This window comes from Achromobacter insuavis, from assembly GCF_902859645.1.
Taxonomy (GTDB): Bacteria; Pseudomonadota; Gammaproteobacteria; order Burkholderiales; family Burkholderiaceae_B; genus Achromobacter; species Achromobacter insuavis.
Genome location: NZ_CADIJR010000021.1, coordinates 1 through 54,306, shown reverse-complemented (window position 1 = coordinate 54,306; position 54,306 = coordinate 1). Strand labels below are relative to the sequence as shown.

The following is a 54,306-nucleotide window of genomic DNA, read 5'->3' as shown; positions in this document are numbered from 1 at the left end:
AATTCGACGATGTCTTGCGCATACTGCCCGCCATAACGTCCCGCATTCCCATTCCAGAGCATCATGCATATCCAATTCCGGTCCGAACCCCAGGGGCAGCAAGTCCTGACCAAAGCGTTTCCCATGGAAGCGGTCTGGGGGACGGCCGCCGCCAACGTGCCTTACGACGCCTGCGTCACCTGCGTCATTCCGTGCCTGAACGAATGCGAGAACCTGCGGGTGCTGTTGCCGCTGCTGCGCAGCCGCCTGGCGGCGCTGTGCTCGGGCTGGGAGATCATCGTCGCCGATGACGGCAGCACCGATGGCACCGAGGCGCTGATGGCCGAATGGTCCCAGTACGACGGCTTCCGTTACGTGCAGCTGTCGCGCAATTTCGGCAAGGAAGCCGCGCTCAGCGCCGGGTTGGAAAACGCCACGGGCGACGTCGTGATCTGCCTGGACGCGGACATGCAGCATCCGCCCGCGCTGATCGAGCAGATGCTGGCCCGCTGGGCGGCCGGCGCCGAGATGGTCTACGCCGTGCGCGAGACCCGCAGCGACGAGTCCTGGATCAAGCGCACCGGCGCCCGCTGGTTCTACAAGCTGCTGAGCGGCGCGCGCGGCGTCGATGTGCCGGCCCACGCCGGCGACTTCCGCCTGATGAGCCGCAATGTGGTGGACGCGCTGAACGCCTTGCCCGAGCGCACCCGCTTCATGAAGGGCCTGTACGCCTGGGTCGGTTTCAAGGGCGAGGCGCTGCCTTACACCCCTGACGAACGCATGCACGGCGACAGCCGCTTCGGCAGCATGCGCCTGGCGCGGCTGGCGCTGGACGGCCTGACCGCCTTCACCACCTGGCCCCTGCGCCTGGTCAGCCTGGTCGGCGTGCTGTTCGCCGTGCTGGCGATGGCCTACGCGGCTTACCTGGTGATCGATTTCCTCGTGTCCGGCAACCCGGTATCGGGCTGGACCACCATCGTGACGGCCGTGCTGTTCTTCGCCGGCGTCAATCTGATCTCGCTGGGCGTGGTGGGCGAATACGTCGCCCGCATCTTCGACGAGGTCAAGGGGCGCCCGCTGTTCGTCGTGCGTCGCCGCCAGGGGCAGGCCGCCCGCGCCGACAAGGTCGCGCACTGATGGCCGCCGCGATGCAACAGCCGGCGCGTTCCAACTGGATCCCGCCGGCGGGCAGGTTCCTGCTCGCGATCGGCTTCTGGCTGGCCTTCCTGGCCTGGGTGCGGCCCCTGACGCTGCCCGACGAAGGCCGCTACGCCGGCGTCGCCTGGGACATGCTGCGCAGCGGGTCGCACATGGTGCCGCTGCTGGACGGCATGCCCTATTTCCACAAGCCGCCGTTGTACTACTGGCTGACCGAGCTGTCGTTCACCGTGTTCGGCGTGCACCCGTGGGCCGCGCGCCTGCCGTCGCTGCTGGCCTCCTGGGCCGCCATCGCCGCGCTGTACGCCTTCGTGCGGCGCCATCGCGACGCCGCCACCGCGACGCTGACCGTGCTGGTGCTGGCCACCGTGCCGTTCTTCTACGGCGGTTCGCAATTCGCCAACCTGGACATGCTGGTCGCCAGCATGATCACCCTGTGCGTGCTGGCCGCGGCCGACACCGTGCTGCGCGTCGAGCGCGGCCAGGCCTATCGCTGGATGTCGCTCGCCGCCGCCGCGCTGGCCGGCCTGGCGGTCCTGGCCAAGGGCCTGATCGGCCTGGTGCTGCCGGGCGCCATCCTGTTCGTCTGGCTGGTCTGGAGCCGCCGCTGGCGTGGCCTGGGCGCGCTGGTCTGGCCGCCCGCGCTGCTGGTGTTCGCGGTGGTCGCGGTGCCGTGGTTTGCCTTGATGCAGATCCGCTATCCCGGCTTCTACGACTACTTCTTCGTCTACCAGCACTTCCAGCGCTTCGCCGCCACCGGCTTCAACAACGCCCAGCCGTTCTGGTTCTACCTGCCCGTGGTGGTCGGCCTGAGCCTGCCGTGGTCCCTGTGGGGCGGCGGCATCCTGCGCAAGGCGTTCTGGGCCGAAGGCCCGCAGCGCGACCTGCGCCGCCTGGCGCTGATCTGGTTCGTGGTGGTGGTGGGCTTCTTCTCGCTGCCCAACTCCAAACTGGTCGGGTACGTGCTGCCGGCGCTGCCGCCGCTGGCCTTCCTGCTGGCCGAAGTGATCGTGGCCGCGGGCCGCCAGAAGGCCGACGTGCTGACGCCGCGCCTGGTGCGCATCTGCGCCGCGGTCGGCGCCGGCATCTGCGTGCTGGCCATCGGCATCGCCGCCCACTCCGCCCGCGGCAGCGCGGGCCCGCTGGCCGCGCAGATCCGTTCGCTGGCGCAGCCTGCCGATACCTTCGTGTCGCTGCACACCTATCCGTTCGACCTGGCGCTGTACGCCAAGGCGCCCAATCCGATCTGGGTGGTGGACGACTGGCTCAATCCGGAAGTGCCGGTGCGCGACAACTGGCGCAAGGAACTCTACGACGCCGCCAAGTTCGAGCCCCAGGTGGGCAAGCAGGTGCTGATCGGCGCCGACGAATTCCAGGCCCGCCTGTGTGCGGCGCCCGATGGCGCGCGCTACTGGGTCTGGGGCACCAAGTCGGACGCGGGCAATTACCGCGCCCTGGCCGGGCTGGAACCGGTGGCGAACAGCGTGAAATACGTGATCTGGCAGGTGGTCTCGGACGCCGCCTTCAAGCAGCGGGCTTGTGGCGGAACGCCCACAGCCGGCTCGTGATGAAGGTGGCCACGGCGAGGCCGATCAGGATGAGCGCCAGCAGGATGTCATAGCGAATGGCCGTTACCCGCAGCAACCAGGCGTAAGCGGATTCATTGATGACGAAGCCGGCGGCTGAAATGAAGAAGAAACGACGTACTGCTATGGTCCAGGGTGTCTTCGAATGTCTGAACGTGAGCCGATAGTGTCCGCTGAAGGACACCACGAACGCCACCAGCCAGCCGATCAGGTTGGCCAGGAGCGGGGCCGCGCCCAGGCCTTCGACGCAGGCGACCGCGACGCCCCAGTGGGTGGCGGCCGCTGCGCATCCGACGAAGATGAACAGAATGACTTGCTGAAGCAGGGCGCGCATGTGGGGCGTGTCGATGAAAAAAAGCGGGGTGAGGACTTGACCAAACGCATAGTGATTTGCGGTGACGATTTTGGCATGAATGCCGACATTGATGAAGGCATGATCACGCTCGCCGGCATGGGCCGGCTGAGCGCGGTCAGCTGCCTGTCGCTGGGGCCGACCTTCCGCGCCAACGCGGCGCGGCTGGCGGCGCAGGACGCCGATCTCGGCCTGCACGTGAACTTCACCGAGCCCTTGGGCAATGGCCTCGATGCCGACCTGCCGTCGCTGTCCAAGCTGATCCTGCGCGCCTACCTGCGTCGCCTGGATGCCGCCTGGGTCGACCAGCACCTGGCGCGCCAGTTCGATGCCTTCGAGGCGGCCTTCGGCCGCGCGCCCGACTACGTCGACGGCCATCAGCACGTGCACCAGTTGCCCGTGATCCGCGAACGCCTGCTGGTCATGCTCAAGCAGCGCTACGGCGCCCGCATGCCGTGGCTGCGCCAGACCGCGCCCGGCATGCTTTGCGGCATTCCGCTGAAGGAGTCGCTCAAGGCCCGCATCATCGGCGCGCTGGGTTCGGCCGAACTGGGCCGCCGCGCCAGCCGGGAAGGCCTGCGCACCAACCGCCGGCTGCTGGGCGTCTACGGTTTCGAGGGCGGCAAGCGGCGCTACGCCGACCTGCTGCAGAACTGGCTGTTCAACGCCCGCGATTGCGATCTGCTGATGTGCCATCCGGCCAAGGACAGCCAGGGCGGCAGCCCCATGGCGCGCCAGCGCCGCGCCGAGTTCGACGTGCTGGCTTGTCCCAAGCTGGGCGACTGGATGGCGGCCAACGGCGTGCGCGTTGCGCGCCTGCCCGCCAGCGCCCGCTAAAACCTTCTAGGCCCGCGTCAGGCTCTGCAGCAGCCAGGCGCCGGCCGGCCCCAGCGGGCGGCGCGTCGACCAGACTGCGTCCACCCGGATCTGGCGCGGCCAGCCCGGCACCGCCAGCTCCACCAGTTGCCCGCGGCCGAAGCGCTGCAGCATCCAGCGCGGCAGCTCGGCCCAGCCGAATCCCAGCGTGGCCATCTCCAGCAGCATCAGGTAGCCCGGCGCCGACCAGGTCGACTGCGACGGCGCCGGGTCCTTGTCGTCCAGCTCATAGGTGCTCAGGCGCAACTCGCGCTCGGTCTTCAGGTGATCCCGGGTGACGCCGGACAGCGTCGCCAGCGGGTGGCCGCGGCCCACGCACAGCACGATCTCCGAGGCCTCGCGCAGCGTCGCGTGGGCCATGTCGGGCGGATAGCTTTCCTGCGCCGCCATCAGCCCCAGGTGGGCGCGGCCCTGCTGCACCAGCGCCACCACATCCTCGTATTCCGCGATCAGGCACTCGAAGCGCAGCGCCGGATAGCGCTGGTCGATCTGGCTGAGCATGTTCTCAAAGGTTTCGGACTGAAACGTATCCGACAGCACCACGGTCAGGCGCGGCTCCAGTCCGGCCGACAGCTGGCTGGCGCTGCGGTTCAGGCGGTCGTTGGCCGCCAGCACCTGCAAGGCCTGGCCCAGCAGCACCTGGCCGGCCTCGGTCAGGGACGGCTGGCGCTGGCTGCGGTCGAACAGCGTCACGTTCAGGTCGACCTCGAGGTTGGCGATGGTCTCGCTGACGGTGGACTGGCTCTTGCCCAGCTTGCGGGCCGCCGCCGAAAACGTGCCCTCGGCGGCCACCTGGGCGAAGGTGGCCAGGGATTCCAGGGAATGGCGCATGGTCGGGTGTTATATCGGATTTTCCGATGGATTCTATCTTTATCGTACCGGAAATATCGTCGAAAATCCCCCGGTCACTGAAACAAACGACCTCAGAGGTGGGTCATGACACAAGCCAAGAAAACCATCAAAGAGCGCTTTATCCACGCTTTCCTGTTCGAAATCCTCGCCATCGGCCTGTGCGCGCCGGTGGCCGCCTGGGCCATGGGCAAGTCGCTGTTCGAAATGGGCGTGCTGACCGCCGTGATCGCCTGGATCGCGCTGGTCTGGAACATGATCTACAACGCCGGCTTCGACCGCCTGGAGAACCGCCTTGGCATCACCCGCAACCTGCGCGTGCGCGTGATCCACGCGTTCGGCTTCGAGCTCGGGCTGATCCTGATCGTGATCCCGCTGGCCGCCTGGTGGCTGAACATCAGCCTGTGGCAGGCCTTCGTGCTGGACATCGCGCTGGTGCTGTTCTACCTGCCGTACGCCTTCTTCTACAACCTGGGCTACGACCGCGCCCGCCCGCGCGTCCTGGCCTGGCTGGCGCGCGGCGCCAAGGACGCCGCCGCCCCGGCCGCGAGCGCTACGCGTCAATCACCTTGCGCGTAAACATCTCCAGGTAGTCCATTAGCGAATCCGCGCCCTGGATGGCCGCCGCTTCGTCGCCCGTGGCGATGCCGGCGGCCATGGCCATGTGGCGGCGCGCGCCTTCGGCGATGTCGCCCTCATGCTGGTAGGCGTACCAGAAGCGCCGGCACTGGATGATCAGCGGTTCCACCGCATTCACCGCCGACACGTTGCGGCAGGCGCTGTGGCAGACATGGTCGAGCAACTGGTCGGCCTGCATGTAGTCGTCCAGGTTGCCGCCCTCGGCCGCGCGCACCATCTGCGTCGCGCATTCGACGATCTGGCCGCGCTGCGCCGGCGTGGCGCGGCGCGCGGCGCTGGCGGCGATCAGCTGCTCCAGCGCCCGGCGGGTCTGGATCAGGTCCATGTGGTCGGCCAGCTGGATCATCGAGACCCGCAGGCCGCGCCGCGGTTCCTGGCGGATCAGGCCGGCCGCCACCATGCGCAGCAAGGCTTCGCGCAGCGGGGTGCGGCCCAGGCCGGTCTTTTCGACCAGATCGGCTTCCACGACCGCGCTGCCCGGCTGCAATTGCAGGGTGGCGATCATGCTTTCGATCTGGTCGTAGGCGACGTCGGCGGCGCGCCGTTTGGGTTCTGCTCCTGCCATCAACGGTTGTTTTCCTTCGTTTTGCGCCACTGCGTGTAGGCCAGCCATTCGCCGACGAACCCGCGCCGGAAGAACGACACGCACAACACGAAAATCAACCCGATGACGATGGTGACGACATCGCCCAGGGTGGCCAGGTAGTTCTGCAGGCTGACGACCAGCGTGGCGCCCACCACGGGGCCCCACACGGTGCCGATCCCGCCCAGCAGCGTCATCAGCAGGACTTCGGTGGAGGTGGCCAGCGACACGTCGTTGAGCGCCACCAGCTGCAGCACCAGCGCCTTGAGCGAACCCGCCAGACCGGCCACCGAGGCCGACAGCACGAACGCCAGCAGCTTGCACCGATCCGTATCGTACCCCAGCGAAATCGCCCGCGGCGCGTTGTCGCGGATGGTCTTGAGCACCTGTCCGAAGGGCGAATGGATGACCCGGTAGACGAACAGGAACCCCAGCACGAACACGCCCAGCGTGAAGTAATACATATTGGTGTCGGCGCTCAGGTCGACCAGGCCCAGGAACTTGCCGCGCGGAATGCCCTGCATGCCGTCCTCGCCGCGCGTCCAGCGGACCTGCACCGCCATGAAGTAGGCCACCTGCGACAGCGCCAGCGTGATCATGGCGAAATAAATGCCGGTGCGGCGGATCGCCAGCCAGCCGATCGCATAGCCGATGGCGGCGGCCATGGCCACGCCGCACAGTATCGCCAACTCGGGCGGCAGGCCGGCCGCGCCGTACAGGATCATCATTTCGCCCGCGGCATAGCCAGCCCAGCCGAAGAAGGCGGCATGGCCGAACGACACCAGGCCGGTGAAGCCGGTCAGCAGGTTGAAGGCCAGCGCGAACAGCGCGAAGCACAGCACCTTCATCACGAACACCGGATAGACCACTTGCGGGAACCACGGGACCAGCAGCGCCGGCACCAGCAGCAGCGCCAGGATGCGGATGGAAAGAGGGAAGCGCGACACCTTATTTCTCCTTGCCGAACAGGCCCGCGGGGCGCGTCAGCAGCACCACCGCCATCACGATGAACACGACCACGGTGGACGCTTCGGGGTAGAACACCTTGGCCAGGCCTTCCAGCAGGCCCAGCGCCAGGCCGGTGACGATGGCGCCCATGATCGAGCCGAGGCCGCCGATCACCACCACCGCGAACACGATATTGAGCAGGTTGGAGCCCATCAGCGGATTGATCTGCATGACGGGCGCGGCCAGCACGCCCGCCACGCCGGCCAGCGCCACGCCGAAGCCATAGGTCAGCGTGATCATCACCGGCACGTTGACGCCAAAGGCCTGCAGCAGCCGGGCGTTCTCGGTGCCGGCCCGCAGCAGCGCGCCCAGGCGGGTGCGCTCGAACAGGTACCAGGTCAGCAGGCACAGCAGCAGCGACGCCACCACCACGAAGGCGCGGTACGCCGGCAGGAACATGAAACCCAGGTCGAAGCCGCCCTGCAGGATCTCGGGCGGCTCGTAGCCCACCCCGGAAATGCCGTAGAAGTAGCGGAACCCGCCTTCCATCATCAGTGCGATGCCGAAGGTCAGCAGCAGGCCGTACAGGTGGTCCAGGTGATAGAGCCGCTTGAGCAGCGTCTTTTCGATGACCACGCCGACCGCGCCGACGAGCAGCGGCGCCAGCACCAGCGCCGCCCAGAAATTGATCTGCGCGCCCGGGCCCAGCAGCTGCGGTAGCTGGGTGAAGCCGATCCACGCCAGGAACGCCGCCATCATGAACTGGGCGCCGTGGGTGAAATTGACGATGTTGAGCAGGCCGAAGATGATGGCCAGCCCCATGCTGAGAATGGCGTAGAAGCAGCCGTTGATCAGCCCCACCAGCAGTTGGGCGAGCAGGGCGGGAAGCGAGATGTCGAACATAGTGGGCGGCGGTCGGACACGGGACGCGTCGGTTTGCGGGAGGCGCGCGTTGCCGCGCGCCGCGGGCGGAACGAACCGGCGCCGGGCGCAAGCCGCCCGGCGCTGGCGGGCGTCAGGACTTGTTCAGCGGGCAGGCGGCCTGCGGCTTGGGGAAGACTTCGTCGCCCTTGAGCACGGCCTTGACGTGGTAGTAGTCCCACGGCGCCTTGGACTCGGCCGGCGCCTTCACCTGCAACAGCAGCATGTCGTGCACCAGCGCGCCGTCCGCGCGCAGCTTGCCGTTGCGGATCACGGCGTCGTTGATGGTCATCTCGCGCAGCTTGGCCATGACCGCCGGCGCCTCGTCGGTGCCGGCCGCCTCGATCGCCTTCAGGTACGACAGCGTGGCCGAATAGACCCCGGCCTGCGAAGCCGTCGGCATTTTCTTGGCCTTCTCGAAGAACTTCTTGGCCCACGCGCGCGAGGCGTCGTCGTAGTCCCAGTAGAAGGCCTCGGTCAGGTACATGCCCTGCGCCTTGGCCAGGCCCATGCTGTGCACGTCCGAGATGTAGGTCAGCAGCGGCGCCACGATCTGCTTCTTGGTGATGCCGAACTCATTGGCCTGCTTGACCGCGTTGACGGTGTCGTTGCCGGCGTTGGCCAGGGCGATCACGTCGGCCTTGGAAGCTTGCGCCTTCAGCAGGAACGACGAGAAATCGTTGCCCGGGAAGGGGTGGCGCGACACGCCGACGACGCTGCCGCCGTTCTCCTGGATGACTTCGGTCGCGTCCTTCTCCAGCGAGTGGCCGAAGGTGTAGTCGGCGGTGATGAAGTACCAGGTCTTCTTGCCTTCCTTGACCAGCGCGCGCGCCGTGCCGGCCGCCAGCGCGTAGGTGTTGGTGGTCCACTGCGCATTCAGCGGCGAGCATTTCTCGCCCAGGATCGCGGTCGACAGGCCCGCGGACGGCATGGTCACGCGGTTCTTCTGGCGCGCGATCTCCATCACGGCCAGCGCGGTCGACGCGGTGGGGAAGTCGGTGATCATGTCGACCTTGCCCTGGTCGAACCATTCGCGCGCCAGGTTGGCGGCGACGTCGGGCTTGTTCTGGTGGTCGGCGGCCACCACTTCGACCGGCTTGCCCAGCACCTTGTTGCCCATTTCCTCGGCCGCCATGCGCGCCGCGATCACCGAGCCGTTGCCGGCCAGGTCGGAATAGACGCCGGACAGGTCGGTCAGCACGCCGACCTTGACGATGCCGTCGCTGATGCCGGCCTCGGCGTGGGCGACGCCCGCCAGGCCGATGGCGCACAGCGCCGCTGCGATTCGATTCAATTTCATCTGACTACGCTCCGTATGGGAATGGGGGGACTGCGGTCGGAAGCACCACGGGAAACTGCAACGACGGGGAACTGCGCGCGACGGCCCTCAGATGCCGAGCAGGGCGTTGAGCCGGTCCTGCGACCGCTCGACTTCGGCCCGCTCGATCACGGCGGCCACCTGGCCATGCTCAATGACGTAATGGCGGTCGGCCAGGTGCCGGGCGAAGCGGAAGTTCTGCTCGACCAGCACGGTGGTGTAGCCGCGCTCCTGCAATTGCCGGATCACCCGGCCCAGCGCCTGCACGATGACGGGCGCCAGGCCTTCGGTGATTTCATCGAGCAGCAGCAGGCGGGCGCCGGTGCGCAGGATGCGCGCCATCGCCAGCATCTGCTGCTCGCCGCCCGACAGCCGGGTGCCGGGGCTGTGGGCGCGTTCCTTCAGGTTGGGGAACATCGTGTAGATCTCTTCCACCGACATGCCGTCCGGCCCCACCGAGGGCAGCAGCATGAGGTTCTCCTCGGCGGTCAGCGAGGCGTAGATGCCGCGCTCTTCGGGGCAATAGCCGATGCCCCGGCGCGCGATCTTGTGCGGCGGCAGGCCGATGGTTTCCTGGCCTTGCACCTTGATGGAGCCGCTGCGCCGGCCCACCAGGCCCAGCGCCGACTTCAGGGTCGAACTGCGGCCGGCGCCATTGCGGCCCAGCAGCGTGATGCACTCGCCCGCCTTCACGTCCAGGTCGATGCCGTGCAGGATGTGCGATTCGCCATACCAGGCGTGCAGATCGCGGATCTCCAGCATGGACCGCGCCGGGGTCTTGTCATTCATCTTCCGCTCCCATGTACGCTTCGCGTACCGCGGGGTTCGCGGCTACCTCGGCGTACGGACCCTCGGCCAGGATCTCGCCGCGTTGCAGGACGGTGATGGTGTCGCAGATGTCGGCCACCACCTTCATGTTGTGTTCCACCATCAGGATGCTGCGGCCGGCCGAGACCTGCTTGATCAGGTGCTTGACGCGGTCCACGTCCTCGTGGCCCATGCCTTGGGTCGGTTCATCCAGCAACAGCAGTTCGGGTTCCAGCGCCAGCGTGGTGGCGATCTCCAGCGTGCGCTTGCGGCCGTAGGGTAGGTCGCCGGCGGCCACGTCCAGCTGCGCGCGCAGGCCGACCTGGTCGAGCAGCTCCTCGACCCGCGCATGCAGCCGCTCCAGCGAGCGCTCCGAACGCCAGAAGCAATAGTCCACCCCCAGCTTGCGCTGCAAGGCCACGCGCACGTTCTCGCGGACCGACAATTGCGGGAACACCGCCGAGATCTGGAACGAGCGCACGATGCCGCGCCGCGCCGTCTGCGCCGGCCGTTCGCCGGTGATGTCGACGCCGTCGTAGACGATCGCGCCGCGGGTCGGGATGTGGAACTTGGTGAGCAGGTTGAAGACCGTGGTCTTGCCGGCCCCGTTGGGTCCGATCAGGGCATGGATCGCGCCGCGCCTGACGCTCAGGTTGACGTCGTTGACCGCCACGAAGCCGCGGAATTCCTTGGTGAGGCCCCGGGTCTGAAGGATGATGTCGCTGTGCATGGTGTCCGAGAGGCTGGCGCAAGGACGGCGCGCCACGGCCATGCGGGCGCGCCGGTCCTGCTTCGGGCTGGGTCGCTTACTTCGACTGGTATTGCCGCGGCCGCTTGGCCAGCGCCGCTTCGATGATGCCGGCGCAGCGCTCGCGCTCGGCGCCCGCCAGCGGCAGGCGCGGACGGCGCACGTGCTCGTTGCCGACGCCGGCCAGGGTCTCGGCCAGCTTGATGTTCTGCACCAGCTTGGTCGACACATCCAGGTGCAGCAGCGGCGTGAACCACTGGTACAGCGCCAGCGCTTCCTGCCACTTGCCGGCCTTCATCAGGTCGTACAGGGCCACGGTCTCGCGCGGGAACGCGGTCACCAGGCCGGCCAGCAAGCCGTCGGCGCCCAGCGCCAGGGCTTCGAACGACAGGTCGTCGACGCCGATGAACAGCTGGAAGCGGTCGCCCAGTTTGTTGCGCAGGTCGGTCACGCGGCGAATGTCGTCGCTGCTTTCCTTGATCGCCACCAGCCACGGGCAATCGGCCAGTTCGGCCATGTGCTCGGGCTTGAGGTCGACGCGGTAGGCGACCGGGTTGTTGTAGATCATGCAGGGCTTGGCGGCGGCCTCGGCTAGGGTGCGGATGCTCTGCATCGCCTCGCGCGCATCGGCCACGTAGATCAGCGAGGGCATCAGCATGAAGCCGTCCACGCCCAGCTCCACCGCCGCCTGGATGAAGCGCAGCGCCTCGCGGGTGCTGGTCTCCGACACGTTGGCCAGCACCGGGATGCGGCCGCCGCTGACTTCCACGGCGCAACGCGTCACCGCCAGCTTTTCCTCCAGCGTCAGGGTGCTGGCTTCGCCGAGCGAACCGCAGGTGACGAGGCCATGCACGCCGTTGTCGATCAGGAAGCCGAAATGCTTGCGCATCGCTTCGAAGTCGAGGGTTTCGTCGGCATGGAACTTACTGGTTACGGCAGGAAAGACGCCCTGCCAACGCACGTTACTCAACTTGATTCTCCTCGGATGGCCGGCGCCGCGAAGGAAGCGCGGCGGGTGGGAGAAAGTCTAATATCCGTTAAATATATTTATAAGATATTTTGATATGGGAGTTTCCCGAGAGCGGGTTTTCCCCCGGGGAAAGACGTAATGGGTTGAATAAGGCGATGACGACGCGGGCCTGCCGCGTCAGCCGGCCTTGCGGCGATACGCGCGGCTGGCGTCCTGGATGAAGGCCTTGACGGCGGCGTCGTACTGTTCGCCGCTGCGGAACGCGCCCGAATGGGTCGCGCCCTCGATCTTGACCAGCCGCTTCAGGTCGGGCGCCACGCTGCGCGCGGCGGCGTAGAGTTCGTCGCTCATGGTGTGCGGCACCACGCGGTCGGCGGTGCCGTGCATGAACAGCATCGGCGTGTGCATGGCGGCCACCTTGTCGACCGAGTCGAACGGCTGCGTCACCAGCAGGCTGGCGCCGGGCACGCGGCCCCACTTCATGGTGGCCAGCATGGCGCTGATGCTGGTGAAGCTGGATTCCACGATCAGGCCGGCGAAGTCGGGCTGGCCCGGCCGCGCGGCCAGGTCGATGGCGATGGCGCCGCCCAGGCTGTGGCCATAGACGAAGCGGCGCGCCGGATCCGGTTGCAGGCGGGCCAGTTCCTTCAGGCCGGCCATGGCGTCTTCGAGCGCGCTGGATTCGGACGGCAGGCGCGGCGTCGAGGCGCCGAAGCCGCGGTAGTCGATGGCCAGGATCGAATAGCCCTTGCGGGTCCAGCCGTCGATGCGGAAGGCGCTGCCATTGAGGTTCCAGCGCGCGCCGTGCAGATACAGCACGGTGGGCGCGTTGGCTTGCGGGCTTTGCCAGTACCAGGCGCGCACCTTGTCGCCGTTGGCCAGCGCCAGATCGTAGACCTGGGTGCCCTGGGCCGGTTCGCGCCACCAGGTCTGCGGCTCGGACTGGGGCGAGAAGATGGTCTGGCGCTGCCAGGAGTCGAGCTGCGAGCAGCCGACCACGCTGGCGGCGGCGAGCACGGCGGCGCCGATCAGGCGGCGCAGGGTGGGGCGGGGCAGGGCGGGCATGGAGGATATGACCCGCGCCGACGGGCACGGTTCCGGCGCCAGCATACAACGGCGGGTGTAGGCGGCTCGCGTCAAGCGGTATCCGGATGCATCTCGCGCGCCAGCGCCAGCCAGGCCTGGGCGGCGTGCGACAGATAGCCGCCGCGGCGCCACACCAGGCCCATCTCCCAGTCCGTGCCGGAATCGCGCAGCGGCACCCGCGCCACGCCTGCGTGCCGTTCCTCGTTGGCCTTCAGGCGCGGCAGGAAGGCCACGCCCATGCCTGCCATGACCAGCGCCACGATGAAGTCGATCTGGCCGCTGCGGGCGGCGATCGCCGGGGCGAAGCCGGCCCGCTGGCAGGCGTCCAGGATGACGCGATTGAGCGCGAAGCCGCGCTCGAACAGGATGAAGGGCGCGTCGCGCAGTTGCTGCAGGCCGATGGTGGCGTCCCGCGCGCCGGCATGGTCGGCGGGCAGCAGCGCGATCAGCGGCTCGCGCGCCACCGGCTGCCAGTCGAGTTCGCCGGATTCCGGACGCAGCGAGGCGGCCAGCTCGATCTCGCCGGCCATCACCATTTCCTCCAGGCGGTGGCCGCCATGTTCGAGCAGGCTGATCTCGATCTGCGGATAGCGGCTGCGAAAGCGCGCGAACATCGGCGCGAACAGCGCATTGCTGCCCAGCGGCGGCAGGCCCAGCCGCAACACGCCGCGCTTCAGGCCGCGCAGCTCGTCCAGCTCGGCGTACAGATCGTCGCGTTCGGCCAACATCTTGACCGCGCGCCGGTAAACGATTTCGCCGGCCTCGGTCAGCCGCGGCGGCTGCGCCTGGCGGTCGAGCAGGGGCATGCCGATTTCGTCCTCCAGCTGGCGTACGGCCTTGCTGACCGTGGGCTGGGTGGCGAATACGGCTTTGGCCGCCTGGGAAAAACCGCCCTGGCGGACCACCTCCACCAATGCGCGCAAGGGCCGCAGATCCATGGTTATGCCTGATTGGAATGGGTTGGATTCGACAAATTCATTTTATCTATGACGCGGGCAGGCGTAAAACGGTTCCATCCGCTGGAATCCCTCCCCATGTCTCGCCCTCGCTATCCCGTCCTCCTGCGCAGCCTGCTGCGCCGCAGCCGTTTGCTGCAGATCGTCCTTATCACCCTGTTCTCCCTGTTGGGCCAGATGCTGGCCAACGCGGCCGGCCTGCCAGTGCCGGGCGGTGTCATCGGCATGGCGCTGGTGCTGGCGCTGCTGGCCTCGGGCCTGCTGCGGGTGCGCAACGTGCATCGCGGCGCCAGCTGGCTGCTGGGCGAAATGCTGCTGTTCTTCGTGCCCGCGGTGATGTCGCTGCTGGACCATCGCGAATTCCTGGGCGTGCTGGGCGCCAAGCTGCTGGTCGTGATCCTGCTGGGCACCGCGCTGGTCATGGCCGGCACGGCGCTGACGATCGACCTTTGCTACCGCTGGATGAACCGCCATGCGGGCTGAATTCAATCTGCTGTTCTGGCCGCTGGCCACCGTGCTGGCCTATGTCTGCGCGCGCCTGTTCTACCGCCGCTATGCGTACTGGTGGACGTCCACGCTGGTGGTGGCGCCGGCCCTGCTGCTGATGCTGGCGCTGCTGCTGCACACCGGCTACCGCGACTACATGTCCGGCTCGCACTGGCTGATGATGATGCTGGGGCCGGTGATCGTCGCGTTTGCGCTGCCGTTGTACGAGCAGCGCGCGCTGATCCGCCGCTACTGGCCGGTGCTGGCGGCGGGCGTGGTGGTCGGCAGCGCCATCGCCGGTCTCAGCGCCTGGTCGCTAGGCAGCCTGCTGGACCTGCCGCCGGATCTGCGGCTGAGCCTGTTGCCGCGCTCGGTGGCCACGCCGTTCGCGGTGGCGGTGTCGTCGCACGTCGGCGGCGCGCCGGACCTGACCGCGGTGTTCGTCATCGTCACCGGGGTGTTCGGCGCGGCCATCGGCCAGTGCATGCGCCGCTGGCTGCCGCTGCGCTCGGCCCTGGCGCGCGGCGCCCTGTTCGGCATGGGCGCGCATGGCGCCGGCACCGCCAAGGCCCGCGAGCTGGCGGCCGAAGAGGGCGCGGTGGCCGGGCTGGTGATGGTGATGGCGGGGCTGTTCAACGTGCTGGTCACGCCCGCCGTGGTGGTCGCGCTGCTGGCCTGATCCGGCCGCGTCAGTGCAAGGCCTCCAGCGCCACCGGATACAGCGAGGCCACCAGCAGCAGGGCCATGCTGATGTTGAAGGCGCGGATCGCCCAGGGCTTGTGCAGCACGCGCCGCAGGGCGGTGCCGAACGTGACCCAGATGCCGATGCTGGGCAGGTTGACGATGCCGCACACCACCGTGGCGATGACCAGGTTGGCGAAGAAGCCGGCTTGCGGCGTGTAGGTGGCGATCACGCCGACCGCCATCACCCAGGCCTTGGGGTTGACCCACTGGAACGCGGCCGCCTGCAGGAAGGTCATCGGCTTGCCGCTGACGGCGCCATCCTCCATGCCGCCCGAGTTGGCGATCTTCCAGGCCAGGTACAGCAGGTAGGCGGCGCCCACGTACTTGAGCACGGTGTACAGCTGCGGCACCTGCTGGAACACCGATCCCAGCCCCACGCCCACCAGGAAGATCATCAGCGTGAAGCCGAGGTTCACGCCCAGCAGGTGTGGCATGCTGCGGCGGAAGCCGAAGTTCAGGCCGGACGCGGCCAGCATGACGTTGTTCGGCCCGGGCGTGATCGAACTGACCAGGGCGAACAGCGCCAGGGGACCCAGCAAGGACAGGGAAGCGAGCGGCACATCGGCCAGGCTGGCGGGGAACAACGTCATTTCTTGACTCCAATGATCGCGCGGCGTCCGCCGGCGATGACCACGATGACGGCGGCGGCGAACAGGTAGGTGCCCGGGTCCACCGCTTCGTCGAAAAACAGGGCTGCGGCCAGCACCGTCAGGAACGGCTGCAGCAATTGAATCTGCCCGACCCGGGCGATGCCGCCCGCGGCCAGGCCGCGATACCAGGCGAAAAATCCCAGGAACATCGAACCGAACGCCAGGTAGGCGCAGGCCGCGACCACGTCCGCGCGCGGCCAGCCGGGCTGTTGCGCGGCCATCCAGCCCACCGGCGCGGCCAGCACCGGCGCGCTGATCACCAGCGCCCAGCAGATGGTGCGCCAGCCGCCCAGGGTGCGCGCGGCGCGGGCGCCCTCGGCATAACCCAGACCGCCCAGCAGCACCGCCAGCAGCAGCCAGAAATCGCCGATCGACAGCGCGCCGTGGCCCTCGCGCAAGGCGAACGCCGCCACCAGCAAGGCGCCCACCGCGGCCCAGGCCCAGAAAGCGGGCGAGGGCCGTTCACCGCTGCGCCAGGCCGCGAACACGGCGGTCGACAGGGGCAGCAGGCCGTTGAACACCGCGCCGTGCGACGACGCCACGGTCTGCATCGCCAGCGACGAGGCCAGCGGCCAGCCGACCACGATGCCCAGCGCGGCCAGGATCACGCCCGGCCATTCGGCGCGCGCGGGCCGGCGGCTGCGGGTCAGCCACAGCAGCGCCAGGGCCGGCACCGCGGCCAGCAGGGCGCGTCCCAGGCCCACCAGCAGCGGCGGCAGTTCGGTCACCGCCACGCGCGTCATCGGCAGCGTCAGCGAAAACACCAGCACCCCCAGGAAGCCGTAGCCGTAGCCTTCCCAGGGCGACGCGGCGGGGGCGGCCTGGAGGGCGGGATACGGCACGGAGCGGTTCATGGCGGGGCGTCGAAAAATGGGGGCGGTCCGCGGGGCTTGCGGGCTGATGCCATTGCTGTCACTCTACGCATAGTTATCGGTACAGTACCGGTACACTTATACATGTCACTTCAACCACTGGCCTGGTGAAATCCCCATGACAGTTGCTTCGCCTTCCATGCCCTGGCAGCCCGTGCGCCAGGCCGACGCCACGCTGGTGGCGCAATTGGCCGACGGCCTGGCCCGGCGCATCGACGAACAGGGGCTGCGCCCCGGCACCCGGCTGCCGTCCATCCGCAAGATGGCCGAACAGTCCGGCGTCAGCCGCTTCACGGTGGTGGAAGCCTACGACCGGCTGGTGGCGCGCGGCCTGGTGCAGTCGCGGCGCGGCGCCGGCTTTTTCGTGCGCGCCCGCAGCGGGCCACTGGCCCCGGTCGCCGTGCCGGCGTCGACGCAGAATTTCACGCCGCCGGCGCGGGTCGATATCGCCTGGCTGCTGCGCAGTATGTTCCGCGAGGGGGGCGGCCCCGGCATGCCGGGCGGCGCCGGCCTGCTGCCGGCCGACTGGCTCGATCCTGAAATGGTGGCGGGCGCGGTGCGCGCCGTGGGCCGCTCGGTGCGCGGCCATCTCGTGTCCTATGGCCATCCGCAGGGGTTTTCGCCGCTGCGCCAGCAGATCGCCGCCTCGCTGCAGAGCGACGGCGTGCCGGCCCATCCCGAGCGCAACCTGCTCACCACCAACGGCGTCACCCACGCGCTGGACCTGATCGCCCGCCTGCTGGTGCAGCCGGGCGATACCGTGCTGGTCGAGGATCCGGCCTGGTTCGTCATCTTCGGCCGCCTGGCCGCCTTCGGCGCCCGGCTGATCGGCGTGCCGCGCGGCCCCGACGGCCCCGACACCGCCTTGCTCGAGCAACTGGCGGCGCAGCACAAGCCGAAACTGTTCATCATCAACAGCGCGGTCCACAACCCCACCGGCCACACCCTGTCGGCCGGCGCCGCCTACGACATCCTGCGCATCGCCGAGCGCCACGACTTCATGGTGGTGGAAGACGACACCTACGGCGAGCTGCATCCGGGCGGCGCCATGAAGCTGGCGGTGCTGGACCGGCTCAACCGCGTCATCCTGGTCAGCGGCTATTCCAAGATGCTGGCGGCCAGCCTGCGCGTCGGCTACCTGGCCGCCAATCCTGACATCCTGCAGAAACTGGCCGACCTGAAAATGCTGGCCGGGCTGACCTCGCCCGAGCTGGGCGAGCGGGTGGTGCACCGGGTGCTGATGGAAGGGCAGTACCGGCGCCATATCGAGCGCGTGCGGCTGCGGGTGGACGAGGCCCGCCAGCGCTGCCTGAAGGGCCTGCAGAAGCTCGGCCTGACGATCCGGCACGAACCGCAGGCGGGCATGTTCGTGTGGGCCGATTGCGGGCGCGACAGCGAGGTGCTGGCCCGCGCCGCCGCCGACCAGGGCATGCTGCTGGCGCCCGGCACGCTGTTCTCGCCGTCGCAGGGGCCGTCGACCATGTTGCGGTTTTCGGTGCCGATGGTCGATGACCGCGGCGTCTGGAATCTGCTGGAAAAACTTTTCGCCTGAAACGGCTCCTACAATAATACGCAGTCACCCCCATCAAGGAATCGCCATGTCCGCACCGATCAAGCCCCTCACCGAGAACTTCGCCGTCGCCCCGCAACTGGGTCCCGACGACATGGCCGACGTGGCCGCCGCCGGCTACAAGAGCGTCATCATCAACCGTCCCGACTTCGAGGGCGGCCCCGACCAGCCGACCGCCGCCGACGTCTCCAAGGCCGCCGCCGCCGCCGGTCTGAAAATCGAATACCAGCCGGTCGTCGGCAGCGCCATGACCGCGGCCGACGTGGTCCGCTTCGCCGAACTGCTGCGCACCCTGCCGGGCCCGGTGCTGGCGTACTGCCGCACCGGCACCCGCTGCACCAATCTGTTCGCCGCCGCCCAGCAGCTGGGTTGACGCGCATCAAGGACCCCAGGTTCGCTTGATGTGAACCTGGCGGGTTTCCGGTAGCATGGAGCTTCCTCTCAAACAGGAGCAGGCAAGATGTTCAAGAAGATCCTGATTCCCACCGACGGCTCGCCGCTGTCGGCCCAAGCCGCCAACGCCGGCATTTCCTTCGCGCGCTCGGTGGGCGCTGACGTCGTCGCCCTCTACGTGACGCAGCCGTTCGCCGCCACCATCGGTTTCGACGGCATGGCCGCGGCCTACGCCATCACCGACGAAGACTACGAAAAGGCCTCGGCCGAGCAGGCCGACAAGTACCTCAAGCAGATCACCGACCGCGCCGACACCGCCGGCGTGAAGTCCGAGGCGCGCGCCGTGTCCAACTTCAACGTGGCCGACGGCATCGTCCAGGCCGCCGCCGACGCGGGTTGCGACCTGATCTTCATCGGCAGCCACGGCCGCAGCGGCCTGTCGCGCCTGCTGCTGGGCAGCGTCACCGCCAAGGTGCTGTCGCTGGCCAGCACCGCCGTGCTGGTGTACCGCGTCAAGGAAGAAAAGAAGTAATCCCGGCCCGCGCGGCCTGAGTCAGGCCGCTGTCAGGCCCGCCGGCGCCAATGCCGTGCCCAGCCCCTCCCGCCGAGGGGCTTTTTCTTGCCCGCGCCATCCCCTATGGCGCTTATGGCTAAAGCTTGTAAACCGGCTCGCGGCGCGTAATATTTACGGATAAGTGCGGGCGCGGTTTTGCAACACCCGAGCACACCTCTCAACGCGGCATGGCGCCCGCCGCGGCAGTATCCGGTCGGACCTGCCGCCCATTCCTGGTGATTACTGCAAGGAACGAGGCCATGACTCGCAAGACGCCTATCGAGCTATACCGGAACATCGGCATCAGCGCCCACATCGACGCGGGCAAGACGACGACCACCGAGCGCATCCTCTTCTATACCGGTATCACCCACAAGATCGGCGAAGTGCACAACGGCGCCGCCGTGATGGACTGGATGGAGCAGGAACAGGAACGCGGCATTACGATCACGTCCGCCGCCACCACCGCCTTCTGGAAGGGCATGGGCGGCAACTATCCCGAACACCGCATCAACATCATCGACACGCCGGGCCACGTCGACTTCACCATCGAGGTCGAACGCTCCATGCGCGTGCTGGACGGCGCCGTCATGGTCTATGACGCGGTCGGTGGCGTGCAGCCGCAATCCGAGACCGTCTGGCGCCAGGCCAACAAGTACCGCGTGCCGCGGCTGGCCTTCGTCAACAAGATGGACCGCGTCGGCGCCGACTTCCTGCGCGTGCAGCGCCAGATCACCGAGCGTCTGAAGGGCGATGCCGTGCCGGTGCAGCTGCCGGTGGGCGCCGAGGACGGCTTCGAGGGCGTGATCGACCTGGTCAAGATGAAGGCCATCATCTGGGACGATGCCAGCCAGGGCGTGCGTTTCGAGTACCGCGACATTCCGCCGGCGCTGCAGGCGCAGGCGCAGGAATGGCACGACAAGATGGTCGAGAAGGCCGCCGAGGCCAACGAGACGCTGCTGGAGAAATACCTGGGCGGCGACGCGCTGACCGAGGCCGAGATCAAGCAGGGCCTGCGCCAGCGCACGGTCGCCAACGAGATCGTGCCCATGCTGTGCGGCAGCGCCTTCAAGAACAAGGGCGTGCAGGCCATGCTGGACGCGGTCATCGACTACCTGCCGTCGCCGGTCGACGTGCCCGCCATCAAGGGCCACGACGAGCGCGACCGCGAAATCGAGCGCCATCCCACCGACAAGGAACCGTTCTCGGCGCTGGCCTTCAAGATCATGACCGACCCGTTCGTGGGCCAGCTGGTGTTCTTCCGAGTCTACTCGGGCGTGGTCAAATCCGGCGACTCGGTCTACAACCCGGTCAAGGAAAAGAAAGAACGCCTGGGTCGCATCCTGCAGATGCACGCCAATGAACGGCGCGAGATCACCGAGGTCTACGCCGGCGACATCGCCGCCGCGGTGGGCGTCAAGGACGTCACCACCGGCGACACGCTGACCGATCCCTCGCACGTCATCGTGCTGGAGCGCATGGTGTTCCCCGAGCCCGTCATCTCGCAGGCGGTCGAGCCCAAGACCAAGGCCGACCAGGAGAAGATGGGCATCGCCCTGGGCCGGCTGGCGCAGGAAGACCCCTCGTTCCGCGTGCGCACCGACGAGGAATCCGGCCAGACCATCATCTCCGGCATGGGCGAGTTGCACCTGGAAATCCTGGTCGACCGCATGAAGCGCGAGTTCGGCGTCGAGGCCACGGTGGGCAAGCCGCAGGTCGCCTACCGCGAGACCATCCGCAAGACCTGTGACGAAGTCGAAGGCAAGTTCGTCAAGCAGTCGGGCGGCCGCGGCCAGTACGGCCACGTGGTGCTCAAGCTCGAGCCGCAGGAACCGGGCAAGGGCTACGAATTCGTCGACGCCATCAAGGGCGGCGTGGTGCCGCGCGAGTTCATCCCGGCGGTGGACAAGGGCATCCGCGAATCGCTCAACGCCGGCGTGCTGGCGGGCTATCCGGTGGTCGACGTCAAGGTGACGCTGTTCTTCGGTTCGTACCACGACGTGGACTCGAACGAAAACGCCTTCAAGATGGCCGGCTCGATGGCCTTCAAGGAAGGCATGCGGCGCGCCGATCCGGTGCTGCTGGAACCGATGATGCAGGTCGAGGTGGAAACGCCCGAGGACTTCACCGGCAACGTCATGGGCGACCTGTCGTCGCGCCGCGGCATGGTGCAGGGCATGGAAGACATCGCCGGGGGCGGCGGCAAGGTGGTGCGGGCCGAGGTGCCGCTGGCCGAGATGTTCGGCTACTCCACCTCGCTGCGTTCGCTGACGCAGGGCCGCGCCACCTACACGATGGAGTTCAAGCACTACGCCGAAGCGCCGCGCCAGGTGGCGCAGGAAGTGATCGCGGCCCAGGGTTCGGGCCGCTGAATTCCGATCGGCTCGGAACAAGGGCCACCCGTGCGGGTGGCCCTTTTTTCATGTCGGCGCTACGTGTGCTTCATGCCGGCGCGGCGGCCCCGGCCGTCGTCGCCCGCATGCGCGAGGACGCCAGCTTCACGCCCAGCAGGATCATCACGAAGCCGTAGGCATGGAACAGTTGCGGCGCCTCGCCCAGCAGCGGCCAGGCCAGCAGCGCGGCATACACCGGCACCAGGAACATCGACAGGCCCGCGGTGGCGGGACCGGCGCGGCTGATCAGGCGGCCGTAGACGTAATACGCGCCCAGGCTGGGCACCACCGCCAGGAACAGCAGCACCGCCGCCAGCCGCGGATCGGTCCAGGGCGGGGTGGCGCCGGCGGCGGCCTCGATGCCCGCGAACGGCGCCAGCGCGATCGCGCCGCCCAGCATCATCGCGGCCAGCCGTGCGCCATCGGGCACCGCCGGCAGCGTCAGGCGCTTCTGCAGCACCGTATAGAAGGCCCAGCCGGTGGCCGCCAGCAGCACCCACAGGTCGCCTTGGCCGAACGCCAGCCGCGCCAGCACCGAGGCGTCGCCCCGCGTCAGCACCACCAGCACGCCGCCCAGCGCCAGCGCCAGGCCGGCGGCGCGCAGGGGCGGCAGGGGCTTGCGCCAGATCAGCGCCTCCAGCAGCGCCACCAGGATCGGACTGCACGAGAAGATCAGGGCGATGTTGGTGGCGCTGGTGCTCTGGGCGCCGATGTACTGCGGCGCCACCGCCACGCCCATGCCCAGCACCGCCAGCGGCAGCAGCGTGGGCAGGCCGCGCCACAGCGCCTGGCGATGCCGCAGCAAGGCCGGCGCGGCCAGCGGCAACAGGATCAGGAAGGCGATCAGCCAGCGGCCGAAGGCCAGGAAAACGGGGGGAAGGGCGGCGTCGTGGGCCCAGCGGGCGGCCACCATGTTGGAGGCGAAGAGCGCCGGCGCGGCCAGGAGCATGGCGGTGCCGGACAGGCCCAGGCCGGTTCTTGCGGGTACTGCTGCTGCGTGAGACATGATTTCCCGCCGCGCGGATCGGCGCGCGGCACACTGCGGTGGACTACACCGGCGTCGGCGCCGGGTTGTGCCACGGCGCGGGCGCTGGATCCGACGGGCGGGGTAATGCCCGTCTTGATGGAAAGTCTACGGCCGGGTCGGGAAAATAGGTTTCCTGATTCCCGCCAATTTGGCGGTATTGAAGGAATATATATCCTCTAGAATCGGGTTTTGCAGGGATATTCTCTTTTACGGATTTTCCGCCGTGTCCACGCCACCCAAAATCGACGAAACCGACCGCAAGATCCTGCGCGCCCTGCGCGCCGACGGCCGCCTCACCAACCTGAAGCTGGCCGAGCAGGTCGGCCTGTCGCCCACGCCCTGCTGGAACCGGGTCAAGGCGCTGGAGGACGCGGGCGTGATCGAGGGCTACGCGGCTCTGTTGAACCAGAAGGCGCTGGGCCTGCCCGACACGGTCATGATCGAGGTCACGCTCGAGCACCACGACGACGACACGCTGGCGCGCTTCGGCGAGGCGATCACGCGGCTGCCGCAAGTGGTGGAGGCGTTCCTGGTGACGGGCGAATACGACTACCTCATCAAGGTCGCCGTGGCTGGCACCGAAGGCTATGAGGAGTTCCTGCGCAAGCGGCTCTACAAGCTGCCCGGTGTGCGGCACAGCCGCTCGACTTTCGTGCTCAAGCGCCTCAAGCACACGCCGTCGGTCGAACCCTGACGGCGCGCGCGGCTCAGCCGCGCAGGAACGATTCGATGGCGCCGTTGAAGGCGCGCGGATTGCCCAGGTTCATGCCGTGCGACGAGCCGGCGATGTTCACCCGCTGCGATTGCGGCAGCCAGCTTTCCAGCGCGTCGAGCACGGCGGGGTAGGGATCGGGGCTCAACGCGCCGCCGATCAGCAGCGTCGGCAGGGTCAGCGAGGCGATCTCTTGCGGACTCAGCGAGGCCGGGGTCTCGCGGGCCTGGCCGAACAGCGTGCCGGCGTTGTCGCGCACCATTTCCTTGAACCAGGGCACCATGCGTTGCCAGGTGTCCGGTCCGGTCACCGTGTCCACGAACAGCGCCAGGCCTTCTTCCACGGCGCCGTCGCGGATCAGTTCGAGCGCCCGCTGGCGAAAGCCGCCACGGGCGTCGTCGCCGCCGGGCAGCGGCAGACCGGGGTCGGCCAGCGTCAGGCTGCGCAGGGCATCGGGGCGGGCCAGCGCCGCTTCCAGCGCCACGCGGCCGCCGCGCGAGTGGCCCACCACGTGGGCGGGCTCGCCCGCCACCTGGTCGATGAAGGCCAGCACGTCGGCGCCATGCTGCGCCACCGAGAAACCGTCGCCTTCCCCGTCCCAGGTTTCCGGCCAGTAGCGCCGCAGGCACACCGCCAGCACCCGGAACGAACGCCCCAGCGGCGCCATCTGCGATTTCCAGTAGCGACAGTCCGACAGCGAACCGTGCACCAGCACCAGGGGCGCGCCCTCACCGTATTCGGTGTAGGACATGGCGTAACCGCCGATATCGGCGGTTTGCAGGGGCAGGACGGGTTCGGAACGCATCGGGTCGGGGTCGGAAAGCCAGGCGGGCATTCTAGCCGGTTCGCCCACGCGGCAGCCATGCGCCCGCGCCCGCCGCGGGGGCATGGCCGGGCTGATAAACTCGTGACCCGATCTTTTTGTCTTGAACGGAGTCGCCAGATGTCCCTCGCCACGCCCGCCGATCTTCCCGAGTCCGCCCGGCGCGTTGCCCGCCTGCTGGCCGATCTGGGCCACGACAAGCCGGTGGTGGTGCTGCCGCAGACCGGCAAGACCTCGGCGGAAGCCGCGGCGGGGCTGGGCTGCGAGGTGGCGCAGATCGCCAAGTCGATCATCTTCCGCCGCGCCGCGGACGACGCGCCGGTGCTGGTCATCGCCAGCGGCATCAACCGCGTCGACGAGGCCAAGGTCGCCGAACAGGTCGGCGCGCTGGCCAAGGCCGACGCCAAGTTCGTGCGCGACATGACCGGCTACGCCATCGGCGGCGTCTGCCCCATCGGCCACGCGGTCAAGCCCGTGATGCTGCTCGACCAGGATCTGTTCCAGTACGACAGCCTGTGGGCGGCGGCGGGGCACCCGCACGCCGTGTTCAACCTGACGCCGCAGCAATTGGCCGCCATGACCGGCGCGCCGGTCGCCGACGTGGCGCAGCGCGCCTAGCGTCGCCCGGGCCGTCCCGCGTCTTGCCGCGCGGATGGCGCGGCGGTGTCAGTGCGGATCGGCTTCCAGGTCGTCGATCAGCACCTGCAGCCGTCCGCGCGAGCAGGCCTCGACCCGGCCGTGCACGCCGTACACGGCGGCCAGCGAGGCGGGCGTGATGACCTCGGCCGGCGCGCCCGCGGCGACCAGTCTGCCGCCATGGATCATCACCGCCCGGTCGGCGTGCTGCAGCGCCACGTTCAGGTCGTGCAGCACGATCACCGTGATCAGCCCGTGATCGGCGGTTTCCTGCTTCAGCAGCCGCATCACATGGAACTGGTAGTTCAGGTCCAGCGCCGACAGCGGCTCGTCCAGCAGCAGCACGCGCGGCCGCCGCACCAGCGCCTGCGCCAGTCCCACCAGCTGTTTCTGGCCGCCGGACAGCGCGTCCAGGTAGGACAGCGCCAGATGGCCGATGCCCAGCCGCGCCAGCAGTCGGTCGATCTCGTGCAGATCCGCCGGCGGTCCGTCGGCTTCGCTGGCGCGGGCCGCCACCAGCACTGATTCGAACACCCTCAGGTGCACGGCGGCCGGCAGGCTCTGCGGCAGGTAGACCAGGTGGCGCGCGCGCGCCGCGAAATCCATCCGCACCAGGTCCTTGCCGTCGAGCAGGGCGTGGCCGGCGCGCACCTTCACCAGGCCCGCCAGGGCCTTGAGCAATGTCGATTTGCCGCTGCCGTTGGGGCCCAGCAGGGCCGTGACCTCGCCCGCGCCCAGGGGCGGCAGCGACAGGCCGTGCAGCACGTCCTGGCCGCCATAGCCGGCGGTGAGGGCCGAGACGGCCAGCGTCGGCGCCGCGCTCATGGCATGTTCCGGCGCAGCACCACCGCCACGAAGAACGGAATGCCGATCAGCGAGGTGACGATCCCCACCGGCACGATGACGCCCGGCGCGAGGTTCTTGGACGCGACCGACGCCAGCGACAGGATGACGCCGCCCACCAGGGCGCTGCCCGGCAGGAAGAAGCGATGGTCCTCGCCCACCAGGCGGCGGGCGATATGCGGCGCGATCAGGCCGATGAAACCGATGGTGCCAACGAACGCCACCGCCAACGCCGACAGCAGGCTGACGCGCGCCAGCGCCGTCACCCGCACCCGGCGCACGTCCACGCCGAAGCTGGCCGCGCGTTCCTCGCCCAGCCGCAGGGCGGTCAGCTTCCAGGATTGGCGCATGGCCAGCGGCAGCGCCACGGCGAACGCCAGCCCCAGCGCGGCCACGGTGGTCCAGCTCGAGCGCGCCAGGCTGCCCATGGTCCAGAACACCAGGTTCTGCAAGGCCTCGGCGCTGGCGGTGAACTGCACCAGCGACACCAGCGCGTTGAAGGTGAACACCATGGCGATGCCGAACAGCACCACGCCCGAGCTGTTCATGCCGCCGCGGCGCGCCACGCCGTCCAGCAGCAGGGCCGCCAGCATGGCGAACAGGAAGGCGTTGCCGGCGATCAGCCAGCCGTCCGGCACGCCGGGCAGGCCCAGGTGCAGCACGATGGCCAGCGACGCGCCGAAGGCGGCCGCCGACGACACGCCCAGCGTGAACGGGCTGGCCAGGGGATTGTTCAGGATGGTCTGCATCTCGGCGCCCGCCAGGCCCAGCGCCATGCCGACCAGCGCGGCCATCAGGGCGTAGGGCAGCCGGATGTCCCAGACGATGACGCGCAGCGTCGGATCGGCCGACGCCGGCGCGCTCAGCGTGCGCCACAGCTCGCCCCAGCCCAGTCCCGAAGGGCCGAGCGTGAAATCGAGCAGCAGCCCAATGCAAATCGCCGCCAGCAGCAGGGCGATGAGCCCTGCGCGGCGGCGCAGGATGTGCCGATAGGCGGCGACCGCGGAGGCGGCTTCCGCCATTACTGCAGCAGTTGCAGGCGGCTCTTGGCCGTGTTGGCGGCCGGCGTGGTCGGGTAGTCGCGGACGATGCGCTGCAGCGTGGTCTTGGCGCCGGCGCGGTTGTTCATCTCGATCTGGCTGCCGGCGATGACCAGCAGGGCGTCGGGGGCGCGGGCGTTGTCGGGGGCCTTCTGCACCATGGCGTTCAGCTGCTCGATGGCGCCCTTGAAGTCCTTCAGCGCATAGCGGCTGCTGCCCAGGTAGAACTGGGCGCTGGGCGCGAGCTGGCTGGCGGGGTAGAGCGCGGTGAAGGCGGCCAGCGATTCGGACGCCTCCTTGTATTGGCCCTTGCGGAACAGGTCGATGGCGCCGTCGTAGGCGGCCTGTTCCTGCGGATCGCCGGCGGTCGCGCCCGGCGGGTTGGCGCCTCCCGCGGTGCCGCCCGGCTTGTTGGCGCTGGGCTGCTGGCGCGACACCAGTTCCAGCTGGTCGCGCAGTTGCGCGACTTCCTGTTGCAGCGCCTGGATCTGGTCGGCCAGTTGCAGCTTGGCGCGTTGGCTCTGCTCGTTCTGTTGCTGCACCTGCTGGCGCAAATCCAGGATGGCCTTGCGGGCCTCGTCATCTGAGAAAGCGTGGGCGGGCGCCGTCAGGGCTGCCAGCACCAGGCCGGTGGCCGCCATCAAGGGACGCAGGGACAGAACGTTATCGCGCATGAAAATTCCCGGGGGATAAAAACAAACGTCGGGACGGCCGGTAGACCGTCCCGACGCGTGGTGGGGCACTTAACTATACGAAAAGCTTAGCGCTGATAAACGATATCGGCGCGGCGGTTTTCCGCAAAGTCGGCTTCCGACGAGCCAGTCGCCTTCGGCTTTTCTTTACCGAAGCTGATGGTTTCGATCTGGTTGTCGCTGACGCCCAGCAGGGTCATCATGCGACGCACGGCGTCGGCACGGCGCTGGCCCAGGGCCAGGTTGTATTCGGCGCCGCCGCGTTCGTCGGTGTTGCCTTCGATCTTGATTTTCTGCTGCTGGTGCGAAGCCAGGTAACGGGCGTGGGTTTCCACCAGGCCGCGGTACTGATCGGACACCGTGTAGCTGTCGAAGTCAAAGTATACCGAGCGCTGTTGCGCCAGGATGCTTTGGGGGTTGAAGGGATCAAGGATCTGGCCGGAGGCCGATCCTTGGCCAGCGCCTCCGCCCTGACCCGCTTTATCGTCGAGAGGGACGGAGCTGCAAGCTGCCAGGGTGGCGGCCAGAGCGGCGATGGTTAGGCTTTTGGCAATGCGCGACTTCATGATAGTTCCTTTGCAAAGAGAGTCACACGTGTTATCGGGTAAATGGGCCCCAAGTCGGTTCACGTATTTCCCCGTTCAGTACCGAAAGCGTCTGCCGTACGCGGCCATCACTCGAAACGCCTGCAAGCACGCTACGTCCGTTTTGGATCGCGGCGTAGAGGACTTGCATGCCGTTCGGCGCGAAGCTTGGCGACTGATCGTCACGACCATCGGTCAACAAGTTCTCCGAGCCGGAGGACAGGTTCAACGATGCGATTCGGAACGCGCCGTCGCGTCTTGCAACGTACAGCAGCGTCGATCCATCGGGGGAAATTCGGGGTGAGATGTTGTAACCACCATTAAACGTGAGGCGGCGAGCATCGCCACCGTCCAGGCCGGTTTGATAAATTTGCGGCCCGCCGCTGCGGTCACTGGTAAAGATAATGGAACGGCCGTCCGGCGTAAAGCTCGGCTCGGTGTCAATCCCGGGAGAACGCGTAACTCGCTTCATATTCGAGCCGCCGGCCGCGCTAACGATGTAAATTTGCGACAGACCGTCACGCGTCAGGGCCACGGCCAGCTGGGTGCCGTCGGGCGACCAGCCGGGGGCGCTGTTGTTGCCCTTGAAGTTGGCGACCGGCACGCGGGCGCTGGTGGCCAGCGTGTGCACGTACACCACCGGCTTGCCGGATTCGAAGCTCACGTACGCCAGCTTGGAGCCATCGGGCGACCAGGCGGGCGAGATGATCGGCTCGCGCGAGCGCAGGGCGACCTGGGGATTCTGCCCGTCGGCGTCGGCCACTTGCAGCTCGTAGGTGGCGCCTTGCTTGAGCACGTAGGCGATGCGGGTCGAGAACACGCCGCGCACGCCGGTGATCTTTTCATAGATGCGGTCGGCGATCTGGTGGGCGACGCGGCGCAGTTCCTGCTCGGTGCCGGAGAACGCGACGCCGTCCAGCTGGCCCTTCTTGACCGTGTCGGCCAGGCGGTAGCGGACGTCGTAGCGGCCGTCGTTGCCGCGCACGATGCTGCCATAGGCGATGAAGTCGGCGCCCTTGGCGCGCCAGTCGTCATGGGCGATGGGCGAGTCGACGTTCAGGCCCGAGCCGGCGGCGCTGATGAGGCGGAACTGGCCGGTGCGGGTCAGGTCGGCGCGGATCACTTCGGCCAGGGCGCGGCCATGGGCGTCATCCACCGCGAAATCGGCGATGGCGACGGGATATTGGGTGGCGCCGGTGCCGGAAATATCGACACGCAGCTGGGCCTGGGCGGGCTTGATGGCCATCAGGCAGGCAAGCGCCAGCAGCAACAGGCCGAATCCATACGATCGCCAGAGAACGAGGGGGGAAGCTCGTCGGCTATGGGCGGGAGTCATAATCAGCAATCTCCTGTCAATCATACATTCTGTACACAACGTCAATGATGGGCTCGTAGCGGCCGGTCGAGGGCTTGGGGAAGGGGTTGCAACGGCGGATGCCGGTCTCGACCGCGCGGTCGAAGCCTGGGTTGCCGGAAGAGCTGGTCAGCGTGACGCCGTTAACCTTCCCGTCAGAACCTAACTGTACCCGGTATTGGGCGGTCGGATTGTCCGAGCCGCTGCGCGGCGGCGGCGGGTAGGCCACGCCGGGCTGCACGCAGGCGCGCACCTTGGCGCCGTAGCCGCTGTCGCGGCCGCCGCCGGCCTGGTTGCGGTCGGCGGTGCCGCCGGGGATGCCGGCAGCGCCGAGGGCGTCGTTGCGGAACGCGTCCTTCAGGGCCTTGTCGGCCGCGGCCTTCTTGGCGGCTTCTTCCTTGGCCTTCTTCTCGGCAGCGGCCTTTTCGGCGGCGGCCTTGTCAGCCGCGGCTTTCTCGGCGGCCGCCTTGTCCGCTGCCGCTTTGTCAGCGGCGGCTTTCTCCGCCGCCGCCTTCTTGGCGGCGTCTTCCTTGGCCTTCTTCTCGGCGGCAGCCTTGTCGGCCGCGGCTTTTTCCGCGGCGGCCTTGTCGGCGGCCGCCTTTTCAGCGGCCTGGCGTTCCTGCTCCAGGCGCTTCTTTTCCTTCAGCTCGGCCTGCTTGCGCTCTTCCTCCAGGCGCGCCTTTTCCTTGGCCGCCTCGGCGGCCTGGCGGGCCTGCTCTTCCTGCTCTTTCTTTTTCTTGGCTTCCTGCAGCGCGATTTCCGGATCCACTTCGTCAGGCTTGGGCTGGACTTGCGGATCCGGCTTGGGCGGCGGCGGAGGCGGCTCGGGCTTCTTCTCCGGCTCGGGTTCGGGCTGGGGTTGCGGCTTGGGCTGGGGCTTGGGCGGTTCGGGCTGGGGTTGCGGCGGGGGCGAGACGGGCGAATTGCCGTCGGCCCACAGCTGCACTTCCACCGGACCCGGGGCTTCGGTGCGCCAGTTCAGGTTGAAGATCAATACGGCCAGCAGCAGCGCGTGCACCAGCAACGCCAGGATCAGGGCGATCCGGTTGTCGTTGTTGGGCGGCGTGGCCGGGGGGCCGCTGTGGTGTCGAATGATGGGTGGCGTCATGAGCGTTGCAGGCCGGCGGCGCCGGCGGAAGGCGTCGCGTTAGCGTTTTTTCGCGGGGGCGGGCTGGTTGCCGCCGGCGGACTGGTCCACCAGCAGGCCCAGGCGGGTGATGCCATTGGTACGCAGCTCGTCCATGACCTTCACGACCGTCTCGTAGGGCACCTTGCCGTCGGCCGCGATCACCACCGGGGTTTCCGCGGTGATGCGCGAGCGCACTTGCGCCACCAGTTCGGGACGGGCGATGTCCTGCATGGTGGCGCCGGGTTCGCGCATGCGCAGCGCGATCTTGCCGTCTTCCGAAATCTGGACTTCCAGCGGCTTGACCGGAACGTCGGATGCCGCGCCCACCGAGGGCAGCTGGATCAGGCCAGGCGTGATCAGCGGCGCAGTCACCATGAAGATGACCAGCAGCACCAGCATCACGTCGATGTAGGGCACCACGTTGATGTCGGCCTTCATGCGGCGGCCGGACCTGCCGCGCGAGCTTACCGAGGGCATTAGCGCACCTGCCGTTGCAGAATGTTCAGGAATTCATCGACGAAGCTGTCGAAACGGATCGAGATGCGGTCGATGTCGTTGGTGAAGCGGTTGTAGGCGACCACCGCGGGGATGGCGGCGAACAGGCCGATGGCGGTGGCGATCAGCGCCTCGGCGATACCGGGGGCCACCGAAGCCAGCGTGGCCTGCTGCATGTTCGACAGGCCGATGAAGGCGTGCATGATGCCCCAGACCGTGCCGAGCAGGCCGATGTAGGGCGAGACCGAGCCGGCCGAGGCCAGGAAGTTCAGGTGCGATTCCAGCGAGTCCATCTCGCGCTGGTAGGCGGCGCGCATGGCGCGGCGCGGGCCGTCGAGCAGGGCGGTGGCGTCAGTGCTGGCGTTGCCGCGGCGGGCCTTCAGGAATTCGGTCATGCCGGCGTCGAAGATGCGGGCCAGGGCGCCTTGCTCGTCGCGGCGCGAGGCCACGGCCTGCTGCAGCATCGACAGGTCGCCGCCGGACCAGAAGTCATCCTCGAAGCGGCGGGTCTGGGCATGGGCGCGCTTGATGGCCAGCCGCTTGGCGAAGATGTAGGTCCAGGACATGATCGAGATGCCCAGGAGCATCAGCATGATCAGCTGAACCGGCACGCTGGCGTGCGAAATCAACGAAAGCAACGACATGTCGTTGGTGGCTTGCATGGTTATTCCTGAATTGATTCCAGTTTGGCGCGGACGTCGGCCGGCAGTTCCACCGGCCGCATGTTGACGGCATCGACGCAGCAGACTTGGATATTGCCTTCGGCAAGCAGTTCCCCGTCTCGTTCTGCGCGCTGCGCGAAGTGTATCGAAGCGCGGCCCAGTCGTGTGACCCGGCTGCGTATGGTAAGCAAATCGTCCAGTCTGGCCGGCTTGCGGTAGGACATGTCCAGCGAGCGGACAACGAACAGGCGCTGCTCGCTGGCGGCCAGGCCGGATTGGTTGACTCCCAGGTCGCGCAGCCACTCGGTGCGGGCGCGTTCCAGGAATTTCAGGTAGTTGGCGTAGAAAACCACCCCGCCCGCGTCCGTGTCTTCATAGTAGACGCGGACCTGCAGGCGGGATTCGGCGGACTTCGGATCGGTCACGATGCGGGCTTCGATGATGCGGGTCGGGACGCGAAAAGTCCGTGGTTACTTTAGGGTTTACAGCGTGTCGAGTTTCGTCAGCACGGCTTCAAGCGCGGACTCTACCGGAATCTTGGCCGCTTCGGTTTCCCGACGGGCCTGCAATTCCACCACACCGTCGTTCAGGCCGCGTTCTCCAACTGTTACACGGAGCGGCGCGCCGATCAATTCCCACTCGGCAAACATCACGCCGGGGCGGGCATCGCGGTCGTCCAGGATGACGTCCACGCCGCGCGCCAGCAGCGATTCGTACAGCTTCAGGGAGGTGTTACGCACGGTTTCGCTTTTGCCCCAGCCGACCGGGCAGATCACCACTTCGAACGGCGCCAGGGCGCGCGGCCAGATGATGCCGCGGGCGTCGTGGTTCTGTTCGATGGCGGCGCCGACGATGCGGGTCACGCCGATGCCGTAGCAGCCCATTTCCAGCACGGCCGGCTTGCCGGTCTCGTCCAGGAAGGTGGCCTTGAGGGCTTCCGAGTATTTTTTACCCAGGTAAAAAACGTGTCCCACTTCGATGCCGCGTTGGATCGACAGCGTGCCCTTGCCATCCGGCGACGGGTCGCCGGCGACCACGTTGCGCAGGTCGGCCACCAGCTCGGGCTCGGGCAGGTCACGGCCCCAGTTCACGCCCTGGATGTGGAAATCCTCGCGGTTGGCGCCGCAGACGAAGTCGGCCATGTTGGCCACGGTGCGGTCGGCGATGACGTGCACCGGGCGCACGGTGCGGACCGGGCCCAGGTAGCCCGGCTTGCAGCCGAAGTGCTCGACGATCTCGGTCTCGGTGGCGAAGCGGAAGCCCGCCAGGCCCGGCAGCTTGGCGGCCTTGATTTCGTTGAGTTCGTGGTCGCCGCGCAGCAGCAGCAGCCAGATGTCGACCTTGCCCTTGTCGCCGTCGGTGGCCAGCACGATCGACTTGACTGTCTGCTCCAGCGGCAGGCCCAGCAGGCGGGCCACGTCCTCGCACTTGGCGGCGCCAGGGGTGGCCACGTCGGCCATCGCCTGGGTGGCCGCGCCGCGGGTGGGGTACAGGCCGGGGGCCTCGGCCAGCTCGATGTTGGCGGCGTACTCGGAGTCGGCGTTGTAGACCAGCAGGTCTTCGCCGGTGTCGGCGATCACCTGGAATTCATGGCTGCGGGTGCCGCCGATGGAGCCGGTATCGGCCGCCACCGCGCGGAATTCCAGGCCCAGGCGGCCGAAAATGCGCATGTACGCGGCGTACATGGTGTCGTAGCTCTTCTGGGCGCCGGCTTCGTCGCGGTCGAAGGAGTAGGCGTCCTTCATGGTGAATTCACGGCCGCGCATCAGGCCGAAGCGGGGACGGCGCTCGTCCCGGAACTTGGTCTGGATGTGATAGAAGTTGACCGGCAGCTGGCGGTAGCTGTGGATCTCGTTGCGGGCGATGTCGGTGATCACCTCTTCCGAGGTCGGCTGCAGCACGAAATCGCGCTGGTGCCGGTCCTTGATGCGCAGCAGTTCCGCGCCGTACTGTTCCCAGCGGCCGGATTCCATCCAGAGCTCGGCCGGCTGGACCACCGGCATCAGCAGTTCGATGGCGCCCGAGGCGTTCATTTCCTCGCGGATGATGGCCTCGACCTTGCGGATGACCTTGAGGCCGAGGGGCATGTAGGTGTAGATGCCGCCCGCCAGCTTGCGGATCATCCCGGCCCGGGTCATGAGCTGGTGGCTGGCGACTTCCGCTTCGGAGGGGGCTTCTTTGAGGGTGTTGATGTGGTAGTTGGATGCGCGCATGTTTAAAGGTGGCAGCAGATACGTATAATCGACTGTAATTGTATTGAATTCGGTGGGGGTGGCCCATGCTTGACCGCGAAGGCTACCGCCCCAATGTCGGCATCATTCTCGTCAATAGCAGAAACGAGGTCTTTTGGGGCAAGCGTATCAGGGAACATGCCTGGCAGTTCCCGCAGGGCGGCATCAAGTACGGCGAAAGCCCGGTGCAGGCCATGTATCGCGAGCTCCATGAAGAGGTGGGCCTGAAGCCCGAGCATGTCCGTATTTTGGGGCGTACACGCGATTGGTTACGTTATAACGTGCCCGATCACTTCGTCCGGCGTGAGTGGCGTGGCCACTATAAAGGACAAAAGCAGATTTGGTTCTTGTTGCGCCTGGTGGGACGTGACAGCGACGTTTGCCTGCGCGCGACGCAGCATCCGGAATTCGACGCCTGGCGCTGGAGCCAGTACTGGGTGCCGCTGGATGCCGTGATCGAGTTCAAGCGGGACGTCTATACCCAGGCGTTGAACGAGTTGTCGGCAATCCTCTTTCGGCGTCACCACGAAACCCGCTACCTGCGTCAGCGCGTGCATGGGCAGCGGGCGGCAGAGAACTTGCCCGAAGGAACGGACGGTCATGCGCATATTATTGGTTGAAGATGAACGGGACATGGCGTCCTGGCTGATGCGCGCGCTCGCGCAGAGCGGGTTCGTGCCGGATCACGCGGCCGACGCCCGCACGGCCGAAGCGTTCATGGCGGGCACCGAGTACGACGCCATCGTCATGGACCTGCGCCTGCCCGACAAGCATGGCCTGGTGGTGCTGCGCGAAATGCGCAACCGCGACGACCGCACCCCGGTGCTGCTGCTGACCGCCCAGGGCGCCTTGCAGGACCGCGTGCGCGGCCTGAACCTGGGCGCAGACGATTTCCTGACCAAGCCGTTCGCCCTCGAAGAACTGGAAGCGCGCCTGACTGCGCTGGTGCGCCGCAGCCGCGGCCGCCAGCACCCGCGCCTGCAATGCGGCTCGCTGTCCTACGACAGCGAAAGCCGCGCCTTCACGCTCGACGGCTCCCTGCTGTTCCTGACCCCGCGCGAGCACGCCGCCCTGGCCGCGCTGCTGACGCGCAGCGGCTATCCGGTGGACAAGTCGCAGCTGTTCGGCAAGGTCTTCACCCACGACAGCGAAGCCAACCCCGACGCCATCGAGGTGGTGCTGCACCGCCTGCGCAAGAAGCTGGCCGGCAGCGACGTGCGCATCGTGACCGTGCGCGGCCTGGGCTACATGCTGGAAAGCGTGGCCAGCGAAGCCGCCGACTCCTGACCCCCTCGTGAGCCTCCGGATCCCAGGGTTGCCGCGGGTCGGCATCCGCGCGCTGCTGATCATCCTGCTGCTGCCCGGCGTGGTGGCGCTGCTGGTCATCGACAGCCTGAACGACTACCGCACCCTGTCCGAGATCACCAACGAGGCCTACGACAGCGCCCTGGTCGAGCCCGCCCGCGTGCTCGAGAGCAGCCTGGAGTTCGCGCCCGACGGCTCGCTGCAAGTGGCCACGCCGCTGTACGCCCAGGTCATGCTGGAATCGCGCGCCGGGCTGCGCAAGTATTTCCGCATCGAGCAGATCGACCCGCCCCTGCCGGATGAGTCGCCGGTGCCGGCCGAGCAGGGCAAGACCCTGTTGGGGATGCCCGAACTGCCGCGGCCGCCCACCTGGCCGCGCTCCAATGGCCTGCCGGTGTTCTACGACGGGGTCTACCGCAACGACCCGGTGCGGGTGGTGTCGCTGGTGCGCGACCTGTATTACCAGGGCGCCCATCGCCAGGTGCTGGTGCTGGTGGCCGAAAGCACCGGCAAGCGCATCGAGGCCGAAGACAGCGCCCGCCGCCAGGAAATCCTGCGCGACGCCCGCATGCTGGCGCTGGTCGTGCTGCTGGTCTGGTGGGGCGTGTCCTGGGCCCTGAAGCCGCTGCGGCGGCTGCGCGCCGACATCCGCAACCGCCGGCCCGAGGACCTGACCCCGCTCGACGCCTCGCGCGTGCCGAGCGAAGTGGCGCCGCTGGTCGACGCCGTCAACCACCACATCGCCCGCTACCGCCGCGTGCTGGACGAGCAATCGCACTTTCTGGCCGACGCCTCGCACCAGCTGCGCACGCCGCTGGCCATCATGCTGACCCAGGCCCAGTACGCCCTGCGCGAGCGCGACCCGGCGCGCGCCCAGGAAGGCTTGCGCGCCATCGTCGCCCAGTTGGGCCGCACCCGCCGGCTGACCGAGCAGTTGCTGTCGCTGGCGCATGCCAACCAGGCCGACCAGGTGCCGCGCCAGTTGCTCGACCTGAACGCCGTCTCGCGCGAAGTGGTGTTGCAGTACCTGCCGCTGGCGCACGAGAAACAGCAGGACCTGGGCTGGGTGCAGGCCACCGGCGAGCAGGGCCAAGAGATCGACGTGCCGGTCTCCGGCAACGAGGCCGAACTGCACGAGGCCCTGTCCAACCTGGTGCACAACGCCATCCACTACGCGCCCGTGGGCGCCCGCATCACGGTCTCGGTCAGCCGGGCCGGCGATCGCGCCGAAGTCTCCGTCTCCGACAATGGCCCGGGGCTCGATCCCGACCTGCGCGCGCGCGCCTTCGCCCGTTTCGAGCGGGTCGGCACCGACAAGCCGGTCACGTCTTCCGGTTCCGGCCTGGGGCTGGCGATCGCGCGGGCCTACGCCCGCCGCAACGATGGCGACATCGAGCTGCGCGACGGCGAACCCAACGCGCAGGGCGGGGTGGGCCTGGCGTCCGTCGTGTGGCTGCCCCTGGCCACGACCGTGTCGCAGTACCCCCGACCCGCCGATGTCGCCTTCACCGGCGACCAGTAATCGCCAAAGCTTTCATTCTTTCTCCCTAGCCTTCATTGCGCAGCCCGCGAATTTCCATCAGGGATAACCCCTGGATTCAGGGACTCGACAGCGCATAGAAAGCGGATTAGCAGGTTCCTTCCTTAACCTGCGAACCGGCCTGTTGTTGAAAAGGCCGGGTGGCGCTCGTTCCGGGCGGCATCCCAGGGGCCCGCACGGCCCTGCTTCAGGAGGATGGAAGTGCAAAAAACAATTAATAGAAAGGACTATTACGGCGGCGCGCTGATGGTCCTTATCGGATTGGGGGCGATCTACGGTGGTACGGACTATCACATTGGAACGCTCAGCCACATGGGCCCCGGGTTCTTCCCCGCGGCATTGGGCGGCCTGCTCGCATTGACGGGGATCCTGATCGCCATCTCGGCGCGCTCCGGCGATGCCACGCCGCCGGCGCCGGGCGACGGCCACGCGCATGGCCTGCCGGACTTCCGTGGCAGCGCCTGCATCCTGCTGGGCACGCTCGCGTTCCTGCTGCTGGGCCACTATGGCGGCCTGCTGCCCGCGACCTTCGCCATTGTCTTCATCTCCGCCCTGGGTGACCGCAAGAACACGGTCAAGCAGGCGTTCGTGCTGTCGCTCGGCATGTCCGTGATCGCGGTGGTGGTTTTCTGGTGGGCGCTGCAACTGCAGCTGCCGCTGTTTCGCTGGGGTTGATACGCCATGATTTCTCAATCTTTGACCGACCTCTGGTACGGCTTCGGCGTCGCGTTCCAGCTCCACAACCTGATGTGGTCGTTCTTCGGCGTGCTGGTGGGCAACCTCATCGGCGTGTTGCCCGGCATGGGCGCGCTGTCGGCCATCTCGATCCTGCTGCCGCTGACCTACGTGATGCAGCCGGTGCCCGCCATCCTGATGCTGGCCGGCATCTTCTACGGCTCGCAGTACGGCGGCGCCATCGGCGCGATCCTGCTCAACCTGCCTTCGCATCCGCCGCACGCGGTGACATGTCTTGACGGGTACCCACTGACCAAACAGGGCAAGGGGGGGACGGCGCTCGGCATCACGATGATCTGCTCGTTCTTCGCGGCCTCGGTCGGCATCATCGTCATGATCTTCGCCTCGCCGCTGCTGGTCGAAGTCGCCTTCAAGTTCGGCCCGACCGAGATCTTCTCGATCATGCTGCTGGGCCTGCTGGCCGGCGCCACCATGTCGCGCGGTTCGCCGCTGAAAGGCGTGGCCATGACGCTGTTCGGCCTGATGTGCGGCGTGGTCGGCACCGACGTGAACACCGGCACCATCCGCTTCTCGTTCGGCCTGCTCGACCTGTCCGACGGCCTGGAACTGGTGGCGATCTCGATGGGCCTGTTCGGCGTGGCCGACTTCCTGATGAGCGTCAACCGCATGACCATCATCGGCAGCGGCGCCAAGCTGCGCCTGCGCGACATGCGTCCCAGCAAGCAGGAACTGAAGACGGCCTTCTGGCCCATGGTGCGCGGCACCGCCGTCGGCACGCTGTTCGGCGCCATGCCTGGCACCGGTCCGACCATCACCACCTTCGTGGCCTACGCGCTGGAACGCAAGATCTCCAAGACGCCCGAGAAGTTCGGCACCGGCATGATCGCCGGCGTGGCCTCGCCCGAAGCGTCGTCGCACTCCAAGACGCAGGTCGACTTCATTCCGACCATGAGCCTGGGCATCCCCGGCGACGCGGTGATGGCGCTGATCCTGGGCGCGCTGCTGATCCAGGGCATCCAGCCCGGCCCGCAGCTGATCACCGAGCATCCGGACATCTTCTGGGGCCTGATCGCCAGCTTCTGGGTCGGCAACGTGCTGCTGATGGTGCTCAACGTGCCGCTGATCGGCGTCTGGGTCAAGCTGCTGCAGGTGCCTTACCGCTACCTGTTCCCGTCGGCGTTGTTCTTCATCGCGGTGGGCGTGTTCAGCACCCAGAACAGCCTCTTCCAGATCTGGGAAGTGCTGGCCTTCGGTGTGATCGGCGCCATCCTGATGACGCTCGAATTCTCGGTCGCGCCGATCCTGCTCGGCTTCGTGCTGGGCCCCATGGTCGAAGAGAACTTCCGCCGCGCGCTGCTGTTGTCGCGCGGTGACCTGGCGGTGTTCGTGCAACGCCCGATCAGCGCCTGGTTCATCGGCGCCAGCGCGTTGCTGATCCTGCTGCAGGTGTGGGCCTTCCTGCGCCGCGGCAAGAACAAGAACAAGCCGCAGGTCACGCAGACGGCCTGATCTCCGCGCGCGTCACCCGCTCTGAAAACGGCCCGGCTTCATGCCGGGCCGTTTGATTTACGGCCCATCTTCCCCCATGCTTGCGGTTTCCCGAGCCCGTCCGGATTTCCGCCATGCACATCCTCTTTGCCTGCCCTCTGCACGACCCCGACGTCTGGGTCCCGCGCCTGGAAGCCGCCATGCCCGGCTGTCGCATTTCCGTCTGGAATCCCGATGGCCCGCCCTCCGGCGCCGAGGTCGCGCTGGTGTGGAAGCCGCCGGTGGAACTGTTCCAGCACGAGACCCGCATCGAGACGCTGTTCAACCTCGGCGCGGGCGTGGACGCCTTGCTCAAGATGAAAGAGATTCCGCCGCACGTGCGCATCGTCCGCCTGGAAGACGCCGGCATGTCGGTGCAGATGGCCGAGTACGCGCTCTACGCCTTGCTGCGCGTGTCGCGCGACTTCGAGGCGTTCGACCAGTCGCAGGCGCGCCAGCACTGGGACACGCGCGAAGGCACGCGCCAGGCCGACTGGCCGGTGGGCGTGCTGGGCCTGGGGCAGGTCGGCGCGCGCGTGGCGCAGACGCTGGCCGAGTTCGGTTATCCGGTGGCGGGCTGGTCGCGCACCCCGCGCGAGATTACCGGTGTCGAGTCGTTCTCCGGCCAGGAGGCCCTGCCAGCCTTCCTGGCGCGCACCCGGTTCCTGGTGAACGTGCTGCCGCTGACGCCCGACACCCGCGGCATCCTCAACCGCGACACGCTCGGCCAGTTGCTGCCCGAGGCGCATCTGGTCAACGTCGGCCGCGGCGAACACCTGGTCGAGGAAGACCTGGTGCAGATGCTCGAAGAAGGCGAGATCGCCGGCGCCACGCTGGATGTCTTCCATACCGAGCCGCTGCCGCAGGATCATCCGTTCTGGCGTGATCCGCGCGTGCACGTCACGCCGCACATCGCCGCCCGCACCCTGCGCGACGAGAGCATCGCGCAGATCGCCGCCAAGGTCGCCCAGCTGATGCGCGGCGAGCCGATCACCGGCGTGGTCGAGCGCTCGCGCGGCTATTGAGCGACGGGCGCGGCGGCGCCTTGCTTTTCCAGCCGCTGATAGGTGGGAGGCAGGCGCTCCGACAGGAAGTCGAGCAGCGTGCGCACGGCCGGCATCATGCCGCGGCGCGACGGGTAGATGCAGTGGACGATGCCTTCGGGCGATTGCCACTGCGGCAGCACCGGCACCAGCTGGCCGCGGCGCAGTTCCTCCTGGGTCGCGATCGATGGCAGCAGCGCGATGCCGCGGCCGCGCACGGCGGCCTCCACCAGCACGATGAAGTCATTGCAAGACAGCTGCGGCTTCAGCTCGATATGCACTTCCTCGCCCTTGTCGTTGCGCAGCGGCCAGCGCACCTCGTTCTGTGGATCGCTGAAACTCAGCGTGGTGTGCGAGGCCAGGTCCTGCGGGGTGTCGGGCGCGCCGTGACGCTGCAGGTAGCCGGGGCTGGCCACCAGCGTGCCGCGTGCCGTGCCCAGGTGGCGCACCACCAGTTCGGCATCGGTATCCAGCTTGGTCCGCACGCGCAGGGCCAGGTCCACGCCCTCGCGGATCAGGTCGACCCGGCGGTTGGTCACCAGCAACTGCACCGAGATCGCCGGCCAGGCGTCCAGGAATTCCGGCAGCAGCGGCGCCAGCACGTCCTGCGCGATCGATACCGGGCAACTGACCACCACCGGCCCGGCGGGCTGGGACTGCAACTGGCGCATGGCGTCGTCGGCCGCGCGGGCCGAGGCGGCCATTTCGCGGCAATAGTGCAGGTAGCGCTCGCCGGCCGCCGTCAGCCGCAGGCGGCGGGTGGTGCGTTGCAGGAGCCGGACCCCCAGGCTTTCCTCCAGGTGCGAAATACGGCGCGACAGGCGCGATTTGGGGATATCCAGCGCGCGCGCGGCGGCGCTGAAGCCGCCTTGTTCGACGACTTGGGAAAAGTAATAGAGGTCGTTTAGGTCTTGCATGATTGTTCTATGTCTGGAACGAATAGTTCATCATACATGGGTTTATGTGAACAATTAAGCGATCTACAGTGACGTCATGCACTCAGGACACGCGCTTTTCGCGGTCCGCACTGGAGATCACGTTATGAAGACCCTTGTCATCCTGTCCTCGATTCTGGGCGAGCGTTCGCACAGCAAGCAACTGGCCGACCACCTGGTCGCCCGCGTCAAGCAGGCCGATCCGGCCGCCGTCGTCACCATTCGCGATATCGGCGCCCAGCCGCTGCCGTACTTCGACGGCGCGACCGCCGGCGCCCTGTTCACGCCGGCCGACGCCCGCAGCGTCGAGCAGCAGCGCATCGTCGAACGCAGCGATGCCCTGGTGGCCGAGTTGATGCAGGCCGACCGTATCGTGTTCGCCGTGCCGGTCTACAACTTCAACCTGCCGGCGCAGTTCAAGACCTATCTGGATCATGTCGCCCGCGCCGGCGTCACGTTCCGTTATACGCCGGAAGGCGTGCCCGAGGGTCTGGTGAAGGGTAAGCAGGTGTTCGTGCTGACGGCGCGCGGCGGCAAGGCCGAAGGCACGCCCGCCGACACGATGACGCCGTATCTGCGCCAGATGCTGGCGTTCCTGGGCATGAACGAAGTGACCTTCATCGCCGCCGAAGGCATGGCGATGGGCGAAGTCACCGCGCTCGAAGGCGTGTCGCTCGCGCGCCAGCGCATCGACGCGCTGGACCTGGGCCGGCCGCAAGCCGCGCTGCAGGCGGCCTGACGTAAAAAAGCGGACCCGAGGGTCCGCTTTTTTCTGGGTGGCGGCGCGTCAGTCGCGCAGCCGCTTGATCAGGCTGGACGTGTCCCAGCGGCCGCCGCCCAGCTTCTGCACGTCGCCGTAGAACTGGTCCACCAGCGCCGTCAGCGGCAGGCGGGCGCCATTGTGGCGCGCCTCGGCCAGCACCAGGCCCAGGTCCTTGCGCATCCAGTCGACCGCGAAGCCGAAGTCGAACTTGTCGTCGACCATGGTGCCGCCGCGGTTCTCCATCTGCCAGCTCTGCGCGGCCCCTTTGCTGATGACGTCCAGCACCAGCTTCATGTCCAGGTCGGCGGCCTGGCCGAACGCCACGGCTTCCGACAGGCCCTGCACGATGCCGGCGATACAGATCTGGTTGACCATCTTGGCCAGCTGGCCGGCTCCCGGCGGGCCCACACGCGTCACCGCGCGGCCGAATGCCTGCGCCACCGGCTTGATGGCGTCGAACACCGCCTGCTCGCCGCCGCACATGATGGTCAGCACGCCGTTGACGGCGCCCGCCTGGCCGCCGGATACCGGCGCGTCGATGAAGTTCAGGCCCAGGTCCTTGGCTTGCGCGTAGAGTTCGCGCGCCACGTCGGCCGATGCGGTGGTGTGGTCCACGAACACCGCGCCCGGCGCCATGCCGGCGAACGCGCCATCCGGCCCGAGGGTGACACTGCGCAGGTCATCGTCGTTGCCGACGCAGGCGAACACGATCTGGGCGCCCGCCACGGCCTCGCGCGGTGTCACCGCGCTGTGGCCGCCGAACTCGCTGGCCCAGGCCTGCGCCTTGGACGGCGTGCGGTTGTAGACGGTGACGTCGTGCCCGGCGCGGGCCAGGTGGCCGGCCATGGGCAGGCCCATCACGCCCAATCCGAGGAATGCGACTTTCTGGGCCACGACTGCGTCGTAGCTCTTGGTACCGATCGATGCCATGCAGGGGACTCCGCTGTGGAAAGGAAAACCTGAGGCAGTAACCTTAACGCAATCAAAAGCCGGCGGCGAGTCCGTCGCGGCGGCTGTCGCTGGCGCTGACGTAGCCATCGACAGCCGGGTCGCCCAGGCGCCAGATGAACTGGCCCGAGCCGAAGTCCATATAGGGGTCGTCGATGCCCTCGAGCACGTGGCCGCGCGCGCGCAGGCCCTGCGCCACCGCGGCGGGCACCGAGGCCTCCATGTCGATGGCCAGTCCCTGATTCCATTTCCAGCGCGGCGCGTCGCAGGCGGCCTGCGGCTGCTGGCCGTAGTCGAGCATGCGCACCAGCGTCTGCACCTGGCCCTGCGGCTGCATGTTGCCGCCCATCACGCCAAAGCTCATGACCGGCGCGCCGTCGCGCATCAGGAAGCCCGGGATGATGGTGTGGAAGGGGCGCTTGCCGCCCGCCACCACGTTGGGATGATCGGGCTGGGTGCTGAAACAGTGGCCGCGGTTCTGCAGGCTGACGCCGGTGCCCGGCACCACCACGCCCGAGCCGAAGCCCATGTAGTTGGACTGGATGAAGCTCACCATCATGCCGTTGCGGTCGGCGGCCGTCAGATAGACCGTGCCGCCCTGCGGCGCGTGGCCGCAGGCGAAGGCCTGGGCCACGTTGGGGTCGATCAGGCGAGCGCGCTCGGCAAGGTAGCCGGGGGCCAGCATCTGTTCGGGCGACAGGCGCATGTGGCGGCCGTCGGCGACATGCGCGTAGACGTCGGCGAAGGCCAGCTTCATGGCCTCGATCAGCAGGTGCTGGGTGTCCGGATGATCCACCGGCCGGGCCGCCAGATCGAAGTTCTGCAGGATGCCCAGCGCGATCAGGGCGGCGATGCCCTGGCCGTTGGGCGGGATCTGGTGCAGCGTGTGGCCGCGATAGGACTGGCTGATCGGCGTCACCCACTCCGGCGCGTAGTCGCGCAGGTCGGCCAGCGTCATGGCGGCCTCGTGGGCCTGCGCATGGGCGACCAGCTTGTGGGCCGTCTCGCCCTCGTAGAAGTCTCGGCCGCGGCTGGCGGCGATGCGCTTGAGCGTGGCCGCGGCGGCCTTCAGCACGAAATGCTCGCCGGTGTGCGGCGCCCGGCCGCGTGGCAGGAAGTGTTCGGCAAAGCCGGGTTGGGGCTGCAGCACGTCGGCCTGCGCCGCCCATTTCTGCTGCACCATGGGGCTGACGGCGAAGCCGCGCTCGGCATAGTCGATCGCGGGGGCCAGCACGTCGGCGAACGGCAGCTTGCCCAGTTTTTCATGCAGCGCCGCCCAGCCGGCCACGCAGCCCGGCACCGTGACGCTGTCCCAGCCGCGGGTCGGTATCGCGCCCTGGTGCCTGCGGCGGAAGTAGTCCAGGTTCCAGGCCGCCGGCGCCGGCCCCGAGGCGTTCAGGCCGTGCAGTTTCGAGCCGTCCCAGACGATGGCGAAGCAATCCGATCCCAGGCCGTTGCTGACCGGCTCGACCAGCGTCAGCGTGGCGGCCGCGGCGATCGCCGCGTCCACCGCATTGCCGCCGTTGGCCAGTATGCGCAGCCCCGCCTGCGCCGCCAGCGGCTGCGAGGTGGCGACGACGTTGCGGGCGAAGACCGGCGTGCGCGTGGTGGGATAGGGGTTGTTCCAGTCGAAGTTCATGTCGAATCATCGCGTGGGGGTAAACCCGTAGCTTAACGTAGATGCCACGGCCCTGGAGCACACCCTGTATTGAACAGTAGTGATTTGTTGCTTATGCCGGGCGGAGCGCGGCGAACCGCCATCGTGCGCCCAAAGAAAAACCCCCGGCGGGCCGGGGGTTCGGAAGGCGGAGAGCACCGCCGCCATCTGGCGGCGGGCAAAGCCTTATTCTTCCTCGACGAAGGTCTCTTCGCGCTTCTTGCGGATCGCCGGCAGGGCCACCAGGATCACCAGGAACACCGCCACGGCCAGCAGCGAGGCCGACAGCGGACGCGTCACGAAGGTGCTGAAGTCGCCGCGCGACAGCAGCAGGGCGCGACGGAAGTTCTCTTCCATCATGGGGCCGAGCACCAGGCCCAGCAGCAGCGGCGCGCCTTCGCACTTCAGCTTCGACCAGACATAGCCCACGATGCCAAACATGGCGGTCGTGAAGATGTCGAACGAGTTGTAGTTGAGCGAGTACACGCCGATGGTGCAGAACACCAGGATCGCCGGGAACAGGATGCGGTAGGGCACCTTGAGCAGCTTGACCCACAGGCCGATCAGCGGCAGGTTCAGCACCACCAGCATCAGGTTGCCGATCCACATCGAGGCGATCAGGCCCCAGAACAGCTCGGGGTGGCTCGTCATCACTTGCGGGCCGGGCTGGATGTTGTGGATCGTCATCGCGCCGACCATCAGCGCCATCACGGCGTTGCCCGGGATACCCAGGGTCAGCAGCGGGATGAACGAGGTCTGGGCGGCGGCGTTGTTGGCCGATTCCGGGCCTGCCAGGCCGGCCGGGTGGCCCTTGCCGAAGCGTTCCGGATTCTTCGAGATCTTCTTTTCTAGCGTGTACGACGCGAACGACGACAGCACCGCGCCACCGCCAGGCAGGATGCCCAGGGCGGAACCCAGGGCCGTGCCGCGGATGACCGCGGGGTACGATTCCTTGAATTCCTGCTTGTTCGGGTACAGCGAGCCGATCTTGTCGGTGATGTCGACGCGGTTTTCCTTCTGCTCGAGGTTGGTCATGATTTCGGCGAAGCCGAACACGCCCATGGCCACGATGGCGAAGTCGATGCCGTCCTGCAGTTCCGGCACGCCGAAGTCGAAGCGGGCCACGCCCGAGTTGACGTCGGTGCCGACCATGCCCAGCAGCAGACCCAGGATGATCATCGCGATCGCCTTGGGCAGCGAGCCCGAGGCCAGCACCACGGCGCCGACCAGGCCCAGGCACATCAGCGAGAAGTACTCGGCGGGGCCGAACTTGAAGGCGACTTCAGCCAGCGGGGGCGCGAAGGCGGCCAGCAGCAGCGTGGCCACGCAACCAGCGAAGAACGAACCCAGGGCGGCGATCGCCAGCGCGGCGCCAGCACGGCCGTTGCGGGCCATCTGGTGACCGTCCAGCACGGTCACCACCGCGGACGTTTCCCCTGGCAGCGCCACCAGGATGGCCGTGGTCGAGCCACCGTACTGTGCGCCGTAATAGATACCGGCCAGCATGATCAGGCCGGCCACCGGGGGCAGCACGTACGTGATCGGCAGCAGCATCGCGATGGTCGGGACCGGGCCGATACCCGGCAGCACGCCGATCAGCGTACCCAGGACGCAGCCCAGCAGCGCGTACAACAGGTTCTCGGGCGTGAACGCCACCGAGAAACCCAACATCAGGTTGTCAAACAATTCCATGACCGGTTGCTCCTCAGTTCATGCCCAGAAACGACGGCCACAGCGGGAAAATCAGCCCCAGCCCCTTGACGAATGCCAGATACGAGAACACCACCAGGAAGATGCCGTTGGCGACGGCGACCTTGAGGCTGAACTCGTGGCTGGCCAGGCTGCTGATCACAACCAGAATGAACACCGAGATATAGATGCCCAGCAGTTTCAGGACCAGGCCGTAGATGACCACGGATCCGACCACCAGCAGGACGATGCGCCAGTCGAACTTGTCGACGTGGGTTTCCTGGGCCTTCTTCGACATCGAGCCAAGCAGCACGATGGCACCCAGCAATGCGAGAACGATGCCCAGCCAGAAAGGAAAATACCCGGGGCCCATCCGGGCGGCAGTACCCATTTGGTAGCTGCTGGCTTGCCAGGCGAATCCCAGTCCAAGGGCGATGAACATCACCCCCGACCAGAAGTCCTGTCGATTGCGTAGCTGCATGATTGGTTGGCTCCTGTTTACAGCATGTAGATAAAAAAGAGGCTTGTGGTCTGCCGCGCTGGCGAGAAAGCCAGATGACAGGCACAAAAAAGGCACGTCGCGGTGCCCGGTGTTCTTCTGAAAGCTTCAGCGCGGCTTCTTGAAAGGGCGAATGGTAATGGACGCCCGCGACGATGCAAACCCTGTAAGCTAGGTGAAAGCCTGGGGTTTTCCCTAGAATTGGGGAACTCCCGATCCCCAGATGTAACGGGGCGGGCAGATTGATGGTTGTTTGAAAGCTAAGTGAAAGTTTATAGAAAGAAATGCGAAAGCAGGTCCGCTTGACCTGCCGCTTGCCGGGCGCGAGGGACTTTTCTAGTTGTGCCTGATCGGGTATGTTGCCCGCCGCCGGCAATGCCGCCTGCATTTCCTACTGAATATTGCCGTGTTTCTCACCTTGCGTGAAGCGGCCCGATTCCCCCCTGGATGGTTTACGATAGCGCCCATGCTGCAAGACCTAGACCAACTCGCCGCCCGCATCGGGCAACTGGTGCAACGCACCCGGCAACTTCATGCCGAGCGTGACGCATTGCGTATGCGCCTGAACGAAACCGAAGCCGAGCAGCGCGTGCTCAAGCAGCGCGCCGCCGAGCGCGATGCCGACATCGCCACGCTGCAAGGCAAGCTGCAAGACAACGACGGCGCCGTCACCGCGATGCTGGAGCAGGCGCAGAAGGCCGAAGTGGCCCTGCGCGAACAGCTCGCTCGCGAAACCGCCGAGCGCCAGTCGCTCGAAGCGCGTTTCACGGCACGGGAAACCGAGATGCAGGGCACCCTGCAAAGCCGCGACACCGAACTACAGCGCCTGCGCGTGGCCGCCGCCGCGGCGCGCGAGCGCATCGACGCCGTCCTGGCCCGTCTGCCGGGTGCGCCGTCCGGAGAGCAACACTGATGGAACGCGTAGATGTAACGATCCTCGGGCGCGACTACTCGCTGGCCTGCTCGGCCGAGGAAAAGCCCACGCTGCTGGCCGCCGTGCGCCACGTCGACCAGCTCATGCTGCGCATCCAGGGCACCGGCAAGGTCTCTAGCAACGAGCGCATCGCCGTCATGGCCGCGCTGCAGGTGGCTGGCGAACTGCTCGCCATGAAAGCGCCGGATGGTCCGCTGGGCGGTTTGGCGGTCGGCGACTTCAAGCGTAGAATCGAGGACATGAACGCAGTCCTCGACGACGCCCTGTCAGGGCAAGAAAAGCTGCTCTGACGTTCATCAGCGGTTTTCACCAAGGTTTTTTCAGTATTTTCAGTTTGTCCCTGCCGTGTCCGTGACCTGGCCATACATTCTCTGAACCTATGTCTTATGGCATATTGGTTGCGGGAGTGCAGAGCTGGAGTGATTGTCTCTCGTAGACGAACCCGACGCTCTTCGGAACGCGACCACCTTGAACCTCAGGGTTCGAGATGCCGGCCTTGACGGCACAGGCGGGGCATCTATCCCAGCGGACCTGCCATGAGCGCAGGTCCGCGCCGGGCGCTTCCCCCCCCCCCCATCGTCCTCCCTCATAGGACCAGTCCATGTTGAAATCCCCCGTTTTTTCGCTGACCAAACTTGGCGCGGCGTGCGCGGCCGTGGCCGCTCTGTCGATGGCGCAGCCCGTCTTCGCTCAGGCGCCGGCGACGCCGGCCCCCGCCGCGGCGGAATCCGCCGCCAACCGGTCGCCGGAACTGACCCTGCAGGCCACCGCTTCTTCCGAGGTCAAGCAGGACACGGTGCGCATTTCGCTGTCGGCCGAGACCGAAGCGGCGGACCAGCCCACCGCCGGCAAGAAGCTGACCGAGATGCTGGACGACGTGGCCAAGCGCGCGCGTGACACCAAGGGTGTCGATGTGCGCACGGGCAGCTTCAATGTCTGGCCCAATTCCACCAGCAGCAGCAAGGGCAAGACCAGCACCACCTGGCGCGGCCAGGGCGAGATCATTCTCGAATCGAAGGATTTTGCGGCGGCCGCCGCGCTGGCGTCGAAGCTGTCCGACAAGACCGCCATTTCCAACATCAGCTTCTCGCTGTCGCGCGAAGTGCGCGAGGCCGAGGAACGCAAGCTGCTCAAGGAAGCCGCGCAGGCCTTCAAGGACCGCGCGCTGGCCGCGGCCAACGCCTTCGGCTTTTCGGGCTATCGCCTGAGCAAGCTCGAACTGGGCGGCGCCGGCGGCGTCACGCCGATGCCGCGCATGATGGGCGCCATGGCCAAGGACGCCTCCGGCGGCGCCGGCTACAGCGCGGACGTCCCCCTGGAAGCGGGAGACGTCACGGTCAGCATTTCGGTCAACGGGACGATCGTTTTGCAGTAAGCGCGAACATGATGGCGCCCAGGGCGACCATCGGCAGGGACAGCCACTGTCCCATGCTCAACCCGCCCGCGAGCAGGCCCAGGAAGTTGTCCGGCTCGCGGGTGAATTCCACCAGGAAACGGAACGTTCCGTAGCCCATCAGGAATACCGCGCTCACCTGGCCCAGGGGGCGCGGCTTGCTCGAGAACCACCACATCAGCGCGAACAGCACGATGCCCTCCAGGCCCAGCTCATAGAGTTGGGAAGGATGGCGCGGAACGCCGTCGCCGCTGCTCGGGAAGATCATCGCCCACGGCACATCGGTCGGGCGGCCCCACAGTTCGCCGTTGATGAAGTTGCCCAGGCGGCCGAAACCCAGTCCCAGCGGAATCAGCGGCGCGATGAAGTCGCTGACGGCGAAGAAAGGCAGGCGCTTCTTGCGGGCGAACAGCAGCATCACCAGGATCACGCCGATCAGGCCGCCGTGAAACGACATGCCGCCTTCCCACAGGTAGGCCACTTCCAGCGGATGCGCCAGGTAATAGCTGGGCTTGTAGAACAGCACGTAGCCCAGCCGTCCGCCGAGCACCACCCCCAGCACGCTGTAGAAGATCAGGTCTTCCAGGTCGCGCACGTTCAGGGACGTGGTGTGGCCGCTGGTGATGCGGCGCCGGCCCAGCACGTACACCAGGGCGAAGCCCGCCAGATACATCAGCCCGTACCAATGGATGGCCAAGGGCCCGATCTGCAGGGCAATGGGGTCGAATTTTGGATATTGCAGCATGTTCCGCCCGACACAATGAAGTTGAATGATAATAACCGGCGAGCCCTGCGGTAGATCGACATGCAAGCGCTTCGCCCCTGCGTGCCGGTGTATCCCGAGATTCGCCCGCGAGCGAACTGGCACCCTCCCGGGCGCGGCCGCCATGTCCGCGTCCTGACGGCCGACAGGAGACAACAGACCATGTCGCACAACGAACGTTCCCGCCACATCACGCACGGCGTCGCCCGCGCGCCCAATCGCGCCATGTATTACGCGCTGGGCTACCAGGAAGCCGATTTCGAGAATCCCATGATCGGCGTGGCCAACGGCCATTCGACCATCACGCCGTGCAACAGCGGCCTGCAGCGCCTGGCCGATGCCGCCATCGAAGCCATCCGCGGCGCCAAGGCCAATCCGCAGGTGTTCGGCACGCCCACCATTTCCGATGGCATGTCCATGGGCACCGAGGGCATGAAGTACTCCCTGGTGTCGCGCGAAGTCATCGCCGACTGTATCGAGACCGCCGCGCAGGGCCAGTGGATGGACGGCGTGGTGGTCATCGGGGGCTGCGACAAGAACATGCCGGGCGGCATGATCGCCCTGGCGCGCATGAACGTGCCGGGCATCTACGTCTACGGCGGCACCATCAAGCCGGGCCGCTACAAGGGCAAGGACCTGACCATCGTCTCGGTGTTCGAGGCAGTCGGCGAATACACCATGGGCCGCATGGAAGAGGCCGACTTCAAGCAGATCGAGAAGTGCGCCATTCCCGGCTCGGGTTCCTGTGGCGGCATGTACACCGCCAACACCATGAGCTCGGCCTTCGAGGCCATGGGCATGAGCCTGCCGTACTCCAGCACCATGGCCAACGAGGATGACGAGAAAGTCGTCTCGGCGGCCGAATCCGCCCGGGTATTGGTCGAAGCCGTCCGCCGCGGCCTGCGCCCGCGCGACATCATCACCCGCGAATCCATCGAGAACGCCGTATCCGTCATCATGGCGACGGGCGGCTCGACCAACGCAGTGCTGCATTTCCTGGCCATCGCCCATGCCGCCGAAGTGCCCTGGACCATCGACGACTTCGAACGCATCCGCCAGCGCGTGCCGGTGCTCTGTGACCTCAAGCCGTCCGGCAAGTACGTGGCGACCGACCTGCATCGCGCCGGCGGCATCCCGCAGGTCATGAAGCTGCTGCTCAACGCCGGGCTGCTGCATGGCGATTGCATCACCATCACCGGTCAGACGATCGCACAATCGTTGGCCGACGTGCCCGATACGCCGCGCGCCGACCAGGACGTCATCATGCCGCTGGACCGCGCCCTCTATCCCCAGGGCCATCTGGCGATCCTCAAGGGCAATCTGTCGCCCGAGGGCTGCGTGGCCAAGATCACCGGCCTGAAGAACCCCGTGATCACCGGCCCGGCGCGGGTCTTCGATTCCGAGGATGACGCCATGACCGCCATCATGGCGCGCCGGATCCGCGACGGCGACGTGGTGGTGATCCGCTACGAAGGCCCCAAGGGCGGACCCGGCATGCGTGAAATGCTGGCGCCGACCTCGGCCCTGGTCGGGCAGGGGCTGGGCGAAACCGTGGGCCTCATCACCGATGGCCGCTTCTCCGGCGGCACCTGGGGCATGGTGGTCGGCCACGTCGCGCCCGAGGCCTTCGTGGGTGGGCCCATCGCGCTGATCCGGGAGGGAGATTCGGTTACCATCGATGCCCACCAGCTGCTGTTGCAGCTCAATATCAGCGACGAAGAGATGGCGGCTCGTCGCCAGGCCTGGGTCCAGCCCAAGCCGCGTTATACACGCGGTGTGCTTGCCAAGTTCGGCAAGCTCGCCAGCACCGCGAGCCGTGGGGCGGTAACCGATGCATTTGATACGTAGTCTGTTGGCGGTCGCCGCCGGCCTGCTGGCCGCCGGCGCGGCCCAGGGGCAAACCACTGGCCTGGATCTGGCCAAGAGCAAGGCCTGCATGGCCTGTCACCAGGTCGACGTCAAGCGCGTCGGACCGCCGCTGTCCAGCGTGGCCGAGCGCTACGCCGGCCAGGGCGACGTCATGGTGGACTACCTGGCGGGCAAGATCCGCGGGGGCGGCCGCGGCGCCTGGGGCGCCGTGCCGATGCCCGCGCAGACCCATGTCAGTCCGGAAGACGCCCGCCTGTTGGCCGAATGGATCCTGACGCTGGCGCCGGCCAAGAAGTAGTCGTATCGTCTCTGGAAAGTTTCAGCAAAGGAATCGTCATGGCAGAACAACCCTCCCCGGGCAATGAGGTCGCCGTTCTCGGCGGCGGCTGTTTCTGGTGCGTCGAGGCGGTCTTCACCGACCTGCGCGGCGTCAAGAGCGTGCTGCCCGGCTACAGCGGCGGACACGTCGACAACCCCAGCTACGAACAGGTCTGCGGCAAGGACACCGGCCACATCGAAGTGGCTCGCGTCGAATTCGATCCGGCCGAACTGTCCTACAGCGACCTGCTGCGCGTGTTCTTCGCCACCCACGACCCGACCACTCCGGGCCGCCAGGGCAACGACATCGGCCCGCAGTACGAGTCGGCCATCTTCTGGCAGAACGACACCCAGCGCGAGCAGGCCGAAGCCGTCATCGCCGAAGTCGAGGCGCAGAAAGTCTACGACGCGCCCATCGTGACCAAGCTGTTGGCGCCCGCGCGGTTCTGGCAGGCCGAGGACTACCATCGCGATTATTTCGCGCTGCATCCCGAGCAGGGCTATTGCCAGTTCGTGATCGCGCCCAAGGTCGCCAAGTTCCGCAAGCAGTTCCAGGATCGCCTGAAGAAGTAAGGCAGGCGAAAAAAAACCTCGCGCAAGGCGAGGTTTCAAGGCCAGCGCCGGGCACATGGGTACCGGCGCTGGAGGGGGAAGCGGTCAGTCGACGGCTTTCACCACGCCGCGGCGCATCTGGTCCAGTTCGATGGACTCGAACAGCGCCTTGAAATTGCCTTCGCCGAAACCGTCGTTGCCCTTGCGCTGGATGATCTCGAAGAAGATCGGGCCGATCTGGTTCTCGGTGAAGATCTGCAGCAGCAGGCCGCCGTCGGGGGCGCCGTCCAGCAGGATGCGGTTCTTCTGCAGGCGCGGCACGTCCTCGCCGTGGTTGGGCAGGCGGCGGTCCAGCAGTTCGTAGTAGGTTTCCGGAGTATCCAGGAACACCACGCCGTTGGCGCGCAGCGCCTCGATCGTGCCGTAGATGTCCTCGGTGGCCATGGCGATGTGCTGGATGCCCTCGCCGCGGTACAGGTCCAGGTATTCCTGGATCTGGCCCTTCTCCTCGGTGCCTTCCTCGTTGATGGGAATGCGGATGTTGCCGCAAGGCGAGGTCATGGCCTTGGACTTCACGCCCGTCACCTTGCCCTCGATGTCGAAGTAGCGCACCTCGCGGAAGTTGAACAGGCGCTCGTAGAACTCCGACCACTCGGCCATGCGGCCTTTGTGCACGTTGTGCGTCAGGTGGTCCACCAGCGTCAGCCCGGCGCCGCGGTGGTTCAGGTCGGCCTGCGCGTTCTGCGGATCCACCGGCACGAAGTCGACGTCATAGATGCTGATGTCGCCGATGCCGCCGTGGCCTTCCTTGCCCGTCCAGCGGTCCACCAGATAGATCAGCGAATCGCCGATGCCCTTGATGGCGGGGATGTTCAGTTCCATCGGGCCGCTGTGCGAGTCGAAACCCCACGCGCCCAGTTCCAGCGCGCGCTTGTACGCGGCGGCCGCGTCCTGCACGCGAAAGCCGATCGCACAGATCGACGGGCCGTGCAGGCGGGCGAAGCGCTGCGCGAAGGAATCGGGTTCGGCGTTGATCAGGAAATTCACGCCGCCCTGGCGGTACAGCGTCACGTCCTTGTGGCGATGCTTGGCGATTGCCTTGAAGCCCAGCAGTTCGAACACCTTGCGCAGCGCGGCGGGGTCCGGCGCGGCATATTCGATGAATTCGAACCCGGCGGTGCCCATCGGGTTGTCCCAGGGTTGGAAAGCGCTGCTCATGAGTCTGCTCCCTTGAGTCGTTGTAGAGGCGACTTGTCGTTCAAGTCTAGGATGAAGATTGTAGGGAGGAAAGGCAGGCAGACAATTGCAAACATGTCGCGGAAGCGGCAAGGTTGAGCAATAATATTGCCCAAGATAAAAAATATGGGGCTGAAAATGTCTGACATAGAGCTGGATAGGACAGATATAAGGATTCTGGCCGAATTGCAGCGCGACGGCCGCCTGAGCAACCAGGAGTTGGCCGACCGCGTTTCCCTGTCGCCCAGCCCCTGCCTGCGCCGGGTGCGGCGGCTGGAAGAGAAGGGCTTCATCAAGAAATACGTGGCGCTGATCGACGCCGAGAAAGTCGGGCTGGGCCTGCTGGCCTACGTCAACATCCGCCTGAACAAGCACAGCGGCTCCAGCCATGCGCCCATGAGCGACTTTGCCCGCGATGTCCAGCTCTGGCCCGAGGTGGTCGAGTGCTACGCCATGTCCGGCGACATGGACTACCTGCTGCGCATCCAGGTCGCCGACCTGGCGCATTTCTCCAAATTCGCCATGGACACGCTCATGCGCCATCCCGCGGTGGTCGACATGCGGTCCTTCTTCGCGCTCCAGCAGATCAAGGAAACGACGGAGCTGCGGCTGTAGGCGTGGAATGCGTCCCCGTGCCTATCCGGCCTTCTATATATAGAGGGTTGTCCATATGGAGACTGGCGGGCGTCGCGGTGCAGTGGAGGTTCCCCTCATGGCGCCCTATATATATAGGGCGTCATGGGGGAGACGGCAGGCAAGATGCCACCGGAGCAGGATGGAGCGAAAACAGTGACGCCTCTCTATATATAGTGCAGGCAGCACGGAACCGATGACTTTCCCATGGCAAATGCGGGGTGCGTCCCCGGAAATCATCATCTTTCTGCAAAATGAGTGTCATGCTGGCGTGACAAGCGAAAATTCTGTGCTATAGTCTCGCTCCTTCGCAGTTCAAGCAGTTTTGAGCAGCGAGGCCA

58 protein-coding genes and 1 other RNA gene are annotated in these 54,306 nt (G+C 67.1%); 27 read left to right on the top strand and 32 right to left on the bottom strand.

The window, feature by feature from the left end:
• The first annotated feature begins 123 nt into the window (after positions 1–123).
• Together H0523_RS13380 and H0523_RS13375 are read left to right on the top strand one after the other, a co-directional pair.
• Positions 124–1,116, top strand: coding sequence for a glycosyltransferase family 2 protein (locus tag H0523_RS13380; protein ID WP_231689813.1), 993 nt, complete (start codon positions 124–126; stop codon positions 1,114–1,116).
• Positions 1,116–2,705: a glycosyltransferase family 39 protein gene (locus tag H0523_RS13375; RefSeq protein WP_054432720.1), complete on the top strand. Its 1,590-nt coding sequence runs from the start codon at positions 1,116–1,118 to the stop codon at positions 2,703–2,705. Before H0523_RS13380 ends, H0523_RS13375 begins: the two co-directional genes overlap by 1 nt.
• Here the strand turns inward: H0523_RS13375 and H0523_RS13370 are convergent.
• Entirely contained in the window at positions 2,662–3,057 is a 396-nt protein-coding gene (locus tag H0523_RS13370) for a GtrA family protein (protein WP_082404656.1), read from the bottom strand. The two genes, H0523_RS13375 and H0523_RS13370, sit on opposite strands and share 44 nt — an antisense overlap.
• Before the next feature lie 36 nt (positions 3,058–3,093).
• Between H0523_RS13370 and H0523_RS13365 the strand changes: the two genes are divergently transcribed.
• A complete protein-coding gene (locus H0523_RS13365; protein ID WP_054432719.1) occupies positions 3,094–3,912 on the top strand; it encodes a ChbG/HpnK family deacetylase in 819 nt (272 codons plus the stop codon).
• 6 nt (positions 3,913–3,918) lie between these two features.
• Here the strand turns inward: H0523_RS13365 and H0523_RS13360 are convergent, their stop codons facing one another.
• Positions 3,919–4,782 (bottom strand): LysR family transcriptional regulator, encoded by an 864-nt coding sequence (locus H0523_RS13360; protein ID WP_054432718.1) that lies wholly within the window; start codon positions 4,780–4,782, stop codon positions 3,919–3,921.
• Positions 4,783–4,887: 105 nt separating this feature from the next.
• On the opposite strand from H0523_RS13360, the gene H0523_RS13355 reads away from it, so the two are divergent.
• Complete coding sequence (locus H0523_RS13355; protein WP_054432717.1) at positions 4,888–5,379, top strand: multidrug/biocide efflux PACE transporter; 492 nt, start codon at positions 4,888–4,890, stop codon at positions 5,377–5,379.
• Here the strand turns inward: H0523_RS13355 and H0523_RS13350 are convergent.
• The 9 genes from H0523_RS13350 to H0523_RS13310 form a co-directional block, all read right to left on the bottom strand.
• Complete coding sequence (locus tag H0523_RS13350) at positions 5,354–6,004, bottom strand: GntR family transcriptional regulator (RefSeq protein ID WP_054432716.1); 651 nt, start codon at positions 6,002–6,004, stop codon at positions 5,354–5,356. The two genes, H0523_RS13355 and H0523_RS13350, sit on opposite strands and share 26 nt — an antisense overlap.
• Positions 6,004–6,969, bottom strand: coding sequence for a branched-chain amino acid ABC transporter permease (locus H0523_RS13345; protein ID WP_054432715.1), 966 nt, complete (start codon positions 6,967–6,969; stop codon positions 6,004–6,006). Before H0523_RS13345 ends, H0523_RS13350 begins: the two co-directional genes overlap by 1 nt.
• A gap of 1 nt (position 6,970) precedes the next feature.
• Positions 6,971–7,873, bottom strand: coding sequence for a branched-chain amino acid ABC transporter permease (locus H0523_RS13340; RefSeq protein ID WP_054432714.1), 903 nt, complete (start codon positions 7,871–7,873; stop codon positions 6,971–6,973).
• A gap of 112 nt (positions 7,874–7,985) precedes the next feature.
• Positions 7,986–9,191 (bottom strand): ABC transporter substrate-binding protein, encoded by a 1,206-nt coding sequence (locus tag H0523_RS13335; protein WP_054432713.1) that lies wholly within the window; start codon positions 9,189–9,191, stop codon positions 7,986–7,988.
• Positions 9,192–9,278: 87 nt separating this feature from the next.
• Positions 9,279–9,998: an ABC transporter ATP-binding protein gene (locus H0523_RS13330; protein WP_054432712.1), complete on the bottom strand. Its 720-nt coding sequence runs from the start codon at positions 9,996–9,998 to the stop codon at positions 9,279–9,281.
• The gene (locus H0523_RS13325) at positions 9,991–10,746 is read right to left on the bottom strand and encodes an ABC transporter ATP-binding protein (RefSeq protein WP_054432847.1); all 756 of its coding nucleotides are present in this window, start codon (positions 10,744–10,746) and stop codon (positions 9,991–9,993) included. Before H0523_RS13325 ends, H0523_RS13330 begins: the two co-directional genes overlap by 8 nt.
• Positions 10,747–10,822: 76 nt before the next feature.
• Entirely contained in the window at positions 10,823–11,734 is a 912-nt protein-coding gene (locus H0523_RS13320) for a dihydrodipicolinate synthase family protein (RefSeq protein ID WP_054432711.1), read from the bottom strand.
• 177 nt (positions 11,735–11,911) lie between these two features.
• Positions 11,912–12,799, bottom strand: a complete 888-nt coding sequence (locus tag H0523_RS13315) for an alpha/beta hydrolase (RefSeq protein WP_054432710.1) — start codon at positions 12,797–12,799, stop codon at positions 11,912–11,914.
• A 71-nt stretch (positions 12,800–12,870) separates the two neighbouring features.
• The gene (locus tag H0523_RS13310; RefSeq protein ID WP_054432709.1) at positions 12,871–13,758 is read right to left on the bottom strand and encodes a LysR family transcriptional regulator; all 888 of its coding nucleotides are present in this window, start codon (positions 13,756–13,758) and stop codon (positions 12,871–12,873) included.
• A gap of 96 nt (positions 13,759–13,854) precedes the next feature.
• On the opposite strand from H0523_RS13310, the gene H0523_RS13305 reads away from it, so the two are divergent.
• Complete coding sequence (locus tag H0523_RS13305) at positions 13,855–14,259, top strand: CidA/LrgA family protein (protein ID WP_054432708.1); 405 nt, start codon at positions 13,855–13,857, stop codon at positions 14,257–14,259.
• Entirely contained in the window at positions 14,249–14,941 is a 693-nt protein-coding gene (locus H0523_RS13300; RefSeq protein ID WP_054432707.1) for an LrgB family protein, read from the top strand. Before H0523_RS13305 ends, H0523_RS13300 begins: the two co-directional genes overlap by 11 nt.
• Before the next feature lie 10 nt (positions 14,942–14,951).
• Here H0523_RS13300 and H0523_RS13295 read toward each other — a convergent pair whose 3' ends face one another.
• The gene (locus H0523_RS13295) at positions 14,952–15,596 is read right to left on the bottom strand and encodes a LysE family translocator (protein WP_054432706.1); all 645 of its coding nucleotides are present in this window, start codon (positions 15,594–15,596) and stop codon (positions 14,952–14,954) included.
• Positions 15,593–16,510 (bottom strand): DMT family transporter, encoded by a 918-nt coding sequence (locus H0523_RS13290; protein ID WP_054432705.1) that lies wholly within the window; start codon positions 16,508–16,510, stop codon positions 15,593–15,595. Before H0523_RS13290 ends, H0523_RS13295 begins: the two co-directional genes overlap by 4 nt.
• A 136-nt stretch (positions 16,511–16,646) precedes the next feature.
• Between H0523_RS13290 and H0523_RS13285 the strand changes: the two genes are divergently transcribed.
• From H0523_RS13285 to fusA, 4 genes are all read left to right on the top strand, one after another.
• Positions 16,647–18,080, top strand: coding sequence for an aminotransferase-like domain-containing protein (locus H0523_RS13285; RefSeq protein WP_054432704.1), 1,434 nt, complete (start codon positions 16,647–16,649; stop codon positions 18,078–18,080).
• 46 nt (positions 18,081–18,126) lie between these two features.
• Positions 18,127–18,471, top strand: coding sequence for a protein tyrosine phosphatase family protein (locus H0523_RS13280; RefSeq protein WP_025137488.1), 345 nt, complete (start codon positions 18,127–18,129; stop codon positions 18,469–18,471).
• Positions 18,472–18,558: 87 nt separating this feature from the next.
• Positions 18,559–19,023, top strand: coding sequence for a universal stress protein (locus H0523_RS13275; protein WP_006388728.1), 465 nt, complete (start codon positions 18,559–18,561; stop codon positions 19,021–19,023).
• 281 nt (positions 19,024–19,304) lie between these two features.
• Positions 19,305–21,416, top strand: coding sequence for an elongation factor G (fusA, locus tag H0523_RS13270; RefSeq protein WP_054432703.1), 2,112 nt, complete (start codon positions 19,305–19,307; stop codon positions 21,414–21,416).
• A gap of 70 nt (positions 21,417–21,486) precedes the next feature.
• On the opposite strand, the gene H0523_RS13265 is transcribed toward fusA, so the two are convergent.
• Positions 21,487–22,443, bottom strand: coding sequence for a DMT family transporter (locus H0523_RS13265; RefSeq protein WP_231689810.1), 957 nt, complete (start codon positions 22,441–22,443; stop codon positions 21,487–21,489).
• Positions 22,444–22,687: 244 nt separating this feature from the next.
• Between H0523_RS13265 and H0523_RS13260 the strand changes: the two genes are divergently transcribed.
• On the top strand, positions 22,688–23,158 hold the full coding sequence (locus H0523_RS13260; protein ID WP_054416331.1) for an Lrp/AsnC family transcriptional regulator: 471 nt from the start codon (positions 22,688–22,690) through the stop codon (positions 23,156–23,158).
• A gap of 13 nt (positions 23,159–23,171) precedes the next feature.
• Here the strand turns inward: H0523_RS13260 and H0523_RS13255 are convergent, their stop codons facing one another.
• Positions 23,172–23,981: an alpha/beta fold hydrolase gene (locus H0523_RS13255; protein WP_054432701.1), complete on the bottom strand. Its 810-nt coding sequence runs from the start codon at positions 23,979–23,981 to the stop codon at positions 23,172–23,174.
• A gap of 138 nt (positions 23,982–24,119) precedes the next feature.
• Between H0523_RS13255 and H0523_RS13250 the strand changes: the two genes are divergently transcribed.
• Positions 24,120–24,617, top strand: coding sequence for a YbaK/EbsC family protein (locus tag H0523_RS13250; protein WP_054432700.1), 498 nt, complete (start codon positions 24,120–24,122; stop codon positions 24,615–24,617).
• A 48-nt stretch (positions 24,618–24,665) separates the two neighbouring features.
• On the opposite strand, the gene H0523_RS13245 is transcribed toward H0523_RS13250, so the two are convergent.
• From H0523_RS13245 to H0523_RS13200, 10 genes are all read right to left on the bottom strand, one after another.
• Positions 24,666–25,460 (bottom strand): ABC transporter ATP-binding protein, encoded by a 795-nt coding sequence (locus H0523_RS13245; RefSeq protein ID WP_054432699.1) that lies wholly within the window; start codon positions 25,458–25,460, stop codon positions 24,666–24,668.
• A complete protein-coding gene (locus H0523_RS13240; RefSeq protein WP_054432698.1) occupies positions 25,457–26,500 on the bottom strand; it encodes a FecCD family ABC transporter permease in 1,044 nt (347 codons plus the stop codon). Before H0523_RS13240 ends, H0523_RS13245 begins: the two co-directional genes overlap by 4 nt.
• The gene (ybgF, locus tag H0523_RS13235; protein ID WP_054432697.1) at positions 26,500–27,192 is read right to left on the bottom strand and encodes a tol-pal system protein YbgF; all 693 of its coding nucleotides are present in this window, start codon (positions 27,190–27,192) and stop codon (positions 26,500–26,502) included. Before ybgF ends, H0523_RS13240 begins: the two co-directional genes overlap by 1 nt.
• Positions 27,193–27,278: 86 nt before the next feature.
• Positions 27,279–27,776, bottom strand: coding sequence for a peptidoglycan-associated lipoprotein Pal (pal, locus tag H0523_RS13230; protein ID WP_054432696.1), 498 nt, complete (start codon positions 27,774–27,776; stop codon positions 27,279–27,281).
• A gap of 31 nt (positions 27,777–27,807) precedes the next feature.
• Positions 27,808–29,130, bottom strand: a complete 1,323-nt coding sequence (gene tolB, locus H0523_RS13225) for a Tol-Pal system beta propeller repeat protein TolB (RefSeq protein WP_054432695.1) — start codon at positions 29,128–29,130, stop codon at positions 27,808–27,810.
• A gap of 16 nt (positions 29,131–29,146) precedes the next feature.
• Complete coding sequence (gene tolA / locus H0523_RS13220) at positions 29,147–30,256, bottom strand: cell envelope integrity protein TolA (RefSeq protein ID WP_054432694.1); 1,110 nt, start codon at positions 30,254–30,256, stop codon at positions 29,147–29,149.
• Between the two features lie 39 nt (positions 30,257–30,295).
• Positions 30,296–30,754 (bottom strand): ExbD/TolR family protein, encoded by a 459-nt coding sequence (locus H0523_RS13215; RefSeq protein ID WP_006388741.1) that lies wholly within the window; start codon positions 30,752–30,754, stop codon positions 30,296–30,298.
• A complete protein-coding gene (tolQ, locus tag H0523_RS13210) occupies positions 30,754–31,434 on the bottom strand; it encodes a protein TolQ (RefSeq protein WP_054432693.1) in 681 nt (226 codons plus the stop codon). The genes H0523_RS13215 and tolQ overlap by 1 nt, the downstream gene beginning before the upstream one ends.
• Positions 31,435–31,436: 2 nt before the next feature.
• Positions 31,437–31,859: a tol-pal system-associated acyl-CoA thioesterase gene (ybgC, locus tag H0523_RS13205; RefSeq protein WP_054432692.1), complete on the bottom strand. Its 423-nt coding sequence runs from the start codon at positions 31,857–31,859 to the stop codon at positions 31,437–31,439.
• A gap of 57 nt (positions 31,860–31,916) precedes the next feature.
• Positions 31,917–33,647 (bottom strand): proline--tRNA ligase, encoded by a 1,731-nt coding sequence (locus tag H0523_RS13200; RefSeq protein WP_054432691.1) that lies wholly within the window; start codon positions 33,645–33,647, stop codon positions 31,917–31,919.
• Between the two features lie 65 nt (positions 33,648–33,712).
• On the opposite strand from H0523_RS13200, the gene H0523_RS13195 reads away from it, so the two are divergent.
• The 6 genes from H0523_RS13195 (at position 33,713) to H0523_RS13170 (ending at position 39,758) form a co-directional block, all read left to right on the top strand.
• Positions 33,713–34,285, top strand: a complete 573-nt coding sequence (locus H0523_RS13195) for an RNA pyrophosphohydrolase (RefSeq protein ID WP_006392918.1) — start codon at positions 33,713–33,715, stop codon at positions 34,283–34,285.
• Positions 34,266–34,952, top strand: a complete 687-nt coding sequence (locus tag H0523_RS13190; RefSeq protein ID WP_020925157.1) for a response regulator — start codon at positions 34,266–34,268, stop codon at positions 34,950–34,952. Before H0523_RS13195 ends, H0523_RS13190 begins: the two co-directional genes overlap by 20 nt.
• A gap of 7 nt (positions 34,953–34,959) precedes the next feature.
• Complete coding sequence (locus H0523_RS13185) at positions 34,960–36,492, top strand: sensor histidine kinase (protein WP_231689811.1); 1,533 nt, start codon at positions 34,960–34,962, stop codon at positions 36,490–36,492.
• Positions 36,493–36,705: 213 nt separating this feature from the next.
• Positions 36,706–37,185, top strand: a complete 480-nt coding sequence (locus H0523_RS13180; RefSeq protein WP_035359983.1) for a tripartite tricarboxylate transporter TctB family protein — start codon at positions 36,706–36,708, stop codon at positions 37,183–37,185.
• Positions 37,186–37,191: 6 nt separating this feature from the next.
• On the top strand, positions 37,192–38,715 hold the full coding sequence (locus H0523_RS13175; protein WP_054432689.1) for a tripartite tricarboxylate transporter permease: 1,524 nt from the start codon (positions 37,192–37,194) through the stop codon (positions 38,713–38,715).
• Positions 38,716–38,828: 113 nt separating this feature from the next.
• Positions 38,829–39,758: a 2-hydroxyacid dehydrogenase gene (locus H0523_RS13170; protein ID WP_054432688.1), complete on the top strand. Its 930-nt coding sequence runs from the start codon at positions 38,829–38,831 to the stop codon at positions 39,756–39,758.
• Here H0523_RS13170 and H0523_RS13165 read toward each other — a convergent pair.
• A complete protein-coding gene (locus tag H0523_RS13165; protein WP_054432687.1) occupies positions 39,752–40,693 on the bottom strand; it encodes a LysR family transcriptional regulator in 942 nt (313 codons plus the stop codon). The two genes, H0523_RS13170 and H0523_RS13165, sit on opposite strands and share 7 nt — an antisense overlap.
• A 124-nt stretch (positions 40,694–40,817) precedes the next feature.
• Between H0523_RS13165 and H0523_RS13160 the strand changes: the two genes are divergently transcribed.
• Positions 40,818–41,450, top strand: coding sequence for an FMN-dependent NADH-azoreductase (locus H0523_RS13160; RefSeq protein ID WP_054432686.1), 633 nt, complete (start codon positions 40,818–40,820; stop codon positions 41,448–41,450).
• Positions 41,451–41,498: 48 nt separating this feature from the next.
• On the opposite strand, the gene H0523_RS13155 is transcribed toward H0523_RS13160, so the two are convergent.
• The 4 genes from H0523_RS13155 to H0523_RS13140 all read right to left on the bottom strand — a co-directional run bounded on the left by H0523_RS13155 (position 41,499) and on the right by H0523_RS13140 (position 46,249).
• On the bottom strand, positions 41,499–42,404 hold the full coding sequence (locus tag H0523_RS13155) for an NAD(P)-dependent oxidoreductase (RefSeq protein ID WP_054432685.1): 906 nt from the start codon (positions 42,402–42,404) through the stop codon (positions 41,499–41,501).
• Between the two features lie 52 nt (positions 42,405–42,456).
• Positions 42,457–44,061 (bottom strand): gamma-glutamyltransferase family protein, encoded by a 1,605-nt coding sequence (locus H0523_RS13150; RefSeq protein ID WP_054432684.1) that lies wholly within the window; start codon positions 44,059–44,061, stop codon positions 42,457–42,459.
• A gap of 204 nt (positions 44,062–44,265) precedes the next feature.
• Positions 44,266–45,771 (bottom strand): tripartite tricarboxylate transporter permease, encoded by a 1,506-nt coding sequence (locus tag H0523_RS13145; RefSeq protein WP_054432683.1) that lies wholly within the window; start codon positions 45,769–45,771, stop codon positions 44,266–44,268.
• A gap of 13 nt (positions 45,772–45,784) precedes the next feature.
• Positions 45,785–46,249: a tripartite tricarboxylate transporter TctB family protein gene (locus tag H0523_RS13140; protein ID WP_054432682.1), complete on the bottom strand. Its 465-nt coding sequence runs from the start codon at positions 46,247–46,249 to the stop codon at positions 45,785–45,787.
• A gap of 400 nt (positions 46,250–46,649) precedes the next feature.
• On the opposite strand from H0523_RS13140, the gene H0523_RS13135 reads away from it, so the two are divergent.
• From H0523_RS13135 to H0523_RS13120, 4 genes are all read left to right on the top strand, one after another.
• Entirely contained in the window at positions 46,650–47,180 is a 531-nt protein-coding gene (locus H0523_RS13135; RefSeq protein WP_180180074.1) for a hypothetical protein, read from the top strand.
• Entirely contained in the window at positions 47,180–47,491 is a 312-nt protein-coding gene (locus H0523_RS13130; RefSeq protein WP_006388757.1) for a cell division protein ZapA, read from the top strand. The genes H0523_RS13135 and H0523_RS13130 overlap by 1 nt, the downstream gene beginning before the upstream one ends.
• 44 nt (positions 47,492–47,535) lie before the next feature.
• Positions 47,536–47,720, top strand: a non-coding RNA gene (ssrS, locus tag H0523_RS13125) — 6S RNA.
• A gap of 82 nt (positions 47,721–47,802) precedes the next feature.
• A complete protein-coding gene (locus H0523_RS13120) occupies positions 47,803–48,576 on the top strand; it encodes an SIMPL domain-containing protein (protein WP_054476652.1) in 774 nt (257 codons plus the stop codon).
• Here H0523_RS13120 and lgt read toward each other — a convergent pair.
• Complete coding sequence (lgt, locus tag H0523_RS13115; RefSeq protein WP_054432680.1) at positions 48,551–49,339, bottom strand: prolipoprotein diacylglyceryl transferase; 789 nt, start codon at positions 49,337–49,339, stop codon at positions 48,551–48,553. The two genes, H0523_RS13120 and lgt, sit on opposite strands and share 26 nt — an antisense overlap.
• Positions 49,340–49,519: 180 nt before the next feature.
• Between lgt and ilvD the strand changes: the two genes are divergently transcribed.
• Genes ilvD through msrA form a run of 3 tightly spaced genes read left to right on the top strand, consistent with a single transcriptional unit; the run spans position 49,520 to position 52,117 of the window.
• The gene (gene ilvD / locus H0523_RS13110; RefSeq protein ID WP_054432679.1) at positions 49,520–51,205 is read left to right on the top strand and encodes a dihydroxy-acid dehydratase; all 1,686 of its coding nucleotides are present in this window, start codon (positions 49,520–49,522) and stop codon (positions 51,203–51,205) included.
• Positions 51,189–51,524 carry a c-type cytochrome gene (locus tag H0523_RS13105; RefSeq protein ID WP_054432678.1) on the top strand — a complete coding sequence of 112 codons (336 nt, stop codon included), beginning with the start codon at positions 51,189–51,191 and terminating at the stop codon, positions 51,522–51,524. Before ilvD ends, H0523_RS13105 begins: the two co-directional genes overlap by 17 nt.
• 38 nt (positions 51,525–51,562) lie before the next feature.
• Positions 51,563–52,117 (top strand): peptide-methionine (S)-S-oxide reductase MsrA, encoded by a 555-nt coding sequence (gene msrA / locus H0523_RS13100; protein WP_054432677.1) that lies wholly within the window; start codon positions 51,563–51,565, stop codon positions 52,115–52,117.
• An 84-nt stretch (positions 52,118–52,201) separates the two neighbouring features.
• Here the strand turns inward: msrA and hppD are convergent, their stop codons facing one another.
• On the bottom strand, positions 52,202–53,314 hold the full coding sequence (hppD, locus tag H0523_RS13095) for a 4-hydroxyphenylpyruvate dioxygenase (RefSeq protein ID WP_054432676.1): 1,113 nt from the start codon (positions 53,312–53,314) through the stop codon (positions 52,202–52,204).
• Between the two features lie 156 nt (positions 53,315–53,470).
• On the opposite strand from hppD, the gene H0523_RS13090 reads away from it, so the two are divergent.
• Positions 53,471–53,947, top strand: coding sequence for an Lrp/AsnC family transcriptional regulator (locus tag H0523_RS13090; protein ID WP_006392938.1), 477 nt, complete (start codon positions 53,471–53,473; stop codon positions 53,945–53,947).
• Positions 53,948–54,306 lie beyond the last annotated feature (359 nt).

Excerpts from the sequence above, each read along its gene's own strand:
- H0523_RS13175 (WP_054432689.1), top strand. The coding sequence starts at position 37,192 with ATGATTTCTCAATCTTTGACCGACCTCTGGTACGGCTTCGGCGTCGCG.
- H0523_RS13280 (WP_025137488.1), top strand. The coding sequence starts at position 18,127 with ATGTCCGCACCGATCAAGCCCCTCACCGAGAACTTCGCCGTCGCCCCG.
- H0523_RS13325 (WP_054432847.1), bottom strand. The coding sequence starts at position 10,746 with ATGCACAGCGACATCATCCTTCAGACCCGGGGCCTCACCAAGGAATTC.
- lgt (WP_054432680.1), bottom strand. The coding sequence starts at position 49,339 with ATGCTGCAATATCCAAAATTCGACCCCATTGCCCTGCAGATCGGGCCC.
- H0523_RS13180 (WP_035359983.1), top strand. The coding sequence starts at position 36,706 with ATGGAAGTGCAAAAAACAATTAATAGAAAGGACTATTACGGCGGCGCG.
- H0523_RS13310 (WP_054432709.1), bottom strand. The coding sequence starts at position 13,758 with ATGGATCTGCGGCCCTTGCGCGCATTGGTGGAGGTGGTCCGCCAGGGC.
- H0523_RS13170 (WP_054432688.1), top strand. The coding sequence starts at position 38,829 with ATGCACATCCTCTTTGCCTGCCCTCTGCACGACCCCGACGTCTGGGTC.
- H0523_RS13120 (WP_054476652.1), top strand. The coding sequence starts at position 47,803 with ATGTTGAAATCCCCCGTTTTTTCGCTGACCAAACTTGGCGCGGCGTGC.
- H0523_RS13285 (WP_054432704.1), top strand. The coding sequence starts at position 16,647 with ATGACAGTTGCTTCGCCTTCCATGCCCTGGCAGCCCGTGCGCCAGGCC.
- tolQ (WP_054432693.1), bottom strand. The coding sequence starts at position 31,434 with ATGCAAGCCACCAACGACATGTCGTTGCTTTCGTTGATTTCGCACGCC.
- H0523_RS13290 (WP_054432705.1), bottom strand. The coding sequence starts at position 16,510 with ATGAACCGCTCCGTGCCGTATCCCGCCCTCCAGGCCGCCCCCGCCGCG.
- H0523_RS13165 (WP_054432687.1), bottom strand. The coding sequence starts at position 40,693 with ATGCAAGACCTAAACGACCTCTATTACTTTTCCCAAGTCGTCGAACAA.
- H0523_RS13255 (WP_054432701.1), bottom strand. The coding sequence starts at position 23,981 with ATGCGTTCCGAACCCGTCCTGCCCCTGCAAACCGCCGATATCGGCGGT.
- H0523_RS13145 (WP_054432683.1), bottom strand. The coding sequence starts at position 45,771 with ATGGAATTGTTTGACAACCTGATGTTGGGTTTCTCGGTGGCGTTCACG.
- H0523_RS13370 (WP_082404656.1), bottom strand. The coding sequence starts at position 3,057 with ATGCGCGCCCTGCTTCAGCAAGTCATTCTGTTCATCTTCGTCGGATGC.
- H0523_RS13190 (WP_020925157.1), top strand. The coding sequence starts at position 34,266 with ATGCGCATATTATTGGTTGAAGATGAACGGGACATGGCGTCCTGGCTG.
- pal (WP_054432696.1), bottom strand. The coding sequence starts at position 27,776 with ATGAAGTCGCGCATTGCCAAAAGCCTAACCATCGCCGCTCTGGCCGCC.
- H0523_RS13275 (WP_006388728.1), top strand. The coding sequence starts at position 18,559 with ATGTTCAAGAAGATCCTGATTCCCACCGACGGCTCGCCGCTGTCGGCC.
- fusA (WP_054432703.1), top strand. The coding sequence starts at position 19,305 with ATGACTCGCAAGACGCCTATCGAGCTATACCGGAACATCGGCATCAGC.
- H0523_RS13330 (WP_054432712.1), bottom strand. The coding sequence starts at position 9,998 with ATGAATGACAAGACCCCGGCGCGGTCCATGCTGGAGATCCGCGATCTG.
- H0523_RS13375 (WP_054432720.1), top strand. The coding sequence starts at position 1,116 with ATGGCCGCCGCGATGCAACAGCCGGCGCGTTCCAACTGGATCCCGCCG.
- H0523_RS13240 (WP_054432698.1), bottom strand. The coding sequence starts at position 26,500 with ATGGCGGAAGCCGCCTCCGCGGTCGCCGCCTATCGGCACATCCTGCGC.
- H0523_RS13360 (WP_054432718.1), bottom strand. The coding sequence starts at position 4,782 with ATGCGCCATTCCCTGGAATCCCTGGCCACCTTCGCCCAGGTGGCCGCC.
- H0523_RS13160 (WP_054432686.1), top strand. The coding sequence starts at position 40,818 with ATGAAGACCCTTGTCATCCTGTCCTCGATTCTGGGCGAGCGTTCGCAC.
- H0523_RS13195 (WP_006392918.1), top strand. The coding sequence starts at position 33,713 with ATGCTTGACCGCGAAGGCTACCGCCCCAATGTCGGCATCATTCTCGTC.
- H0523_RS13250 (WP_054432700.1), top strand. The coding sequence starts at position 24,120 with ATGTCCCTCGCCACGCCCGCCGATCTTCCCGAGTCCGCCCGGCGCGTT.
- H0523_RS13350 (WP_054432716.1), bottom strand. The coding sequence starts at position 6,004 with ATGGCAGGAGCAGAACCCAAACGGCGCGCCGCCGACGTCGCCTACGAC.
- H0523_RS13335 (WP_054432713.1), bottom strand. The coding sequence starts at position 9,191 with ATGAAATTGAATCGAATCGCAGCGGCGCTGTGCGCCATCGGCCTGGCG.
- H0523_RS13090 (WP_006392938.1), top strand. The coding sequence starts at position 53,471 with ATGTCTGACATAGAGCTGGATAGGACAGATATAAGGATTCTGGCCGAA.
- H0523_RS13200 (WP_054432691.1), bottom strand. The coding sequence starts at position 33,647 with ATGCGCGCATCCAACTACCACATCAACACCCTCAAAGAAGCCCCCTCC.
- H0523_RS13300 (WP_054432707.1), top strand. The coding sequence starts at position 14,249 with ATGCGGGCTGAATTCAATCTGCTGTTCTGGCCGCTGGCCACCGTGCTG.
- H0523_RS13140 (WP_054432682.1), bottom strand. The coding sequence starts at position 46,249 with ATGCAGCTACGCAATCGACAGGACTTCTGGTCGGGGGTGATGTTCATC.
- H0523_RS13245 (WP_054432699.1), bottom strand. The coding sequence starts at position 25,460 with ATGAGCGCGGCGCCGACGCTGGCCGTCTCGGCCCTCACCGCCGGCTAT.
- H0523_RS13315 (WP_054432710.1), bottom strand. The coding sequence starts at position 12,799 with ATGCCCGCCCTGCCCCGCCCCACCCTGCGCCGCCTGATCGGCGCCGCC.
- H0523_RS13380 (WP_231689813.1), top strand. The coding sequence starts at position 124 with ATGGAAGCGGTCTGGGGGACGGCCGCCGCCAACGTGCCTTACGACGCC.
- H0523_RS13265 (WP_231689810.1), bottom strand. The coding sequence starts at position 22,443 with ATGTCTCACGCAGCAGCAGTACCCGCAAGAACCGGCCTGGGCCTGTCC.
- H0523_RS13340 (WP_054432714.1), bottom strand. The coding sequence starts at position 7,873 with ATGTTCGACATCTCGCTTCCCGCCCTGCTCGCCCAACTGCTGGTGGGG.
- tolA (WP_054432694.1), bottom strand. The coding sequence starts at position 30,256 with ATGACGCCACCCATCATTCGACACCACAGCGGCCCCCCGGCCACGCCG.
- tolB (WP_054432695.1), bottom strand. The coding sequence starts at position 29,130 with ATGACTCCCGCCCATAGCCGACGAGCTTCCCCCCTCGTTCTCTGGCGA.
- H0523_RS13155 (WP_054432685.1), bottom strand. The coding sequence starts at position 42,404 with ATGGCATCGATCGGTACCAAGAGCTACGACGCAGTCGTGGCCCAGAAA.
- H0523_RS13150 (WP_054432684.1), bottom strand. The coding sequence starts at position 44,061 with ATGAACTTCGACTGGAACAACCCCTATCCCACCACGCGCACGCCGGTC.
- H0523_RS13355 (WP_054432717.1), top strand. The coding sequence starts at position 4,888 with ATGACACAAGCCAAGAAAACCATCAAAGAGCGCTTTATCCACGCTTTC.
- H0523_RS13130 (WP_006388757.1), top strand. The coding sequence starts at position 47,180 with ATGGAACGCGTAGATGTAACGATCCTCGGGCGCGACTACTCGCTGGCC.
- ilvD (WP_054432679.1), top strand. The coding sequence starts at position 49,520 with ATGTCGCACAACGAACGTTCCCGCCACATCACGCACGGCGTCGCCCGC.
- ybgF (WP_054432697.1), bottom strand. The coding sequence starts at position 27,192 with ATGCGCGATAACGTTCTGTCCCTGCGTCCCTTGATGGCGGCCACCGGC.
- H0523_RS13105 (WP_054432678.1), top strand. The coding sequence starts at position 51,189 with ATGCATTTGATACGTAGTCTGTTGGCGGTCGCCGCCGGCCTGCTGGCC.
- hppD (WP_054432676.1), bottom strand. The coding sequence starts at position 53,314 with ATGAGCAGCGCTTTCCAACCCTGGGACAACCCGATGGGCACCGCCGGG.
- H0523_RS13215 (WP_006388741.1), bottom strand. The coding sequence starts at position 30,754 with ATGCCCTCGGTAAGCTCGCGCGGCAGGTCCGGCCGCCGCATGAAGGCC.
- H0523_RS13295 (WP_054432706.1), bottom strand. The coding sequence starts at position 15,596 with ATGACGTTGTTCCCCGCCAGCCTGGCCGATGTGCCGCTCGCTTCCCTG.
- H0523_RS13305 (WP_054432708.1), top strand. The coding sequence starts at position 13,855 with ATGTCTCGCCCTCGCTATCCCGTCCTCCTGCGCAGCCTGCTGCGCCGC.
- msrA (WP_054432677.1), top strand. The coding sequence starts at position 51,563 with ATGGCAGAACAACCCTCCCCGGGCAATGAGGTCGCCGTTCTCGGCGGC.